Source organism: Rodentibacter mrazii, from assembly GCF_001998825.1.
Taxonomy (GTDB): Bacteria; Pseudomonadota; Gammaproteobacteria; order Enterobacterales; family Pasteurellaceae; genus Rodentibacter; species Rodentibacter mrazii.
This window is the reverse complement of the sequence record NZ_MLHG01000051.1, coordinates 1-57,671: the sequence shown is the minus strand read 5'-3', so window position 1 is coordinate 57,671 and position 57,671 is coordinate 1. Positions and strand designations below refer to the sequence as shown.

General features: G+C 40.3%; 57 protein-coding genes (1 of these 57 running past the window's edge). 19 read left to right on the top strand and 38 right to left on the bottom strand.

Annotation, left to right across the window (positions count from 1 at the left end; genetic code table 11):
* Positions 1 to 465, top strand: the 3' portion of a protein-coding gene (gene trmB, locus BKK47_RS08290) for a tRNA (guanosine(46)-N7)-methyltransferase TrmB (protein WP_077494401.1). 276 nt of this gene lie to the left of the window's left edge; only the last 465 of its 741 coding nucleotides appear in the window; the start codon falls outside the window, past its left edge; the stop codon is at positions 463 to 465.
* An 81-nt stretch (positions 466 to 546) separates the two neighbouring features.
* Entirely contained in the window at positions 547 to 891 is a 345-nt protein-coding gene (locus BKK47_RS08285; RefSeq protein ID WP_077494385.1) for a YggL family protein, read from the top strand.
* Between the two features lie 303 nt (positions 892 to 1,194).
* Here BKK47_RS08285 and BKK47_RS08280 read toward each other — a convergent pair whose 3' ends face one another.
* The 3 genes from BKK47_RS08280 to BKK47_RS08270 all read right to left on the bottom strand — a co-directional run bounded on the left by BKK47_RS08280 (position 1,195) and on the right by BKK47_RS08270 (position 5,076).
* Positions 1,195 to 2,223 (bottom strand): ABC transporter ATP-binding protein, encoded by a 1,029-nt coding sequence (locus BKK47_RS08280; protein ID WP_077494384.1) that lies wholly within the window; start codon positions 2,221 to 2,223, stop codon positions 1,195 to 1,197.
* Positions 2,224 to 3,873: an ABC transporter permease gene (locus tag BKK47_RS08275; protein WP_077494383.1), complete on the bottom strand. Its 1,650-nt coding sequence runs from the start codon at positions 3,871 to 3,873 to the stop codon at positions 2,224 to 2,226. It lies immediately after the preceding gene.
* 186 nt (positions 3,874 to 4,059) lie between these two features.
* Positions 4,060 to 5,076: a Fe(3+) ABC transporter substrate-binding protein gene (locus BKK47_RS08270; RefSeq protein ID WP_077494382.1), complete on the bottom strand. Its 1,017-nt coding sequence runs from the start codon at positions 5,074 to 5,076 to the stop codon at positions 4,060 to 4,062.
* A gap of 333 nt (positions 5,077 to 5,409) precedes the next feature.
* On the opposite strand from BKK47_RS08270, the gene napF reads away from it, so the two are divergent.
* The 7 genes from napF (at position 5,410) to BKK47_RS08235 (ending at position 11,642) form a co-directional block, all read left to right on the top strand.
* Entirely contained in the window at positions 5,410 to 5,940 is a 531-nt protein-coding gene (gene napF / locus BKK47_RS08265; protein WP_077494381.1) for a ferredoxin-type protein NapF, read from the top strand.
* Positions 5,933 to 6,214, top strand: a complete 282-nt coding sequence (locus BKK47_RS08260; protein ID WP_077494380.1) for a chaperone NapD — start codon at positions 5,933 to 5,935, stop codon at positions 6,212 to 6,214. Before napF ends, BKK47_RS08260 begins: the two co-directional genes overlap by 8 nt.
* Positions 6,215 to 6,311: 97 nt before the next feature.
* Entirely contained in the window at positions 6,312 to 8,795 is a 2,484-nt protein-coding gene (napA, locus tag BKK47_RS08255) for a nitrate reductase catalytic subunit NapA (protein WP_077494379.1), read from the top strand.
* 92 nt (positions 8,796 to 8,887) lie between these two features.
* A complete protein-coding gene (gene napG / locus BKK47_RS08250; protein ID WP_077494378.1) occupies positions 8,888 to 9,694 on the top strand; it encodes a ferredoxin-type protein NapG in 807 nt (268 codons plus the stop codon).
* The gene (gene napH / locus BKK47_RS08245) at positions 9,694 to 10,560 is read left to right on the top strand and encodes a quinol dehydrogenase ferredoxin subunit NapH (RefSeq protein WP_077494377.1); all 867 of its coding nucleotides are present in this window, start codon (positions 9,694 to 9,696) and stop codon (positions 10,558 to 10,560) included. Before napG ends, napH begins: the two co-directional genes overlap by 1 nt.
* Before the next feature lie 5 nt (positions 10,561 to 10,565).
* A complete protein-coding gene (locus BKK47_RS08240) occupies positions 10,566 to 11,009 on the top strand; it encodes a nitrate reductase cytochrome c-type subunit (protein WP_077494376.1) in 444 nt (147 codons plus the stop codon).
* A 12-nt stretch (positions 11,010 to 11,021) separates the two neighbouring features.
* The gene (locus tag BKK47_RS08235; RefSeq protein WP_077494375.1) at positions 11,022 to 11,642 is read left to right on the top strand and encodes a cytochrome c3 family protein; all 621 of its coding nucleotides are present in this window, start codon (positions 11,022 to 11,024) and stop codon (positions 11,640 to 11,642) included.
* A gap of 172 nt (positions 11,643 to 11,814) precedes the next feature.
* On the opposite strand, the gene BKK47_RS08230 is transcribed toward BKK47_RS08235, so the two are convergent.
* The 22 genes from BKK47_RS08230 to BKK47_RS08125 form a co-directional block, all read right to left on the bottom strand.
* Positions 11,815 to 13,359 (bottom strand): methyltransferase regulatory domain-containing protein, encoded by a 1,545-nt coding sequence (locus BKK47_RS08230; protein WP_077494374.1) that lies wholly within the window; start codon positions 13,357 to 13,359, stop codon positions 11,815 to 11,817.
* A 198-nt stretch (positions 13,360 to 13,557) separates the two neighbouring features.
* Complete coding sequence (locus BKK47_RS08225) at positions 13,558 to 14,727, bottom strand: hypothetical protein (protein WP_077494373.1); 1,170 nt, start codon at positions 14,725 to 14,727, stop codon at positions 13,558 to 13,560.
* 3 nt (positions 14,728 to 14,730) lie between these two features.
* On the bottom strand, positions 14,731 to 15,162 hold the full coding sequence (locus BKK47_RS08220) for a hypothetical protein (protein WP_244149126.1): 432 nt from the start codon (positions 15,160 to 15,162) through the stop codon (positions 14,731 to 14,733).
* Positions 15,162 to 16,313: a hypothetical protein gene (locus BKK47_RS08215; RefSeq protein ID WP_077494372.1), complete on the bottom strand. Its 1,152-nt coding sequence runs from the start codon at positions 16,311 to 16,313 to the stop codon at positions 15,162 to 15,164. Before BKK47_RS08215 ends, BKK47_RS08220 begins: the two co-directional genes overlap by 1 nt.
* A 3-nt stretch (positions 16,314 to 16,316) precedes the next feature.
* Positions 16,317 to 16,724, bottom strand: a complete 408-nt coding sequence (locus BKK47_RS08210; protein WP_244149125.1) for a hypothetical protein — start codon at positions 16,722 to 16,724, stop codon at positions 16,317 to 16,319.
* Positions 16,725 to 16,761: 37 nt separating this feature from the next.
* Complete coding sequence (locus tag BKK47_RS08205; RefSeq protein ID WP_077494371.1) at positions 16,762 to 17,946, bottom strand: hypothetical protein; 1,185 nt, start codon at positions 17,944 to 17,946, stop codon at positions 16,762 to 16,764.
* A gap of 3 nt (positions 17,947 to 17,949) precedes the next feature.
* Positions 17,950 to 18,357 carry a hypothetical protein gene (locus tag BKK47_RS08200; RefSeq protein WP_244149124.1) on the bottom strand — a complete coding sequence of 136 codons (408 nt, stop codon included), beginning with the start codon at positions 18,355 to 18,357 and terminating at the stop codon, positions 17,950 to 17,952.
* A gap of 31 nt (positions 18,358 to 18,388) precedes the next feature.
* The gene (locus tag BKK47_RS08195; RefSeq protein ID WP_077494370.1) at positions 18,389 to 19,549 is read right to left on the bottom strand and encodes a hypothetical protein; all 1,161 of its coding nucleotides are present in this window, start codon (positions 19,547 to 19,549) and stop codon (positions 18,389 to 18,391) included.
* 3 nt (positions 19,550 to 19,552) lie between these two features.
* Entirely contained in the window at positions 19,553 to 22,522 is a 2,970-nt protein-coding gene (locus tag BKK47_RS08190) for a toxin VasX (protein WP_077494369.1), read from the bottom strand.
* Entirely contained in the window at positions 22,512 to 23,924 is a 1,413-nt protein-coding gene (locus BKK47_RS08185; protein ID WP_077494368.1) for a DUF4123 domain-containing protein, read from the bottom strand. The genes BKK47_RS08190 and BKK47_RS08185 overlap by 11 nt, the downstream gene beginning before the upstream one ends.
* A 258-nt stretch (positions 23,925 to 24,182) precedes the next feature.
* Positions 24,183 to 26,210 carry a BCCT family transporter gene (locus BKK47_RS08180; protein WP_077494367.1) on the bottom strand — a complete coding sequence of 676 codons (2,028 nt, stop codon included), beginning with the start codon at positions 26,208 to 26,210 and terminating at the stop codon, positions 24,183 to 24,185.
* Between the two features lie 267 nt (positions 26,211 to 26,477).
* The gene (mnmA, locus tag BKK47_RS08175) at positions 26,478 to 27,626 is read right to left on the bottom strand and encodes a tRNA 2-thiouridine(34) synthase MnmA (protein ID WP_077494366.1); all 1,149 of its coding nucleotides are present in this window, start codon (positions 27,624 to 27,626) and stop codon (positions 26,478 to 26,480) included.
* Positions 27,627 to 27,735: 109 nt separating this feature from the next.
* A complete protein-coding gene (locus BKK47_RS08170; RefSeq protein ID WP_077494365.1) occupies positions 27,736 to 27,942 on the bottom strand; it encodes a tautomerase family protein in 207 nt (68 codons plus the stop codon).
* 16 nt (positions 27,943 to 27,958) lie between these two features.
* Entirely contained in the window at positions 27,959 to 28,219 is a 261-nt protein-coding gene (gene nqrM / locus BKK47_RS08165; RefSeq protein ID WP_077494364.1) for a (Na+)-NQR maturation NqrM, read from the bottom strand.
* A 2-nt stretch (positions 28,220 to 28,221) separates the two neighbouring features.
* Complete coding sequence (locus tag BKK47_RS08160; RefSeq protein ID WP_077494363.1) at positions 28,222 to 29,262, bottom strand: FAD:protein FMN transferase; 1,041 nt, start codon at positions 29,260 to 29,262, stop codon at positions 28,222 to 28,224.
* 169 nt (positions 29,263 to 29,431) lie between these two features.
* Positions 29,432 to 30,667 (bottom strand): NADH:ubiquinone reductase (Na(+)-transporting) subunit F, encoded by a 1,236-nt coding sequence (gene nqrF / locus BKK47_RS08155; RefSeq protein WP_077433959.1) that lies wholly within the window; start codon positions 30,665 to 30,667, stop codon positions 29,432 to 29,434.
* A 12-nt stretch (positions 30,668 to 30,679) separates the two neighbouring features.
* Positions 30,680 to 31,276 carry an NADH:ubiquinone reductase (Na(+)-transporting) subunit E gene (gene nqrE / locus BKK47_RS08150; protein WP_077473922.1) on the bottom strand — a complete coding sequence of 199 codons (597 nt, stop codon included), beginning with the start codon at positions 31,274 to 31,276 and terminating at the stop codon, positions 30,680 to 30,682.
* A 3-nt stretch (positions 31,277 to 31,279) separates the two neighbouring features.
* Entirely contained in the window at positions 31,280 to 31,906 is a 627-nt protein-coding gene (locus BKK47_RS08145; RefSeq protein ID WP_077494362.1) for an NADH:ubiquinone reductase (Na(+)-transporting) subunit D, read from the bottom strand.
* Complete coding sequence (locus tag BKK47_RS08140) at positions 31,906 to 32,640, bottom strand: Na(+)-translocating NADH-quinone reductase subunit C (protein WP_077494361.1); 735 nt, start codon at positions 32,638 to 32,640, stop codon at positions 31,906 to 31,908. The genes BKK47_RS08145 and BKK47_RS08140 overlap by 1 nt, the downstream gene beginning before the upstream one ends.
* A complete protein-coding gene (locus tag BKK47_RS08135; protein WP_077494360.1) occupies positions 32,633 to 33,868 on the bottom strand; it encodes an NADH:ubiquinone reductase (Na(+)-transporting) subunit B in 1,236 nt (411 codons plus the stop codon). Before BKK47_RS08135 ends, BKK47_RS08140 begins: the two co-directional genes overlap by 8 nt.
* 2 nt (positions 33,869 to 33,870) lie before the next feature.
* The gene (locus BKK47_RS08130) at positions 33,871 to 35,214 is read right to left on the bottom strand and encodes a Na(+)-translocating NADH-quinone reductase subunit A (RefSeq protein ID WP_077494359.1); all 1,344 of its coding nucleotides are present in this window, start codon (positions 35,212 to 35,214) and stop codon (positions 33,871 to 33,873) included.
* 325 nt (positions 35,215 to 35,539) lie between these two features.
* Complete coding sequence (locus tag BKK47_RS08125) at positions 35,540 to 35,851, bottom strand: BolA family protein (protein WP_077494358.1); 312 nt, start codon at positions 35,849 to 35,851, stop codon at positions 35,540 to 35,542.
* Positions 35,852 to 35,946: 95 nt separating this feature from the next.
* On the opposite strand from BKK47_RS08125, the gene BKK47_RS08120 reads away from it, so the two are divergent.
* The 7 genes from BKK47_RS08120 (at position 35,947) to holA (ending at position 43,015) form a co-directional block, all read left to right on the top strand.
* Positions 35,947 to 36,546, top strand: a complete 600-nt coding sequence (locus BKK47_RS08120; RefSeq protein WP_077494357.1) for a YajG family lipoprotein — start codon at positions 35,947 to 35,949, stop codon at positions 36,544 to 36,546.
* 308 nt (positions 36,547 to 36,854) lie between these two features.
* Positions 36,855 to 37,802: a magnesium/cobalt transporter CorA gene (corA, locus tag BKK47_RS08115; RefSeq protein ID WP_077494356.1), complete on the top strand. Its 948-nt coding sequence runs from the start codon at positions 36,855 to 36,857 to the stop codon at positions 37,800 to 37,802.
* A complete protein-coding gene (locus BKK47_RS08110) occupies positions 37,802 to 38,347 on the top strand; it encodes a YggT family protein (RefSeq protein ID WP_077494355.1) in 546 nt (181 codons plus the stop codon). Before corA ends, BKK47_RS08110 begins: the two co-directional genes overlap by 1 nt.
* A 67-nt stretch (positions 38,348 to 38,414) precedes the next feature.
* Positions 38,415 to 38,702 (top strand): DUF167 family protein YggU, encoded by a 288-nt coding sequence (gene yggU / locus BKK47_RS08105; protein ID WP_077494397.1) that lies wholly within the window; start codon positions 38,415 to 38,417, stop codon positions 38,700 to 38,702.
* Positions 38,703 to 38,831: 129 nt separating this feature from the next.
* Positions 38,832 to 41,420: a leucine--tRNA ligase gene (leuS, locus tag BKK47_RS08100; protein ID WP_077494354.1), complete on the top strand. Its 2,589-nt coding sequence runs from the start codon at positions 38,832 to 38,834 to the stop codon at positions 41,418 to 41,420.
* Between the two features lie 57 nt (positions 41,421 to 41,477).
* Positions 41,478 to 41,981 (top strand): LPS-assembly lipoprotein LptE, encoded by a 504-nt coding sequence (locus BKK47_RS08095; RefSeq protein ID WP_077494353.1) that lies wholly within the window; start codon positions 41,478 to 41,480, stop codon positions 41,979 to 41,981.
* The gene (gene holA, locus BKK47_RS08090; protein WP_077494352.1) at positions 41,981 to 43,015 is read left to right on the top strand and encodes a DNA polymerase III subunit delta; all 1,035 of its coding nucleotides are present in this window, start codon (positions 41,981 to 41,983) and stop codon (positions 43,013 to 43,015) included. Before BKK47_RS08095 ends, holA begins: the two co-directional genes overlap by 1 nt.
* Here the strand turns inward: holA and mutT are convergent.
* From mutT to secM, 3 genes are all read right to left on the bottom strand, one after another.
* Positions 43,010 to 43,417, bottom strand: a complete 408-nt coding sequence (mutT, locus tag BKK47_RS08085) for an 8-oxo-dGTP diphosphatase MutT (RefSeq protein WP_077494396.1) — start codon at positions 43,415 to 43,417, stop codon at positions 43,010 to 43,012. The genes holA and mutT overlap by 6 nt on opposite strands.
* Positions 43,418 to 43,476: 59 nt before the next feature.
* On the bottom strand, positions 43,477 to 46,173 hold the full coding sequence (gene secA, locus BKK47_RS08080) for a preprotein translocase subunit SecA (protein ID WP_077494351.1): 2,697 nt from the start codon (positions 46,171 to 46,173) through the stop codon (positions 43,477 to 43,479).
* 122 nt (positions 46,174 to 46,295) lie between these two features.
* A complete protein-coding gene (gene secM, locus BKK47_RS08075) occupies positions 46,296 to 46,595 on the bottom strand; it encodes a secA translation cis-regulator SecM (protein WP_077494350.1) in 300 nt (99 codons plus the stop codon).
* 76 nt (positions 46,596 to 46,671) lie between these two features.
* Here secM and BKK47_RS08070 point away from each other — a divergent pair, with 76 nt between their 5' ends.
* A complete protein-coding gene (locus BKK47_RS08070; protein WP_077494349.1) occupies positions 46,672 to 47,001 on the top strand; it encodes a DciA family protein in 330 nt (109 codons plus the stop codon).
* Here the strand turns inward: BKK47_RS08070 and BKK47_RS08065 are convergent.
* The 8 genes from BKK47_RS08065 to BKK47_RS08030 form a co-directional block, all read right to left on the bottom strand.
* Positions 46,991 to 47,842, bottom strand: coding sequence for a Dam family site-specific DNA-(adenine-N6)-methyltransferase (locus tag BKK47_RS08065; protein ID WP_077475689.1), 852 nt, complete (start codon positions 47,840 to 47,842; stop codon positions 46,991 to 46,993). The two genes, BKK47_RS08070 and BKK47_RS08065, sit on opposite strands and share 11 nt — an antisense overlap.
* A 1-nt stretch (position 47,843) precedes the next feature.
* Complete coding sequence (aroB, locus tag BKK47_RS08060) at positions 47,844 to 48,932, bottom strand: 3-dehydroquinate synthase (RefSeq protein ID WP_077494348.1); 1,089 nt, start codon at positions 48,930 to 48,932, stop codon at positions 47,844 to 47,846.
* 41 nt (positions 48,933 to 48,973) lie between these two features.
* Positions 48,974 to 49,516: a shikimate kinase AroK gene (gene aroK / locus BKK47_RS08055; RefSeq protein ID WP_077494347.1), complete on the bottom strand. Its 543-nt coding sequence runs from the start codon at positions 49,514 to 49,516 to the stop codon at positions 48,974 to 48,976.
* Between the two features lie 265 nt (positions 49,517 to 49,781).
* Positions 49,782 to 50,828: a glycosyltransferase family 9 protein gene (locus BKK47_RS08050; protein ID WP_077494346.1), complete on the bottom strand. Its 1,047-nt coding sequence runs from the start codon at positions 50,826 to 50,828 to the stop codon at positions 49,782 to 49,784.
* Positions 50,828 to 52,084 (bottom strand): O-antigen ligase family protein, encoded by a 1,257-nt coding sequence (locus BKK47_RS08045; RefSeq protein WP_077494345.1) that lies wholly within the window; start codon positions 52,082 to 52,084, stop codon positions 50,828 to 50,830. The genes BKK47_RS08050 and BKK47_RS08045 overlap by 1 nt, the downstream gene beginning before the upstream one ends.
* Positions 52,085 to 52,152: 68 nt before the next feature.
* Entirely contained in the window at positions 52,153 to 53,229 is a 1,077-nt protein-coding gene (fbaA, locus tag BKK47_RS08040) for a class II fructose-bisphosphate aldolase (protein WP_077494344.1), read from the bottom strand.
* 85 nt (positions 53,230 to 53,314) lie between these two features.
* Positions 53,315 to 54,478, bottom strand: coding sequence for a phosphoglycerate kinase (pgk, locus tag BKK47_RS08035; RefSeq protein ID WP_077494343.1), 1,164 nt, complete (start codon positions 54,476 to 54,478; stop codon positions 53,315 to 53,317).
* Positions 54,479 to 54,569: 91 nt separating this feature from the next.
* Entirely contained in the window at positions 54,570 to 55,286 is a 717-nt protein-coding gene (locus BKK47_RS08030) for a ribonuclease T2 family protein (protein ID WP_077494395.1), read from the bottom strand.
* 79 nt (positions 55,287 to 55,365) lie between these two features.
* On the opposite strand from BKK47_RS08030, the gene BKK47_RS08025 reads away from it, so the two are divergent.
* Both BKK47_RS08025 and BKK47_RS08020 read left to right on the top strand, forming a co-directional pair.
* Positions 55,366 to 55,632, top strand: coding sequence for a YfhL family 4Fe-4S dicluster ferredoxin (locus BKK47_RS08025; protein WP_077494342.1), 267 nt, complete (start codon positions 55,366 to 55,368; stop codon positions 55,630 to 55,632).
* 15 nt (positions 55,633 to 55,647) lie between these two features.
* Positions 55,648 to 55,800 (top strand): DUF1232 domain-containing protein, encoded by a 153-nt coding sequence (locus BKK47_RS08020; protein ID WP_077494394.1) that lies wholly within the window; start codon positions 55,648 to 55,650, stop codon positions 55,798 to 55,800.
* A 49-nt stretch (positions 55,801 to 55,849) separates the two neighbouring features.
* Here BKK47_RS08020 and BKK47_RS08015 read toward each other — a convergent pair whose 3' ends face one another.
* Both BKK47_RS08015 and BKK47_RS12620 read right to left on the bottom strand, forming a co-directional pair.
* Positions 55,850 to 57,277, bottom strand: a complete 1,428-nt coding sequence (locus BKK47_RS08015; RefSeq protein ID WP_077494341.1) for a surface lipoprotein assembly modifier — start codon at positions 57,275 to 57,277, stop codon at positions 55,850 to 55,852.
* Between the two features lie 200 nt (positions 57,278 to 57,477).
* Positions 57,478 to 57,671, bottom strand: a 194-nt coding sequence (locus tag BKK47_RS12620; protein WP_208603970.1) for a hypothetical protein, incomplete at its 5' end; no start/stop codon positions are given.

Here is a 57,671-nt window from a genome sequence, read left to right as displayed (position 1 = left end):
AATCCCGATAAAAATTATCTCGGTATTGAAGTGCATACCCCGGGTGTCGGTGCCTGTATTGCCTATGCCGTAGAAAAAGGCGTGAAAAATCTTCGTGTGATCTGCCACGATGCCACTGAAATTTTACGCGATAGTATTGCGGATAATACATTGGGCGGGTTACAGCTATTTTTCCCCGATCCTTGGCATAAAGCAAAGCATCACAAACGCCGTATTGTTCAACCGCACTTTGTCGATCAAGTAGTTAAAAAACTGGATGAAAATGGCTTTATTCACATGGCAACGGATTGGGAAAACTATGCCGAGCAAATGCTGGAGGTACTTAGTGCCAATCCCCATTTAGCTAACACCTCAGCACAGGGTGACTATATTCCCCGCCCGAGTTTTCGTCCATTAACAAAATTCGAAGCTCGTGGACAACGACTCGGTCATGGTGTCTGGGATTTATTCTTTACGAAGAAATAATTTTTGATTTTATAAAGGCATCAGTAAAATTCTGCTGCCCCCATTAATTCCTCACAACAATCCAAATAGGAGAACCTCAAAATGTCTAAATCTTACAATCAACGCCAGCGTAAAAAACTTCATCTTGCCGAGTTCCAAGAATTAGGCTTTTTGGTCAATTTCCAATTTGCCGAAGGCACTTCAATTGATACCGTAGATGAAGTTGTTGATCGTTTTATCAGCGAAGTGATCCAACCAAACGGCCTCGCTTATGAAGGCAGCGGTTATTTACACTGGGAAGGTTTAGTATGCTTAGAAAAAATCGGCAAATGTGATGAAAGCCACCGTGAAACCATCAAAAAATGGCTTGAAAGCAATGGCTTACAACAAATCGAAATCAGTGAATTATTTGATATTTGGTGGGATTATCCGACCTCAAAAGCTTAAATCCTTCTCATTAAAAAAACAGCATGAAACGGTTATCTTTCATGCTGTTTTTTTTCAAAATTAACTATATTATGTAGCCGTTGAACAAACCTAATTTGGGGTTCATTTGTAGGGACACACTACGTGTGTCTGCTTATAATATATTGAGATAAATTGATTTTATAACGGACACACGTAGTATGTCCCTACATTTCGTTAAAACACCCTGCTTTTGTGCCCTTGCTACATAATACTGAAAAAACCGACCGCACTTTTCAAGAAAATTACTTTGTTTTATCCGCTTTTATCACAAAGGAAAACCTTTTACTGATCACTATTGGATGGAAAAAAGACAAATTCTCGGCATTGAAAAGTGACACTTACGGTAGATCTTAGGGGTAAATCTGTACTTTCATAAGCAATAAGATTGATGCCATTAATTGCAAGCTGATAACGATAGTACTGCCCTAGAAAAAGTTTATCAACCACGATTCCCTGCCCGGCTTTATCCCGTTTAAACAAAATTTGCTCAGGGCGAAGTAACCATTGATAACGGCCTGTGGCATAGTCCATTTCAGGGAAAAGACGGTAAGTACCAATCGGGCTTTTAAGGCTTCGATCCGCTTGAATTTCACAATCAAGATAATTTGTACTCCCCAGAAAATCTGCGACAAAGTGGTTGATTGGATTGTGATAAAGCTGGGTTGGCGTACCGATTTGTACAATTTTGCCTTGATCCATGACGGCAATTTTATCCGCAAAAGCAAAAGCCTCTTCCTTACTATGTGTCACAAAAATTGCCGGTACTTTTTGATTTCTCAAGATTTGTTTAATTTCTTGAATCATCGCATAGCGAGTTTGGCTATCAATGTTGGAAAAAGGTTCGTCTAACAAAAGCAATTCAGGCTTGCAAGCTAAGGCTCTGGCGATAGCTACCCGTTGCTGTTGCCCACCGGATAGTTCGTGTGGAAAACGTTGTTCAAAACCCTCCAATTTAACCACGTTCAGCATTTGTTGCGTAACAATTTGTTGTTCATCTTTTGTCAATTTAGCCACCCCAAATTGAATATTTTCCGCAACGGTTAAATGTGGAAAAAGTGCATAATCTTGAAAAATTAAACCGATTTTACGCAGTTCCACAGGCATTGAGTTAATCACCTTCCCAGCCAATTTTACTAAGCCTTGCGAACTCGGAATTAAACCTGCAATCGCTTTGAGTAAGGTTGTCTTACCGCAACCGCTTGCACCGAGTAAACAAACAATCTCATTTTCTTCAACGTCAAGATCAAGAGATTTTAAAATCTGATTCTGTTCAAACTTACAGCTCAGTTGCTGTACTTCAAGTAATTTCATTTAACGCTCTTTTTGTGATTGAGAAATCAGTGAACGAGTGAGCCAAATCACCGGGATTAGCCCGACTAATACCAAGACAATTGCCGGCATCGCCGCTCGCTCTAGCTGTTCGTCCGAAGTAAAAGTAAAAACGTAAGTTGCAAGCGTATCAAAATTGAAAGGACGAAGTAACAGTGAGGCATTGAGCTCTTTCATACTTTCAATAAAGACCATTAAAGCCGCGGTAGTAATTCCCTTTGAAATCAATGGAATATGAATATGCTTAAACATTTTTGTCCCACTTTTCCCCATGGTTTGGCTTGCCATATCTAATGTAGGGGAAACCCTTTCTAAACAAGCACCAAGACTTCCTATTGCCATAGCCAAAAAACGAATAGTATAAGCCAACACTAACGCAAATATCGAACCGGAAAAAATTAGCCCGACAGGTTTTAATTCTAAGGATTTGAGTAGGCTATGCAGTTGGTGATCAGCAAAGGTAAGGGGAGAAAGCAGACCAATCGCCAACACAGTGCCCGGAATAGCATAACCAAAACCCGACAAGGCAAGTGAAAGTCGGGTCATTTTGCCGAAAAATGGCGTATTCCGAGATAACCGATGAGCAAAGTGCAACAAAAGTGCTACACATACCGTAGTAACGGCAGCAATTGAGGATACTTTTAAGCTGTTTAAGGCAAATTTAACAAAATCTAAATTCCATGACTGTTCAAAATAATCTATCGACCAGAAAATCAATCTTCCAAACGGAATAAAAAATGCCATTGCCAACAAACTCCAGCACCATAACAACGCTAAGGCGCAACGCCATCCTGTCAGCATTCTAAAATGCGTTTTCTTTTCATAACCACGTTGATAGCTTTTCTGCTTGCGACGACTATATTGTTCAAGGCTGATAAACAGAAAAATCATCATCAGCATAAAAATCGAGATACGGCTTGCTGTGCCAAGATCATGGAAACTCAGCCACGAATCGTAGATTGCGGTGGTCAATGTGGGAAGTGCAAAATAGGCAACAGTGCCAAAATCTCCCAAGGTTTCCATTGCAACTAATGCCATACCTACCGCAATAGCAGGACGAATAAGAGGAAAAGTTACACGACGAAAAATTTGGAGAGGGGGTGCACCAAGCATTTTGGCACTATGTTGCAAATTTTCTGACTGTTCTAAAAATGCAACCCGCACAAGGAGAAAAATATAAGGATAGAGTACCAAGGCGAGAACAAAACAAGCACCATAAAGCGTTCTAATTTGAGGAAACCAGTAGTCCCGTGGCGTTTGCCAGCCGAAAATACTGCGCAATAATGACTGAAATGCCCCCGAATAATCAAGTAAATCCGTATAAAGATAAGCGATTAAATAAGCCGGCATAGCAAGAGGCAAGCAAAGCAACCACTGTAATGAACGTTGTCCCCAAAACTGAAAATTTGCCACCAACCATGCAGAGGGTAATGCAAAAAATAATGCCAGTGCGACAGTACCAATCACTAACAATAAGGAGTTAATCACATAGCGACCAAGCATCGTGTTCCAGAGATGAATAAGATTATCCATCTCACCACTCAGAGCATGGTAAGTAATCGCCAATAAGGGGAACAGAATGAAAAGTGCGGTTAAAATCGCAAACAATTTCCAAGGTAGGTTACGGGTCATTTTTATTTAAATTATTTTCCCATACGGAGCGTATGATTTAGTAAGCCTAGCTAACATAATTAGTACTAAAGGTATGTTATTAAGAATAAAGTATTTTAGACACTAAAACGAGCTTTAACAAATTTTCAGATAATACCTTATCCTTTGTAAAAAGCTCGTTTTATTTTAATAAAGAAAGTCTAATAATTAAAATTCATCAAATTTCACTTCATCAACTAATTTCAAGGCTTTCTCATAATTTTTTGCGATAGTTTCCAATTTTAAGGTATCCGGTGTGAATGTTCCCCAACCTTTCACTAATTCAGAAGGTTCAACACCCGGTTTTACCGGATACTCATGGTTGAGCTGCGCATAAAGTTTCTGGGCTTTCTCACCACTTAAATATTCCACGAGTTTTACTGCATTTTCTTTATTCGGTGAATATTTTGCTAGTGCAACACCACTGATATTAACATGCGTACCATGTTTGCCCGCAGGGAAATTAATCACCGCAGATTCTGCCCAAGCTTTTTGTTTTTCATCATCTAACATTTTACCGTAGTAATAACTGTTGCCCAGTGAATAATCGCAAATCCCCTCTTTGATTGCTTTTACTTGATCGCGGTCACCACCTTGCGGTTTTTGTGCAAGATTTGCTTTTAACCCCTCTAAAAAGGCTTTGGTTTTTGCTTCACCATAGTGTTCGATCATTGAAGCAAAGAGCGAAACATTATAGGAATTTTTCCCTGAACGCACGCATACTTTACCTTTGAGTTCCGGTTTGGCTAAATCTAAATAATCAAAATCAGCAGGTAATTTCCCTACTCGATCTTTAGATGAATAAATGACACGTGCACGAGTTGTTAAACCATACCATTTACCATCAGAATCACGATATTGTGCGGGAATATTTTCATCTAAAATCTTAGAAGTAAACGACTGTGCTAAACCTTCATTGACGATTTGCATCACACGTGAAATATCCACTGTCAATAACACATCCGCAGGACTTAATTCGCCTTCTTGTTTCACTCGTTCAACTAAACCTTTATCGGCAAAAATGACATTCACTTTAATGCCGGTCTCTTTTTCAAAGTCCTTAAGCATAGGTTCGATGAGGTAGGGTTGACGATAAGAGTAAACATTCACTTCATTTGCTGCAAATGCGGAAGTTGAAAGCACTGCAGAAAGAGATAATGCAAGTGTCGTGAGGGATTTTTTCATTGGACTTTCTCCATATGGGTAGGTTTATTATTCAACAAGATTCTAAAAGGTTATCCAATCATCGTCAATAAGAATTATTATTATTTAGAAACTTTGAGAGTATTTTTATAATTTACTAAAACTCATCACTTTCAACTATGTCCCCAAAGGATGTTATCCATCTTTATAAAAATATTGCTAAAAAATCAACGACTAACCTTCTTTTCTTGATCTAACACAACAAAAGTTCAACTCTTTATCAATCTACCTCTTTTTGGTAGTTTATCTATTGTAATCACAATTAGATAATCCTCTACCCAGATAAGGTATAGATTATTCACGAAGGTAAACTAAATGAGCGTTAAAAACTTACCCCGCAGGCAGTTTTTACGAGGTAAATTTTTAGCATCATTACACAATGAAAACGAACAAAAACAAGGAGTTGAAGAAATTCTTCCTCCATGGTCCATCGCCAATAATGAATTTATTGATCAATGTACGCGCTGTGGTGATTGCTTGTCAGTTTGCGAAACAAAAATTTTGGTGAAAGGTTATGGGGGTTTTCCGGAGGTTCAGTTTGACAACGGTGAATGTACTTTTTGTAGAAAATGCGTTGAAATTTGTCAACAACCGATTTTTCGCCCATCAAATGAACAGCCTTGGGCACATAAAATTGAAATTGGTACAAATTGTTTAACACAACGAAATATTGAATGTCGTTCATGTCAAGACAGTTGTCCTGTAAGTTCTATTTATTTTCGTCTCCAAATGGGCGGTGTAGCCCAACCTTTTGTAAATATAGATACTTGTAATGGTTGCGGTGCTTGTTTACAAAAGTGTCCTGTTAATGCAATAAAAATCAATCATTTAAATTACAATGAATAAGAAAAACTTAACCGCTGAAGATACTCAGAATTGGCATGTGGTCGGACTAATCGTACAGGGAAATCCTAAAAAAATAGCGCAAATTCAGACCGCACTTTTGGAAATTGAGCATACCGAAATACCGACATTTGATGAAAAAATGGGTAAATTGGTCGTAGTGATGCAGTCTCATGATCAGCATATTCTGCTCGATAATATGGAAAGCGTGAACAACATTGATGGTGTAATTAACGTATCACTGATCTATCACGAACAAGACGAGCAGAAAAAATAATCTATTTTGTATATTGATTAATCTTGGGTGGCATAAATTCACCCTTAAAATATAAACCGAATTTTTAAAATCAACGTGTAACGTGGGGGTAAACGCAATGGGTCTAAGTCGTCGAGATTTTATGAAAGCCAATGCGGCTATGGCAGCGGCAACGGCGGCGGGATTAACCATCCCGGTCAAAAATGTGGTTGCGGCAGAATCCGAAATTAAATGGGATAAAGCCGTATGCCGTTTTTGTGGTACCGGCTGTGCCGTATTAGTGGGTACGAAAGATGGACGTGTTGTGGCGTCACAAGGTGATCCGGATGCAGAAGTAAACCGTGGTTTAAATTGCATTAAAGGTTACTTCTTACCGAAAATTATGTACGGTAAAGATCGCGTTACGCAACCTATGTTGCGGATGACCAACGGAAAATACGACAAGAATGGGGATTTTACCCCTGTTTCTTGGGATATTGCCTTTAAAACCATGGCTGAAAAATTCAAAGAAGCCTTTAAGAAAAATGGTCAAAATGCTGTGGGAATGTTCAGTTCCGGTCAATCGACCATTTGGGAAGGCTATGCAAAAAACAAACTTTGGAAAGCCGGCTTCCGTTCTAATAACGTCGATCCGAATGCCCGTCACTGTATGGCATCTGCGGCTGTTGCATTTATGCGTACCTTCGGCATGGATGAACCAATGGGTTGCTATGATGATATCGAACGTGCCGATGCGTTTGTACTTTGGGGTTCCAATATGGCAGAGATGCACCCAATCTTGTGGTCTCGTATTACGGATCGCCGCATTTCGAATCCTGATGTGAAAGTTGCCGTACTTTCCACTTTTGAACATCGTAGTTTTGAGCTTGCCGATCACGGTTTGGTGTTTACACCGCAAACCGATTTAGCCATTATGAACTACATCATTAACTATCTCATTCAAAATAATGCAATTAATTGGGATTTTGTTAATAAACACACTAAATTTAAACGTGGTGAAACCAATATCGGTTACGGTTTACGTCCTGAAAATCCGTTAGAGAAAGACACTAACCGTAAAACCGCAGGTAAAATGCACGATTCTTCATTTGAAGAATTAAAACAATTGGTATCGGAATATACCCTTGAAAAAGTAGCAGAAATGTCTGGTGTGGATAAAGCCCAACTTGAGAATTTGGCAAAACTTTATGCCGATCCAAATAAAAAAGTCGTGTCTTTTTGGACAATGGGCTTTAACCAACATACCCGTGGTGTATGGGCGAACCATCTGATCTATAACATTCATTTGCTGACCGGTAAAATTTCAATCCCGGGCTGTGGTCCTTTCTCTTTAACCGGTCAACCTTCTGCTTGCGGTACGGCTCGTGAAGTGGGCTCTTTCCCACACCGTTTACCGGCAGATTTAGTGGTAACCAATCCAAAACACCGTGAAACGGCAGAACGTATTTGGAAACTACCAAAAGGGACAATTTCCGAAAAAGTCGGTCTGGACACTATCGCCCAAGATCGTGCTATGCACGATGGCAAAATGAATGTTTTGTGGCAAATGTGTAACAACAATATGCAGGCAGGGCCAAATATCAATGGGGATCGTTTACCGGGTTGGCGTAAAGAAGGTAACTTCGTCGTAGTTTCCGATCCTTATCCAACGGTTTCCGCTTTATCTGCCGATTTAATCCTTCCTACGGCAATGTGGGTGGAAAAAGAGGGGGCATACGGTAATGCAGAACGCCGCACTCAATTCTGGCGCCAACAAGTAAAAGCACCGGGAGAAGCAAAATCCGACTTGTGGCAATTAATGGAATTTGCCAAATACTTCACAACAGATGAAATGTGGACAGAAGAATTACTTGCACAAATGCCGGAATATCGCGGAAAAACATTATATGACGTGCTATTCAAAAACGGACAAGTGGATAAATTCCCATTAAGTGAACTTGCCGAGGGGCAATTAAACGACGAATCAGCGCATTTTGGTTACTACGTACACAAAGGATTATTTGAAGAATACGCCGAATTTGGTCGAGGTCACGGTCATGATTTAGCACCGTTTGAGATGTACCATAAAGCCCGTGGATTACGTTGGCCGGTAGTAGATGGAAAAGAAACCTTATGGCGTTATCGTGAAGGTTACGATCCTTATGTCAAAGAAGGGGAAGGCGTAGCGTTTTACGGCTATCCGGATAAAAAAGCGATTATCCTTGCCGTGCCTTATGAGCCGCCGGCAGAATCACCGGATCAAGAATACGATTTATGGTTATCAACCGGTCGTGTGCTTGAACACTGGCACACCGGTACCATGACCCGTCGTGTCCCTGAATTACACCGTTCATTCCCAAATAACTTAGTGTGGATGAACCCGTTAGATGCGGAGGCCCGAGGGTTACGTCATGGGGATAAAATCAAAATCTCATCACGCCGTGGCGAGATGATTTCTTATTTAGACACACGCGGACGTAACAAACCGCCTCGCGGTTTAGTTTATACCACGTTCTTTGATGCAGGTCAGCTTGCCAATGCATTGACACTCGATGCAACAGACCCGATTTCAAAAGAAACCGACTTCAAAAAATGTGCGGTAAAAGTGGAAAAGGCTGCATAAAAACGACATAAAAAAACAACCGCACTTGTCACTAGAATAGGAAATGAAATATTCATTTCCTATTAAAAGTGCGATCAATATTTAAAGAGAAAATGAAAAAAACCACGCTAAATCCTGAACGCCGACGCTTTCTAAAAGAAACTACCCGAACAGCGGGTGGTCTTGTTGGCATAGGAATTTTGCTGGGGTTACAACAAAATCAAAGCTTAGCCCGTGAAGGTGTCGCGCTACGTCCACCGTTTGCCTTGCAAGACGCAAAAGCATTTTCTGCGGCTTGTATCCGCTGTGGTCAATGCGTGCAGGCTTGCCCTTACGATATGTTACATCTGGCATCGCTACTGTCACCAGTAGAAGCAGGGACGCCATACTTCATTGCACGCGATAAGCCCTGTGAAATGTGTCCCGATATTCCGTGCGCACACGTTTGTCCAAGCGGAGCGTTAGACCGCAATGCAACGGATATCAACGAATCACGTATGGGGTTATCCGTGTTGTTGGATCACGAAACCTGCTTGAACTGGCAAGGTTTACGCTGTGATGTATGCTATCGGGTTTGTCCGTTAATTGACAAAGCGATTACGTTGGAAAAACAACATAATCCTCGTTCGGATAAACATGCATTATTCATTCCGACAGTGCATTCCGATGCCTGCACCGGTTGTGGCAAATGCGAACAAGCCTGTGTGTTGGAAGAAGCGGCGATTAAGGTTTTACCGATGGAGCTTGCAAAAGGAATGTTGGGTAAACACTATCGCTTAAGTTGGGAAGAAAAGGAAAAAGCCGGTCATTCTCTTGCACCGAAAGATATTATTTCTTTACCTGCCCGCACACCGGAGGCTACAGCGATCCCTGATCCGGCAGAACCTGTTTTGGCACCAATTTTAGAGGTCACCAAATAATGGCAGCAAATGCACCTAAACATGCCGGCAGAGAAGCCCGCCAAAAATGGGGATGGTGGTATGCCAACCGCTTTTTATTTTGGCGACGTTTAAGCCAATTCAGCATTCTGGCGATGTTTTTAAGCGGTCCTTATTTAGGGGTATGGATCTTAAAAGGTAATTACAGTGGTAGTCTGTTGTTCGATACGATTCCTTTAAGTGATCCTTTAATTACAGCAGAAAGCCTCGCGACAGGCCATTTGCCCGATGTACTGACACTAATCGGCGCTGCAATTATTGTACTTTGCTACGCAGTACTAGGAAGTAAAGTTTTTTGTGGTTGGGTCTGCCCGCTAAATGTCGTGACTGATACCGCAGCATGGTTACGCCGTAAACTCGGTATTCGCCAAACGGCAAAACTCTCACGAGGGCTACGCTACGGTATTTTAGCGATGATTTTAGTCGGCAGTGCGGCAAGCGGAATGCTACTGTGGGAGTGGATTAACCCCGTTGCGGCACTAGGGCGTGCTTTTGTCTTTGGACTTGGCGCGACAACTTGGTTAATTGTAGTAATTTTTCTTTTTGATTTGTTGATTGTCGAACACGGTTGGTGCGGACATTTATGCCCAATCGGGGCGGCTTACGGTATTATTGGTGCCAAAAGTATTCTCCGAATTAAAGTCGTTGATCGCAGCAAATGTGACAACTGTATGGATTGCTATAATGTCTGTCCGGAAGCACAAGTGTTACGTTCACCTTTACACGGAAAAAAAGACGAAAGCCTACTTGTGCTTTCTAAAGATTGCATCAGCTGCGGACGTTGTATTGATGTTTGCGCTGAAAAAGTTTTCAAATTTTCAACTCGATTCAATCATTCAGGGGAGTGATTAAAATGACCAATCAGGTATCTAAAATTTTAGTGGGATTAATGACCGCACTTTTTGCCGGTTATTTAATGGCAAATGACGTTAAATCGATAGGTAAAGATTTAACCCAATCACCGGAAAATATTGCACCGGCATTTCACACTGCGCCACGTAACAGTGACTTACCGGCATTAAATTATGTGAACCAACCCCCAATGGTGCCGCATAGTGTGGCTAACTATCAAGTGACAAAAAATGTGAATCAATGCTTAAACTGTCATAGCCCTGAAAATTCACGTTTAAGCGGGGCAACCCGAATCAGTCCGACACACTTTATGGATCGTGACGGAAACATTGGCTCCAGCTCATCACCGCGCCGTTATTTTTGCTTACAATGCCATGTTTCTCAATCAAATGTCGATCCTATTGTGCCAAACGATTTCAAACCGATGAAAGGCTACGGTAACTAATAAGGAAAGATTATGTCAGAGAAAAAACCAAATTTCATCGTGCGCTTTTGGCATTGGTTTCGTAAACCGAGCCGTCTTGCGGTGGGAACAATCATTAGCTTGGCTTTTATTGGCGGCATTTTATCTTGGGTAGGATTCAATTACGGTTTAGAGAAAACAAATACCGAACAATTCTGCGCAAGTTGCCATATGAATGATGCCTATCCCGAATATCTCCACAGCGTGCATTACCAAACCCGTACCGGTGTGGGAGCAAGTTGTCCGGATTGTCACGTACCACACGAGTTCGGGCCGAAGATGAAACGTAAAATCATTGCGGCAAAAGAAGTCTATGCCCATTACACCGGCAAAGTGGATACGCTGGAAAAATTTAATCAACATCGTTTAGCCATGGCTCAAAACGAATGGGCACGAATGAAAGCCAATGATTCCCAAGAATGCCGTAATTGTCATAATGTGGATCGAATGAATTTCAATGAACAACGCCCTGTTGCGGCAAAAATGCACGAGAAAATCAAAACAGAGGGAAAAACCTGTATTGACTGTCATAAAGGTATTGCCCACCAGTTACCTGATATGAGCAATGTAGAATCCGGGTTTAAAAAAGAAACATCGGATAAAGCGGAAAAGTAATCAAATTTTGACCGCACTTTATATGAATAAAGGCACTTTTGGTGCCCATTTAATTTCCATAAAATGTTTCTATAATCAGAAATATATTTAAAGCCCGATACTTTCAACAAGATCGGGCTTTATTTCATCCTTAATAAAAAATATTAAGCTATTAATGTCATTTTTAGTTAATTTAGATAATCCCTAAACATTTTAACTGTGGCAGTTGATTTTCTACAAATCCATTGTAGATTCTTTCCATTCTGGCTTTTCCTTCCTCATCCTTTTCCAAGGTTTTCCCCTCTTCTGCCATAAACAAACCGTTTTCCTTTAATAAACTCCAAGCGAAATCCAATTGTTCTTTCTTCGTAAGCCCCTCAATATGGGCAAGTAAAAACCAACGTTGTACCATATCAAGATTGTATGCACCGCCGGTAACCGGGCTGGCAAGATAGTTAATATTAAATTGCGAAGAACGGGATTGTTCCAAGACATAGCGATTAAATGCTGTACAATGCGGGCGCGATTGCTCAATTGCGTCGTCCGATTGTACTACCGCCAAATTATTTTTACCGGCAAGGATAGCTAAAACCGTAAAAATATCCATTTCATTAAAACGACCTTTTAGTGCTTCAACAATATCTTTAACCAAGTGGACTTTATGATCATGCAGAATATCCAGTATGGGATTAAATAAATCCACATTCAAATCAACTGTCAAATGGCTTGAGGCTTTCATTTCAATTTGCTTACGAGGAGTATGTAGCAAGACACGCAATTTTTTCCATGCCTCTTTTTGCTCATAACCATTTAATCGACGTGCGCCTTTTACCCAAAAATCTTTGCGGAATTGTTTATTTAAGATAAAGTCTTTAACCGTTTGAGCAAATGATGGGGCACTAAAACCAGCCATAAACTCTCGTTGTTCTTGGTTATAGAGGGTTTCGTTAAAATCGTCTAAATAGTTACTGGAACAAGCGAAAGTCAATTTGGCGGATTCTAACCATTTTTGCATATCGGCAAAATACATCGGTTGCCAGTCTTTATTCAGATATTCGTGAGCTACATAATGTGGATCACTATTTTTAAGTCGTTCTACTCGAGAAAGTAATTCCGGTGATTTTTGTGTTAGATTGGGGCTTTGAGCAAATACTTTACCAACAAACTCTATACTATCCTTAATATTTTGTTGGCGACTATTAGAATGTGCAGTCATTGTATTATGATGTTGAAGCAATAAATGACGTACCGGCGATGGCGCAGACCAGCCCGGTAAGGTGTTATAACTGATATATAAAATGCCCCCGACTTTGAGTTTACGGCGAATAAAATCCACAACAATGGTACGATTTTCATCAGAAATCCAAGACCAGATACCATGCAAACCGATAAAATCAAATTCCGGTAAATCATCACGTTTGCAAAATTCATTAAACCCTTGATCAGCAATTAATGCGCCATTATTTGCCACCTCAGAAAGATAACAGGCAAAATTGGCTTGAGATGGATTAAAATCCGTTGCATACCATTTAGCATGACCGGCTGTCGCATGTACATTAACCGATATACCTTGCCCAAACCCTAGCTCACAAGCGTTATATTGAGAAGTTGAAATTGATTCCGGTAACGCAATCCCCGCCATTAAAAAAGGAACAATGGCATTATTGGGATTAAGTTCCGAATAATAGCCAAAAGTGTAGTTTATATCGCTAACATAGCCTTCCGACCAACTAGACATAAGAGATTCTCCTCATGAGTTTAAATAATTTTTATAAATATCGAACATGTTTACTTTGGTAATACATTAATAAAGCCCATGCACTATAACTTATTTTTAACTCATAGTCGTTAAAATTAGATGAATTTTTATATTTCTTTCCAGCCGGAACATTAAAAAGTGCGGTCATTTTTAACCGCACTTTTAGGTAAAATATCACTATTTCTTATTCTTTAGTTTTCGACTTTTCCATTTGCCCACTGATTTAGGAAACTGCTCAACATCCCCTGCCTCATTCCCCCAAGCAATACCAAATCGATTACGGTGTAATGAACGAATCGGGTAGGCATATAAATTCGGACAAGGCATCACCCCATAACCCGCTTTAATATTCTCCTCCACCGAAATAATTTTCATATTCTTGAATTTCCATTGTAATTCCAAACTTTCTTCATAACTTCCCATTTCAAATGAAGGAAGTGCCTTGATATGCGGGGCTTGTTCGGCAAAATAGCGTTCAATCTCTTTTTCTAATATTTCATCTTTCGGCAACCCACGGCAATATAATCCACTGTCAATCCAACCGAATAAAATCTTTTCTAGATATTCACAAATACTTGGACGGGTTTCCAGTGCTTTCATCATGCCGGCAATCCGTTCCGGCGGTGTATCAGGGTTCATAAAATCCACCAAAAAGCGTTTCAAGGTGGCTGCCGAACTTTTTTTATACAGATTTCGATTTAAGGTAAATATCATGCCTAGCATCGGTAACCACATGGTGTAATCCGACACCATCATTTGTGAACCCCGACGAAAGATGTTTATCTTATGGGGATACTCATACGGGTGGACCCAAAATATCACCATTGCACCGGTATTGATAATGTATTCCGGAAACGGGCGCATCAACTTATTGACTTCGGTTAAATAAAATTTTTTATTCACATAGGTATAAATAATGCTGCGTTTGCGATCAAAACGGACTCGCCGTTTGGCTGGCCAGAGGCAGTAGATCAAAAATAGAGCATATTTGCCTGCAATAAAGTAACCAACCCAAATATCGCCTTTATGGCGATCCCACATTCTAGCCATATATTCATCTTTAGTTTCCCCAAACCTTGTATAATTAGGATTATTATCATCTTCTATGCGCGAAAACTCTTTTTGAAAGCGGGTTTCAGGTTGAAATGCAAATTTTAGTTCTTGTATAGTAAGTGCTTGGTAACGAGGATCAATAAAATCATAATAAATCCCCCCCATCAGGATTATCCCAAGTATAATCTTTATCCATCCCCAGCGTTTTTCTTTCAATTCAATGGTATTTTCATCAGTTTTTCTAAACCAGCGGCGCATTAGGCGCTGCTCTTTTTTTGTTAACTCGTTTTGCATCATTTACTCCGAATAACCTTCTTCTATTGCTTTTTCCATCACAGCCTGTGCTTGTTGTTGGATTTCCTTCGTTTTATTTTGAAACTCCTCGCTGAAATAGACATCCTCAAAGGTGCCGCCTTCCTTATCGGTAAACTCTGCAACAATACGCACTTCTTTGATATGAATATTATTTTCGGCAAGGTGGAATCTGACTTCACCGGCAGCGCCTGCATAAAACCGTTTAATCGGCAGTGCCTGAGCGGATCCCCATTGATACAGGTTAATCACCAAATTATGTGTAGTTGGCTCAGTGCGTCTAAATTCGGCACAGCTAATGCGATAATAATCTTGACTGATTTTGCTGTTCCTTGTGAAAACAAAAGTGCGGTCATTTTTCTTGGCATTTCTTACTCTTATAAAAACACTCAAAATTTTAACCGCACTTTTGTTCATTAACTTAATAAATCATCTTTCTCTGAATACTTACCGTCTTCCAATTCGTTCCCCCAACCACCTATAAAGCCGCCGGAATGCATAGAACGTTTCGGGTATTCATATAAGTTCTTGTAAGGCACACGCTTAAACCCCAACGCTCGGTTCAGCTCCACAGTTTCAATAGTCAGGAAACCGCTTTTCAATGTAGTTTTCTCGCTAGGGTCTGCCCGCATACTGCAAGAGGGCAATGCTTTGATTTTCGGAGCCTGTTCCGTAAAGTATTTTTCAATCTCCGTTTCTAATACCTCATCTTTTGGTAACCCACGGCAATATAATCCACTGTCAATCCAACCGAATAAAATCTTTTCTAGATATTCACAAATACTTGGACGGGTTTCCAGTGCTTTCATCATACTTGCAATCCGTTCCGGTGGCGTATCGGGATTCATAAAATCCACCAAAAAGCGTTTCAAGGTGGCTGCCGAACTTCTTTTATACAGATTTTGATTTAAGGTAAATATCATACCTAGCATAGGTAACCACATGGTGTAATCCGACACCATCATTTGTGAACCCCGACGAAAGATGTTTATCTTATGGGGATACTCATACGGGTGGACCCAAAATATCACCATTGCACCGGTATTGATAATGTATTCAGGAAACGGGCGCATCAACTTATTTACTTCGGTTAAATAAAATTTTTTATTCACATAGGTATAAATAATGCTGCGTTTGCGATCAAAACGTACTCTCCGTTTGGCTGGCCAGAGGCAGTAAAGAAAAAATGAAAAATATAAACTTGTGAGAATGTAAATATAGCCAATAATCAGACTGGCTTTCTCTCTTCGATGTTCTTTCATTGATATAAGAAATTCTTCTTTGGTTTCTCCCCACCTTGTTAAATTAGGATCTTCATCAGATACTTCATACTCATATTGTTTTTCTGCCCATTTATCTGGTTGAAAGGTTAGTTCTACGTTACGCCAAGTCCATTCTTTATGGTTAAGATCAATAAAATTATAATAAATCCCCCCCATCAGGATTATCCCAAGTATAATCTTTATCCATCCCCAACGTTTTTCTTTCAACTCAATGGTATTTTCACCAGTCTTTCTAAACCAACGACGCATTAGGCGTTGCTCTTTTTTTGTTAATTCATTTTGCATTACTTACTCCGAGTAGCCTTCATCTATTGCTGTTTCCATTGCAGCTAGCGCTCGTTGTTGGATTTCCTTCGTTTTATTTTCAAACTCTTCACTGAAATAAACATCCTCAAAGGTGCCGCCTTCCTTATCCGTAAACTCCGCAATAATACGAATATCTTCTATGTGGATATTATTCTCGGCAAGATAAAATGTGACTTCACTGGGAGCTCCTGCATAAAACCGTTTAATCGGTTGTGCTTGAGCTGAACCCCATTGATACAGGTTAATGACCAGATTATGTGTGGTTGGCTCTGTACGTCTAAATTCGGCACAGCTAATACGGTAATAACCTTGGCTGATTTTGCTGTTCCTTGTGAAAACAAAAGTGCGGTCATTTTTCTCGGTATTTCTTACTCTTACAAAAACACTCAAAATTTTAACCGCACTTTTATTTTTATATAAGATATAACTATTTCTTATTCCTGTACTTGAGTTTCTGAGTTTTCCATTTATTTGGTTTGGGTGGTTTAGCGCAAGGCTCGACATCCCCTGCCTCATTTCCCCAAGCAATACCGAATCGGTTGTAGTGTAATGAAAGAATCGGATATTCATATAACTGAGGGCAGGGTACGATACCATAGCCCGCTTTGATATTTTCCTCCTGCGAGATAATCTTCATATTTTTAAATTTCCACTTTAATCTCATCCCTTCTTCATAGGTTCCCATCTCAAATGCAGGAAGTGCCGTGATATGAGGGGCTTGTTCGGTAAAATAACGTTCAATTTCTTTTTCCAACACTTCGTCTTTCGGTAATTTACGGCAGTATAAGCCACCGTCTATCCAACCAAATAAAATCTTTTCTAGGCATTCAAAAATACTTGGACGGGTTTCCAGTGCTTTCATCATACTTGCAATGCGTTCCGGTGGCGTATGCGGGTTCATAAACTCCACTAAAAAGCGTTTAAGTACAGCGCCTTTACTATGTTGGTACATTTTTGGGGAGAGCATAAAAATCATCGGTAGCCACATGGTGCGGTCTGACACAATCATTTGTGAGCCACCTCTAAAATTAGCAAAATGTTTTGCCTGTTGATATGGATGTACCCAAAAAAATAATGCACCACCTACAAATGCAAAATATTCGGGTAACGGACGCATTAATTTATTAACCTCGGTTAAATAAAAATTGTTATTCACATAGGTGTAAATAATGCCTCGCTTACGATCAAAACGTACTCGACGTTTAGCAGGCCAAAGAAAATAAACAAGAGAGAAAATATATAGGCTTGTAAGAAAATAAATATAGCCAATAATCAAACCGGCTTTCTCTCTTCGATGTTCTTTCATCGATATAAGAAATTCTTCTTTGCTTTCTCCCCATCTTGTTACATTCGGATCTTCATCAGATACTTCATATTCATATTGTTTTTCTGCCCATTTATCCGGTTGAAAAGTTAATTCTAAATCACGCCAAGTCATTTCTTTGTAGCGAGGATCTATGAAATTATAATAAATACTCGCAATAAGAATTATTCCTAACACTATCTTAACTGCCGCCCAACGTTTTTCTTTCAATTCGATAGTATTTGAATCGGTTTTTCTAAACCAACGGCGCATTAAGCGTTGTTCTTTCTTTGTTAATTCATTTTGCATTACTTACTCCGAATAGCCTTCATCCATTGCTTTTTTCATTGCAGCTTGCGCTCGTTGTTGGATTTCCTTCGTTTTATTTTCAAACTCCTCGCTGAAATAGACATCCTCAAAGGTGCCGCCTTCCTTATCCGTAAACTCCGCAATAATACGAATATCTTCTATGTGGATATTATTCTCGGCAAGATAAAATGTGACTTCACTGGGAGCTCCTGCATAAAACCGTTTAATCGGTTGTGCTTGAGCTGAACCCCATTGATACAGGTTAATGACCAGATTATGTGTGGTTGGCTCTGTACGTCTAAATTCGGCACAGCTAATACGGTAATAACCTTGGCTGATTTTGCTGTTCCTTGTGAAAACAAAAGTGCGGTCATTTTTTTTGGTGTTTCTTACTCTTAAAAAAACACTCAAAATGTTAACCGCATTTTTAGGTAAAATATCACTATTTCTTATTCTTTAGTTTTCGACTTTTCCATTTGCCCACCGGTTTAGGAAATTGCTCGACATCCCCTGCCTCATTCCCCCAAGCAATACCAAATCGATTACGGTGTAATGAACGAATCGGGTAAGCATATAAATTCGGACAAGGCATCACCCCATAACCCGCTTTAATATTCTCCTCCACCGAAATAATTTTCATATTCTTGAATTTCCATTGTAATTCCAAACTTTCTTCATAACTCCCCATTTCAAATGAAGGAAGTGCCTCGATATGCGGGGCTTGTTCGGCAAAATAGCGTTCAATCTCTTTTTCTAATATTTCATCTTTCGGCAACCTACGGCAATATAACCCACCGTCAATCCAACCGAATAAAATCTTTTCGAGATATTCACAAATACTCGGGCGGGTCTCCAACGCTTTCATCATACTTGCAATACGCTCCGGTGGCGTATCGGGATTCATAAATTCCACTAAAAACCGTTTAAGCACTGCGCCTTTACTGCGTTGATACATACCCGGCAACATCATAAAAATCATGGGTAGCCACATGGTATAGTCTGAAACAACTATCTGAGAGCCCCTAATTGCATTAGCAAAGTATTTTGCTTGTTGATATGGGTGTACCCAAAAACTAACCATTCCGCCCATAAAAGCAAAATATTCCGGAAATGGTCGCATAAGTTTATTCACTTCCGTTAAATAAAACTTGTTATTAATGTAAGTATAAATAATACCTCGCTTACGGTCGAAACGTACTCGGCGTTTGGTCGGACGAAGGAAACAGAGCAAAACAAGAACATATTTACCAACAGCAAAATAACCAATCCAAATATCTCCTTTATGACGCTCCCACATCCGAGCCATATATTCATTTTTAGTTTCTCCAAACCTTGTATAATTAGGATTATTGTCATCTTCTATCCTAGAAAACTCTTTTTGAAACCGACTTTCAGGTTGGAATGCAAATTTTAGTTCTTGTATGGTAAGTGCTTGATAACGAGGATCAATAAAATCATAATAAATCCAACCAACAATTAGAGCTATAAAAAAGACCTTAACAAATCCCCATTTTTTTTCCTTTATTTCAATGGTATTTTCATCGGTTTTTCTAAACCAGTGGCGCATTAAACGTTGCTCTTTCTTTGTTAATTCATTTTGCATTACTTACTCCGAATAGCCTTCATCTAGTGCATTTTCTATCACAGCCTGTGCTTGTTGTTGGATTTCCTTCGTTTTATTTTGGAACTCCTCGCTGAAATAGACATCCTCAAAGGTGCCACCTTCCTTATCCGTAAACTCCGCAGTAATACGCACCTCTTTGATATGAATATTATTTTCGGCAAGGTGGAATGTAACCTCCCCGGAAGATCCCGCATAAAACTGTTTAATCGGCAGTGCCTGAGCGGAACCCCATTCATACAGGTTAATCACCAGATTATGAGTAGTCGGCTCGGTGCGTCTAAATTCGGCACAGGTAATACGGTAATAACCTTGACTGATTTTACTGATTTTTAATCCCGCTTGAATCTCATATTCATAGAGTTCTTTTTCAAAACCCTTGCTAATTAACATATAATCTTCAATCTGTTTATTCATTGGTAGTCCGCCACCAGATATGGCATCTACCTGACCGATAGTAATCAACTCCAGTCTTGCAATGTGCTGCTCGGCTATTTCTGCGATTTCCTCATTAGCTAAAATTTCTGCACGCTGGATTTGATTATTAACATCATCACGCTTTTCACTCCAATAAAAATAATCTTTTTTACCCCAAAAACCTTTTTTTACCCAAGTTTCTAACGGTGTTGAACCCCACAAAAATATTGAAGCAGTAGCTACCAGCAAAATCACCCAACCGATAGGACCTAAAGTTGGCAATATTGAAAGCTTAATAACACTAAGTCCGAGCATCACTCCCGAAAGCATGATCGCACTGTTCGCTACGATTGATACCTTATCCTCATTAGCGATCGCCTCTCTTAATCCGCCAAAGGCAATAAGTGAAGTTAATAATCCCCCAACCACAGCAGCCCCCGTATAAGCCAATGCCCGAACACCAATCAATACCGAAAGTGCCGATGCGCCGCTGAGATTTCTTAACACATTCATCCCCGCCCCCGGCTTGCCGATTAATTTCAAGGCATACGCCGTATCCGCTGTTCCCACCGAAATATCCAGTATCGCCGTAGTTTTGACTACCACCGGGTCTAACGCCAGTCTGCCCGCTGCCGTGCGTGCCAACTTTCTCGGTACGGTTAAATCATTATTTAATGATAGTATCCCCGCATAAATCGCCAATACACCGCTAAAACCATAATAGCGTTCGCTAAGCTGTATGCGGGTTTCCAAATCCCGAATTTCATCAAGGGTAATTCGCCGATAATTGATTAAGTCTTGTTTGATTTGGCGGAGTTCTCTTTTAATGGCTTTCTTACCGCCATTGCCTCGGCGGTGATTATACTGTCGTGAACGTTCTTCCTTTATCAGCCTATCTATCTGCTTGTCCGCCACTTCGGCAAAGAAATAATCGACATTTTTGATTAATTTTTTCTCATCCCAACCATAAATCGCCATTACCTTATCAAACTGTATTTTTCTTAATGCCGCTAAATTTGCCACCGTACGTCCGCTGTTCAGATACACATGCTCCACACCTCGAAAATAGCCTTTTAATATATGATGGCGTTGCTGAGGAGGAAGTATTTTCATTGCCATCCCATACACGGCATCAGTCACTTTTTTACTGTGTTCTTTTAGCCAGCCTATTGTAGTTGGGGAATTATTGGCGGGTACCGCATCATCACTAAACAAATTTTCTAATAGCTCAACACCGTTAGAGGTGCATTCCAAGCCATAGGTTAAATCCGACAGTAAACGATAAAACACATAAAAACCACGGTCAATACCGTTTTCTAGCGGAGCATAACCAATAATATCGTCAGAAATATTGAAAAATTCTTTAAACGAAGCTCGTTGTGCCAGTTGTATCACTTGCTTCACCAATTCGCCTGCCGGTTTTTCATAACGTTCAAAGGGTTCTTTTAACAATGCTGTCATTTTGCTGTTAAATTCACTCACCAACCCATCCCGCACGCCTTTTTGTTCAATTACCCGCTCTTGTTCCTTAAATGGATAGTCTTTTCCTTTGATATCATAGCCAATTTTCGGGTCAATAATATTGCCGATAGTTATCGGATAGGCATAACGGGCGTAGTAGGCTTTTTGTTTTTCCGTAAAATCAATGATGAGTTTTTGTAATTCATGCATTTCACCGACAACATCCTGCAACGCAACCATCAATCCCGTTTCTTTGTAATCAGGAAAACCGGATAAAGCACTAGGGATAGCTGTATTTTTGAGTTTTGTGTACCAACTTTGCGTTTGCTCGGATAAATCGTTTGATTTATTAAGAGATTGATATTCCAATACATGTATATTGAGGTCTTTTAACGGAGCCGAATGTTTTTCCGGCGCGCTGACATTGACCGTTGTCATGACTATCTGTCGTAATTTATCGTCTTTTTCAAAGCGTTCAATGATCTCTGACGACCACATATACTCACTATAAGCAATATCGACAATATCAACATCTTTATCGACAAATGCGGTATTGAAACTTATTGTGTTAGTCATACAAGGATATTTTGAGGTGTCTATTTTACCTAATGTCCAATTTCCATTGGCACCTTTTTCACCCCATTTACAAAGTAAGAAAGAGGCGTTTAATCCGGCATTTTGATAGTCGCTTAGTTGTTCAAATTCACTCGCACTATTTATATCGTCACTATGGGTGACATAGCGAAAAACCAGCCATTTGCCTTTATCATCAGTAGAAAATAAACGGTGTTTGGTATGTGCATAGATATAGACAAAACCTTGGCGAAGTTGCATCAGTGAGTGTACCTCTGATTGCCCGATACCGGCAGGTGCGATCTCAGATAAGTTTTTTATATTTCCCGCTCTTGCCTGCGCTAAATAATCGATACTTAATCCGTAACGCACCGGATAAAGGGGGATAATCGGTAATTCACATTTGCTGTGTCCGTCTGACAATTCTTGAGCGGCTTGATTAATTTTAGCAACATCAAGCTTCATTTTAGGTTTAGTTTGTTTGGTCTGCGTGCTATCTTTCATCTTCATTTTCTTTCTCAATGAGATTATTCATTAGTGTTTCAAGTAAATTTGTTGTTGAAAACTGTGTTTTTTGCCATAGCTGTTCAAGCAGGCTGAAATAGTTCAATCCATTATTTTCGGCAATTACACGACCGACTAAATAAAACCAGTATTCACGTTGAGATTGTGCTATGTTACGCGATTTTGCATTTTCTAACCATTTGTCAATGATATCTAAATCAATTTCGTCAAAATAGTCTAACACCATATTTTTTAACGTCGATTTTGTATTGAGCCACTTACTGCGTTCAAAAGCGTTCCGCTCCACCTCTCCCAACTCAATTTTTGCAGGCTGGGTATGTTCCGGTAACGGGTTTAAGCTAAAGCAAATAAATTCCTGCTCTACACGCACACCAAACGCTTCAATAATAGGGGCTTGCTTTTCTTGTGGTTGAACAGCTTGTTGCGTCTGTAAGGTATTTGACTTCACCCCAAACAATGCCGCAAGTTGAGCCGGGTAGTGGGTCAGTTGCGGCAGATAGCGATTGAGCACGAGCGGGTCGTAGAAGCGGAAAAAATACCACTTTTCAGCGTTTGGGTCATAAAGGTGGGTCCATTTTCGCAGGTGGTGATAAACCTCATCAAAGGATTGACGGCTTTTAATAAAAATTACCGGGTTAATCGCCCAGTGGCTGAATACTTTGCTGTCGGCTTTTCTAAACAGACGTTGTAAAAACGCCACGGTTTCTTCTTGGTACGGGTCAAATTCTAACAAGTAAGGGGCTTGCTCTTCTAAGGCTTGCCCGATATTTCCGGTATAAAGATTTGCCAGACGACCGGCGCTTTCTAGGCGGTAAGGAAAACTGACGGCTTTGGCACAATCAACCACGGCATAAAAGTGCGGTGGATTTTGGCTGTGTTTTTCCGGTTCGGCTTCTTTTGCTTTTTCTCTTTTATGTGCAGCTTGATTTAAGATTTGATGGTATTCCCCCAGCCCTTCAAAATCCGCAAAGAAAAGCGACCGCACTTCGTCGGGTAGCACAGAGGGGGCGATAAATTCGGTAAAGGGTGAAAATCGGACGGACTGTCGGTTAAGAAAGGTGTCAAGATGTTGTTTGGTTTGTCCCGTTTCATCGGTATATAAACAAAACAACGGCGAGTTATTGGACACTTGTTGCGCCGCCCTCCAAAGTGCTGCCTCAAAGCCGTGTCGGGAGAGCCACGTTTGAATGGGAAGCGGTGCCAATTGTGCTTGCCCGATAAGTTGATGTTGGTTGAGATAATGCTCAACCTGCTGAAAGTAGTTTTCCGTATCTTCAGCCAAACAAAGTAAATAAGCGGTCTGTGTGATATGGGGTGTGGCTTGATGGCTTAAATGATAATGGGTGAGCCAAATTTGTCCGGTCGGTTGTTGTGTGGACATAGTGTTATCTCCTATCGCCCTGTAATAGACCAAAAGTGCGGTTGTTTTTCAAATATTTTTAATCATTCTAATCTTTCTTCGATTATCCGACAACAAAAACGGGCTGAAAAACAACCGCACTTTGGTTCTTTTGCGATATGATGCCGCAGTGTCTCTGATAGTAATCATTTCAATCGCATATTAAATAGGGCGTACACAAGTACGCCATACATTTGGTATCAATTTTTTATTTTATGCGTTTGCTACATAATTCTTACGCTACTCTGCCAGCTCTACTTGCTCATGAGCCATTAATTCCTGACCGACATCATCAAGTAAAGTTAAATAGCGCTCGTATTGTCTCAATATATCGGCAATCAATTCATCTTGATCCATATATTGCACATCGTAACCGACACGCCCATCAAAAAAATACGTATAGGGCTGATAACTTGTTTCATGTTGAATATGCGGAAGATTTTCATCGTTAATGAGCTGTTCGGAAACCTCATGCCCAACGGATTTAATTCCATACATAAAATCACGCATCAATTCTTTTTGAATGACTAATTCTACGGCGGGTTCTTCCTGATCAAATAAGGTATTGATTTGTACGTTTAAATTATATTTGCCGATAAGTTCTTGGCGTAATTCACGCATTGCCGGCAACGCCGTGTATTTTAAGAAACGCAAAATATCTTTTTCCTGCGTTTGGTTCATCATTTGTTCCAAACGTTCTTTCCATTTTTCACCCGTCCATAAAATACTGGTCGGATTAACCTTTGTGGCGAAGTATTTTTGATCTGCATTTAAGCCTTTCCATAGGCTAAAACACATGACTAACATCAATACGGCAAAGGGCAAGGCGACCATTAATGTCATGGTCTGCAAGTTTGCCAAACCGCCCGATTGCATTAATACGACCGCTACTACGGACATCAATACGCCCCACATCACAGTTTGCCAGTTCGGTGAGGTAAGACTTTTATCACGAGAGGCAATATTATTCAAAACATAAATTCCCGAATCCGCCGAGGTGATAAAAAATAGCGAAATCACGATCAAACTCACCAAACCGCTAATAGTAGGCAATGGTAAATAATCAAGAAACTTAAACAATAAGGTTTCCGGTGATGAAATCATTTGCCCCAGTGCACCGGCTGCCTCGCCATCATTTAGCCAAATCGCGGTATTCCCAAATACCGTGAACCAAAGTATGCCGAATAAACTTGGAATAACCAATACACCAAAAATAAATTCTCGAATTGTTCGACCTTTGGAAATTCGGGCGATAAATAACCCCACGAAAGGCGCCCATGAACACCACCACGCCCAATAAAGTACCGTCCATCCGCTAAACCAGGCGGTATGCTCTTGCTCATACACATAGGTTTTGAAACTCAGTTGTACTAAATTGCCGAGATAGGTTCCGATGTTATCGCTAAATGCCGAGAGTAAATAAAGCGTTGGTCCGGTAACCAATACAAAAATAAGTAATAAAAATGCGAGTGTTAAATTTAATTCACTTAGTATTTTTACCCCTTTACCGACCCCCGAAATGGCTGAAAAAATCGCTAAGCTCATTACGACAATGATCACCATCACCTGCAATGTAAAGTTATTTTCACTTACCCAGCCCATTTGATGTAGCCCCGCACCTAATTGAGATGCGCCAAAACCTAGTGTGGTGATAATACCGAATAAAGTGGCAAGTAATGCCATAATATCAATGATATCCCCTACTTTGCCATTGATACGATCTTTCAATAACGGATAAAAACAGGAGCGTAATGCTAACGGCAATTTATAACGGAAACCGAAATAAGCTAAGGCTAATGCAATCGTGCCGTATACCGCCCAAGCATGAATGCCCCAGTGGAATAAGGTATGTAATAATGCCTCTTGCTGCCGATGTTCCGCAGCGCCGCTGGTAATTTCCGAAAGATAATGGGTTAATGGTTCGGCAACCCCAAAGAACATCAATCCCACCCCCATACCGGCAGCAAATAACATTGCAAGCCAAGAGAGGAAACTAAATTCCGGCTCTTCCTCATCACTGCCGAGTTTAATATTTCCCAAACTACTTACAGACAAAATCAGTAAAAAGCCTAAAAAAATTGAAAATGCCAAGACATAAAACCAACTAAAATTTGCAAAAATGCCTGCTTTTGCTTGGTTTAATAATGCTTGAGTTTGATTCGGTGCGATTAAAATCATCGCCACCAGCAATAAAACAAAAAATAACGTTAATCCAATTACAAAAGGATTAAATGACGTTCGCTTTTCTATAAATTGAGATAAAGACAAACCTTTCCCCTTAAAATGAAGTGTATAAATTAAAAATTCGATTTATTCAAAACATTGCCATTAGGCAAAAAAGTGTGTAGTGGAACCACTACAATGACAGCACATAGAAGTGCGATTTTGGTAGAAACACTCAGTAGGCATTGAGAGATTATTTCTAAAAGCGGGGGAAGTCTAGCAAAAAATGATGATTATTTCAAATTAGTGGATATTGACGATTAAAAGTGCGGTGAAAAACACCGATATTTTCCACCGCACTTAAAAGAAAAACTATATTCTCTCCTCAATAATACCACCGCCTAAACAAACCTCGTCTAGATAAAATACGGCAGATTGTCCGGGGGTCACAGCAGCTTGAGGTTCATCAAAAACAACACGGATGGTGTCATTATCAATAGGTTCTATTACACAAGGAATATCCGTTTGACGATAGCGGGTTTTCACCGTGCAACGTAAAGATTCACAAATCGTTTGACGATCCACCCAATGGAGCTGTTTGGCAATTAACCCTTTGGAAAATAAACGTGGATGATTATGGCCTTGAGCCACAATGAGTTCGTTATTTTCCACATCCTTATCTACCACATACCAAGCTTCGTCACCGGCATTTTTCAACCCACCAATACCCAAGCCTTTACGCTGTCCTAAGGTATGGTACATTAACCCCTCATGGCGACCAATCACCTCGCCGTCCACCGTACGAATATCCCCCGGTTGTGCCGGTAAATAACGGGCTAAAAAATCCTTAAATTTACGCTCACCTATAAAACAAATTCCCGTTGAATCTTTCTTTTTTGCCGTGATCAAACCTAGCTCTTCGGCAATCGCACGCACAATCGGTTTTTCAATTTCCCCCACAGGGAAAAGACTTTGCCCCACTTGTTGATGGCTTAGGGTATATAAAAAATAGCTTTGATCTTTATTGGCATCCAAACCACGTAATAACTTTGCCTGATTATCATCAGCGGTGCGACGAACATAATGCCCGGTTGCGATATAATTTGCACCAAGATCTTCTGCCGCATAGTCTAAAAATGCTTTAAATTTAATTTCTTTATTACATAAAATATCAGGATTCGGTGTTCGACCGGCTTTGTATTCCGTTAAAAAATGCTCGAATACGTTATCCCAATACTCAGCAGCAAAATTAATTTTATGCAGTTTAATGCCGAGCTTATCACACACAGCTTGCGCATCCGCAAGATCTGCTGCCGCAGTACAATAATCCGTATCATCATCCTCTTCCCAGTTTTTCATAAACAGGCCTTCCACTTGGTAGCCTTGTTGCTGAAGAATAAAGGCGGAAACGGAAGAATCCACACCACCGGACATCCCACAAATGACTTTTTTAGCTGCGTTCTCAGTTAATTGCTCCGCCGTAAGTTGCGGAAAATGATTTTCATAAGTTTGTGATTTCATAATGTGATAGTAAAAATTTCGCTAAATTAAGTATTCAGGCATTCTACCGCAAATCAATTAAGAGTAAAAATGCCCAAGAATTTTGGGCATTTTACGGTTATATTCATGATCATTTCATTGTCCGTCTGGCAGTGACCGTTTTTCCACCGATTCCCCAATTATCCATATCAACTTCATCAATAATCACAACTGTTGTTTCAGAGTTTTTATGCAATACTTTTTGTAATAGCTCTGTTACCCCTTCAATTATTTCCGCCTTTTGTTGTTCTGTCGGCGCTTCCTTTCCTCCGGTTACTTTAATATTGACATAAGGCATGTTAATTTCTCCAAAATTATTTCACTTCATAAAATGACGAATCATCATTTTTCTTCGCAAATTTTTGTTCATACTCTGCTTTGGCTTGTTCATCACCTGCATCAAGTTTTGATTGAAGTGTATCGCAAGGTTTATCACAATCACAGGCTTTGGCGATTCCCAATGTGGACAAGCCACCACAGCTGCCTTTTAAGCTCTGTTTTTTGATAATAAAACCAATCGACATCAGTAAAATAATCGCCACAAAGGCGATGAGGGTAAAAAATAACGTTTGCATGATTATTCCTTTGTTTCCATTAATTTTTTAAATGCAGATGACATTTTTGTTTCAAAGCCATTTTCGGTTTTGATGATTAAATAGACCGCAAGATCATCTTTCTCCGCCACTTCAAGGGCTTTTTCTTCTCCAAGAACAAATAACCCTGTGGATAAACCGTCTGCCGTCATTGTTGTTGGTGAAAAAACCGTAATGGAGGCAAGATGATGTTGAATCGGGTAACCGGTTTTCGGATCAATTTCATGGGCGAAGCGTTTGCCGTTTTCTTCAAAATAAATACGATAACCGCCGGAGGTTGCCATTGCCATATTATTTAAACCAATCACATTTTCGACCGCTCTTTCCCCCGTCATATTAGGCTTTTCAATGGCGATTTGCCAAGGTTTCCCTTCTGCGTTTTTTCCTTTGGCGCGAATCTCACCACCAATTTCCACCATATAGTTTTGTGCGTTGAGCTGTTCTAATTTCTCTGCAACCTGATCTACGCCAAAACCTTTCGCGATGGAAGAAAGATCAATATAAACTTGTGGAACGGATTTACTTAATGTTGGGGTTTGCCCCCACATATCAAGTGTGATTTTATCAAGCCCTACCCAAGCTTGGCGCTCTGCAAGTTGTTCTGGTGTCGGTTGGCGTTCCGGGCGTTTTTCAGGACCAAATCCCCATAAATTCACAACCGGTCCAACAGTCACATCAAGCGCTCCTTCTGTGATTTGATGTATTCGAATGGCTTCTGCCAACACTTTCGCAAAATCTGCTGAAATTTCAATAGGCGTGTTAACTCGGGTATTTTGGTTAAAACGACTCAATTCCGAATCCTTGATATAGGTGGACATTTTGGCATTGACGTCTCTTAAAATGCTATCAATCTGTTCATGGGTCTTTTGTGAACTTTCACTCACAGCGCCATCATCAATATATTTTACATGATAGGTTGTGCCCATGGTTTTACCACTTAATGTGATCACTTCAGCCTCTTTCTTACAAGCCGTCAGTGAGCAAGCAAAAACAACGGCAAGTAGTCCACTCAATATTTTCTTCATTTATTTTTCCTAATGAGACGAATATAGGCAAACTGACTTTTCAACCAGCTTGCCTGTAATCTGAATAGCAACAAGGGCGCATGCCATACGCCCCTAAAAACGCTTTAAATTTTGACCGCACTTCATCACAAAGTGCGGTCAATTTTCATGGAGTTTTAACTAATTAAAATCAGCCACCGAAGTCATCTAATAAGATGTTTTCGTCTTCAACGCCGAGGTCTTTCAACATTTTGATTACCGCTGCGTTCATTACCGGAGGTCCACACATATAGTATTCACAATCTTCCGGTGCTTCATGATTTTTCAGATAGTTTTCATAAAGTACGTTGTGAATGAAACCGGTATAGCCATCCCAATTATCTTCCGGCAATGGATCAGAAAGTGCCACGTGCCATTTGAAGTTTGGATTTTCCGCTTGAAGCGTATCAAAATCTTCCACATAGAACATTTCACGTTTAGAACGTGCACCATACCAGAATGAGATTTTGCGTTTAGAATGTAAACGTTTTAACTGGTCGAAAATATGCGAACGCATTGGCGCCATACCCGCACCACCACCGATGAAGACCATTTCCGCATCAGTATCTTTCGCGAAGAATTCACCGAATGGACCGGAAATTGTCACTTTATCACCTTCTTTTAATGACCAAATGTAAGAAGACATTTGACCTGGAGGGGCATCAGGTTGACGTGGTGGAGGCGTTGCAATACGTACGTTAAGCATAATAATGCCTTTTTCTTCCGGATAGGAAGCCATGGAATAGGCACGAATAATATGCTCATCCACTTTAGACACATAACGCCATAAATCGTATTTATCCCAATCCTCGTGATATTCTTCCGGAATATCAAAGTCTTTATAGTAAACCGTGTGAGGCTCTGCTTCAATTTGGATATAACCACCGGCACGGAATGGCACTTCTTCACCTTCAGGAATCGCCAATTTAAGCTCTTTGATGAATGTCGCTTTGTTATCGTTAGAGATAACGGTACATTCCCATTTTTTCACACCGAAGATTTCTTCAGGAAGTTCAACTTCCATATTGCCTTTTACATTCACTTGGCAGGCCAAACGATAACCTTCTTTTGCTTCACGCTTATTAATGTGAGAAAGCTCGGTAGGAAGAATTTCGCCACCACCGCTTTTCACTTTCACAATACATTGACCACAAGAGCCACCGCCACCACAAGCAGAAGAAACGAAGATACCCTTACTTGCTAAAGCACCTAATAATTTGCCACCGGCCGGTAATGTAATTGCCTTTTCAGGATCATCATTAATGCCGATTGTAATATCCCCGGAATCTACGAGTTTTGATTTCGCAAATAAGATGATTGCTACTAATACCAATACGATAACCGTAAAGGCAGCAATACCGAGTGCAAGAATTACTGAATCACTCATTGATTACACTCCTTATAATTGAATACCGGAGAAGGACATAAAGCCCAACGCCATCAAACCAACAGTGATGAAAGTAATGCCTAAGCCTTTCAAACCACCCGGAATATCCGCATATTTCATTTTTTCCGTTAAACCGGCAAGGGCAACGATGGCAAGCATCCAACCTAAACCGGAACCGAAACCATATACGATAGACTCAGGGAAATTGTAATCACGTTGAACCATAAAGGATACGCCACCGAAAATCGCACAGTTTACTGCGATAAGCGGTAAGAAGATCCCTAATGCGTTATAAAGAGACGGCATAAATTTGTCTAATACCATCTCAAGGATCTGTACTAAACCTGCAATCACACCGATAAAAGTGATGAAGTTTAAAAATGACAAATCCACACCTTCAATTAACGCATTTTCTTTTAATACGTTAGCATAAATTAATTGGTTGACCGGTACCGCAATTCCTAATACGAAGGTAACCGCGATCCCCAAACCAAAAGCTGTCGAAACCTTTTTTGATACCGCCAAGAATGTACACATCCCCAAGAAGAAGGAAAGTGCCATATTTTCAATGAAGACGGCCTTCACAAATAGGCTAATGTAATGTTCCATTGATTATTTCTCCTGTTGCTCCGGTTTCCAAGTTCTTAATCCCCAGATGACAAATCCAATGATAAAGAATGCACTTGGTGCAAGTAGGAATAAACCGTTTGCTTGGTACCAACCACCATTTTGAATAGTTTCAAGAATAGTTATACCGAATAATTTACCTGAACCGATAAGTTCACGGAAGAACGCAACAATGATGAGCATTGCGCCATAACCCAAACCGTTACCAATACCGTCCACGAAACTTTCAAGTGGAGGTGATTTCATTGCGAAAGCCTCTGCACGACCCATTACGATACAGTTTGTAATAATCAAGCCAACGAATACTGAAAGCTGCTTGGACAAACCGTAAGCATAAGCTTTTAATATTTGGTCAACGACAATTACCAATGAAGCAATAATCGCAAGTTGTACGATAATACGAATACTGTTAGGAATGTAGTTACGGATTAAAGAAACAAAGAGGTTTGATAACCCTGTTACTAACGTTACCGCAATCGCCATCACAAAGGCGGTTTCTAATTTCGTTGTTACCGCTAATGCAGAACAGATCCCAAGTATTTGCAGTGCAATTGGATTGTTTTTAGCAATAGGAGCCAATAACAGATCTTTTAAATTTGTTTTTCCAGACATTAGTTCGCTCCTGCTTGAAGTTTTTCAAGATATTTACTAAAGCCATTTTCACTGAACCAATAATCAAAAGTACCTTGAACACCATTACCGGTTAGTGTTGCCCCTGATAAACCATCGATACTATGATCATCTTTTGGTGCTTGACCTTTCACAATGTGGATAGCCGGTTGATGTTGTTCATTGAAAAGTTTTTTACCTTTAAATAAACCAGCCCAATTTGGGTTTTCAATCTCACCACCTAATCCCGGAGTTTCACCATGTTGATAATAAGTAATACCGTTAATCGTAACGCCGTCCGGTTGAACAGAAACTAAACCATACATAACAGACCATAATCCGGTACCGTAAATAGGTAAAATCACTTGCTGAGTTTGACCTTGTTCATTTTTAACAAGATAAATTTCAGCAGTTTTTCCACGAGTACGGATTCTAGCCTTATCTTGTTCTGCAGGAATCGCTTCTTGAGAATCATCAGGCTGTTGAACATAGTCACCAGTTGCTAAATCAACAAAACGTGGTTCAATAAATTTTGCATAGGTTTCTTTTACATTCGTTTTTTCTTGTAAAAGCCCTGCAACATTGAGGATATTTTTTTGCTTGTCGAGTAATTTTTGCTCTTCTTGTGCAGGTTTTAGCATCACAGCGGAACCAGCAACAATAATGGAACAAACTAAACTCAGTAACAACACAACAAGAATTGTGCCGCCTACACTGTCTTTATTAAACTTAGCCATTTGTTCTTGCTCTCCGACGTTTGATATTTGCTTGAACAACGATGTAGTCAAAAATTGGTGCAAATAAGTTTGCAAACAGAATTGCTAACATCATTCCTTCCGGATAAGCCGGATTCACAGTACGAATTAATACCGCCATGACACCGATCAACGCACCATACCACCATTTACCTGTATTGGTGAACGAGGCTGAAACCGGATCTGTTGCCATGAATACCATACCTAGCGCAAAGCCACCTAAAACAAGATGCCAATGCCAAGGCATTGAGAACATCTGATTCGTTTCAGAACCAATTAAGTTAAACAATGTTGAGGTTGCAATCATACCAATCATCACCCCTGCGATAATACGCCATGAGGCAATTCGGGTGAAGACGATAATTGCACCGCCCACTAAGATCGCTAAGGTTGAAACTTCACCCATTGAGCCAGGGAGGTTACCAATAAATGCATCCATCCAAGAGATTGGTTGTCCGCTTACGCTGTGTTGCAGCGCACCTTGACCTGCTTGTGACCACTGTGAAAGTGCGGTTGCCCCAGAGAAACCATCCGCGGCAGTCCACACAGTATCACCAGAAATTTGTGCCGGATAAGCAAAAAATAGGAAAGCACGACCAGCAAGCGCAGGGTTCATAAAGTTACGACCTACGCCACCGAAGATTTCTTTTGCCACCACGATACCAAAACTGATACCCAGTGCGGCTTGCCATAATGGTAAAGTTGGAGGAACGATTAAGGCAAAAAGAATCGTAGAAACAAACATCCCTTCATTGACTTCGTGGCCACGTACCACAGAGAATAATAATTCCCACATTGTACAAACGGTAAATACCACTAAGTAAATCGGTAGGAAGAAAATTGCACCCAAGGCCATTTTACTGCCCCAACCTGCGTTTAAGGTTAAATCTAACCCTAAACCGTTAGCCAGTGCATAATGCCAGTCGTTTGCAATTAATTGTTCTAAATTGCCTAATTGATTTAATGCAGGAATCGCTTGGTTACCCACATTGTACATACCATAGAAAATCGCTGGAAATAATGCGAGGAACACGGTGATCATCATACGTTTTGAATCTAACGCATCACGCACGTGTGTATTTTTGTGCGTTACCGTACCCGGTGTATAAAGCAAGGTATAAATCGATTCAAAGATCGGGTAAAGCTTGCTGTATTTACCTCCCGGTAAAAACGCGGGTTCCATTTTTTCTAAAAGATTTTTTAAACCCATTTCTAACCTTCCTTCTCAATCTTTTCTAAAGCTTGACGCAAGATGGAACCATATTCATATTTGCCCGGGCAAACAAATGAACAAAGCGCCAAATCTTCTTCATCTAACTCTAAACAACCCAATGCTTGAGCACTATCAGTATCACCGGCAATTAAATCACGTAGCAATAGCGTTGGTAAAATATCCAACGGCATGACTCGCTCATAGTTACCAATTGGTACCATTGCACGTTCACCACCATTTTCTGCCGTAGTAAAATTAAATAATTTTTTACCAAAGTGTCCTAATACGGTACGGGTAATGGAATATTTGTTAGATTGCGGTGTAATCCAACCAAAGAACTCTTTTTCATTACCTTCTGCAATAACAGATACTTGTAATGCGTAACGACCTAAATAATCATGTGCACCTTTCGCGGTATTACCGCATAGCACAGAACCGGAAATTACACGATTTTCGCCCGCACTTAGCTCATCTTGCACTAATTGTGAAAGATTTGCGCCAATCACGGTACGGATCAGACGTGGATTTTTCACTTGCGGACCGGCAAGAGAAATAACACGATCAACATAAAGTTCACCGGTTGTGAATAATTTACCAACGGCAATCACATCTTGATAATTGATGTGCCACACGGTTTTATGTATACCAACAGGATCGATAAAGTGAATGTGAGTGCCCACTAAACCCGCCGGATGAACGCCACCAAAATCATGAATCTGAAGATTTGATAAATCCACAGTCGGAATATTCATACCGTCTGTTTTACACAGATGTAACGGCTTGCTAGGGAATAAACGACTTAACACGGTTAAACCGTTGCTGAAATCTTGCCAATGCTCTTTTAACACGACCTCAGGATCAGCCGAGAGAGGATTAGTATCCATCGCATTTACAAAGATAGAAGAAGGTTCACTTTCAATCGCTGGGATTTTGCTGAAAGGACGCGTACGTAATGCGGTCCATAAACCCGATTCCACAAGATTTTGTTTTACTTGTTCAGGGGAAAGCGTATTGAGATCATCTGCATTATATTTCGCGAAAGTGATTTGTTCATCGCCTTCCACATTAATGACCACAGATTGTAATACACGTTTTTTGCCACGATTTATTGCTGTGATAGTACCACTTGCTGGGGCTGTGAAAACCACGCCGGGATTTTTCTTATCTTCAAAAAGCACTTGACCTTTCTTGACAACATCACCTTCGCGTACCTTCATAGAAGGACGCATCCCCACATACTCCTCACCAAGAATCGCAACCTGATTCACAACGTTGCCGTTGTGGATTACTTGTGCCGGTTTTCCTGCGATAGGAAGATCCAAGCCTTTCTTAATTGTAATCATACTGTTTGCACTACTTTTCAAGGTTAAAAAATACGATTGCAAATAACTAAAATTAAATGCAATCTCGTGTTTGAGCGTGACAGAGAATACGTTAAACCATCAAAGTATTAACTACTGACACATAAATAAAAAACTCAAATTGGTTTAATTTTTTGACAAAGTAAGCGAGCTTTTACAACATCAAAAAATTGAAAATATAAAAATTAAAGCGACCTATTCTAGCTAAAATCTGCGATTCATTCCACTTTAACCCACACTTTTTGTGAAAAAATTGTGAACTTTTTGAAAGATACACACAAAGAGTTATGAACGGAAAATGATCAAATCACAGTCCGACTCCAACACAGTTTGGTGAATTTGGAAATATCTCACCACGTTCTTCCCATTCTTTTTTTGTATAAAGATGAAGTGCTAAGGCATGAATGCCGTTTTTTAAATCATCGGCAAATAGTTGATACAATTTTTGATGGCGTTTAACCTTACTTATTCCATCAAAAGTATCACTCACAATCACCAATTTAAAATGAGAATTAGCACCACGACCGGAGCTATGCATGTGACTTTCATTTTCGACCGCCACAAAGTGCAGTTGAAATTCAGTGTGAATTTTATCTAATAATTCTTGCTGTTTTGACATCATTTATCTCCAATAAAATTTTGCTGAAGGGCTATACATACGTCATTAAGTCTGCAAGAATAGCACAAATCAACTAATTTTTAATTGAGGAAATTATGAAACTTGCAAATAAAATCAAAACATTATCTGCTGTTACTCTGGCTGCTGCAACAATCTTTCTTACCGGCTGCCAAGCTCAATCCAATACACTAACGTTCACACCGCCTGCCCCCAATGCGTCCATGAACGTTAATCAATCCGCCGTTGTTTATGTCACCACAAGCGATGCCCGTTCAAAACAAGATATCGCCAGCTATGTAAAAAACGGGGAATTAGTAAAACTCAATGCTTCACCAAGTGTGACACAATTATTCCAACAAGTGATGCAACAAAATCTGGTAAGCAAAGGGTTCCGTATCGGTCAAGTCAATAATTCAAATGCCGGTGTAACCGTTGAAGTAAAAGATTTTTTCACACAGGTGGATCAAGGCAATTTACGCTACAATCTAAATAGCAAAATTCAAGTGACCGTACACGTACAGGGTGCGAGCGGAAAATATAACAAAGACTTTAACGCCAGCCGTTCACAATCCGGTGTATTTAACGCCAATAATGACGAAATTCAAAAAGTGCTTGGCGAAACCTTCAAAGACATTGTTAATAACATCTATCAAGATCAAGAAGTCGCTACGGCAATCAATCAATATACCCGCTAATCCCGCTTGGGGCGTTTCGCGCCCCATTATTTTCCATAAAAACTTGACGAATCCCTCTTTCAAGCGTAACATTCGCCCGATTTTTTAACGAGAAGGACACACACTTTGGACAGTCATAGTCGATACCGAATATCGCTTTAGACTCCCGCCCAATGTCAAAATGACTATCGGCGAGAGTTCGTCGGTAGATTTACCGCTTTCGGCATCCTTATACAAAACGAAAATACCGCAATTTTTAACCGCACTTTTATTCGTTTGACATTCTTTTGTTCACGGTTAACTGTTCATAATCCCAAAAGGAGTATGAAATGATCAATGCTTTTACTATCAACGATTCCCGTTTATTTCGGATCGATGAAAATGAAACGGATCTCAATAGCGCAATCTGGCTTGATTTGCTCGAGCCTACCGGTGAAGAGCGTGAAATGCTACAAGAAAGCTTGGGCCAAAGCCTTGCCTCTTTTCTTGAGTTAGAAGATATCGAAGCCTCCGCCCGTTTCTTTGAAGACGAAGACGGCTTACACTTACACTCATTCTTTTACTGTGAAGATGAAAATAACTATGCGGATCTTGCCAGTGTGGCGTTTACCATTCGAGATGGTCGCCTATTTACCTTACGGGATCGGGAGCTGCCCGCATTTCGTTTATATCGTATGCGATCTCGTAGTCAGCGCTTACTGGAATTTAATGCTTATGAAGTGTTACTCGATTTATTTGAAACCAAAATCGAACAACTTGCCGATGTCATCGAAAATGTTTATGCTGACCTCGAAGAATTAAGTCGAGTGATTTTAAACGGCACCCAAGGTGAGGCGTTTGATGAAGCCTTAAATACGCTCACCGAACAGGAAGATACCAGCTCTAAAGTGCGTCTATGCTTGATGGATACCCAACGCGCACTCGGTTTTTTGGTACGCAAAACCCGTTTGCCGGCAAACCAGCTGGAACAGGCTCGAGAAATCCTACGAGATATTGAATCCCTACAACCGCACAACGAATCCTTGTTCCAAAAAGTGAACTTTCTTATGCAAGCGGCAATGGGCTACATTAATATTGAGCAGAATAAAATTATGAAATTTTTCTCGGTAGTATCTGTTATGTTCTTACCGGCAACGTTAGTTGCCTCTACTTATGGAATGAACTTTGAGTTTATGCCGGAACTACATTTTAAATATGGTTACCCAATGGCTATCGGTTTAATGATCGCAGCCGCACTCACCCCGTATATTTATTTTAGACGAAAAGGATGGCTATAATGGAATTATCTCAAACTGCATTATTTGTCGGTTCAATCATCAATCTTTATGCGCTCGTGTTGGTCTTACGCATTTGGCTTCAATTGGCTAGAGTGGATTACTACAATCCCCTTTCACAGTTTGTCGTAAAAATTACAGAACCGGTACTTAAACCCATTCGTAAGATCATGCCGATCGTCAAAAACATTGACACCTCGGCTGTCCTTGTGATCTTTATCCTCGGTGCGCTAAAATCCGTACTTTACTTCGGATTAGCCATTGATGTAATGATACTTTTAGGTCTATTAAGCATTCTAAAAGCAACTGGAATGACGATTTTCTATGTGTTATTTATCGGGGCAATTTCAAGCTGGTTTAATCGTGGCAACAATCCTACTTTCTACGCTTTCTATCAGCTGTCAGAGCCACTATTACGCCCTGTTAGAAAAATTTTGCCAACGATCGGTGTGATTGATTTCTCACCCATGGTGATTGTGTTTATCCTGTTATTTATCAATAACCTGATGATTGATATGTTACAGGGGCTTTGGGTGATCGCCGGATAAAGTGCGGTCATAAAATTACATGTTTTCAGCCACGTTCTACGTGGCTTTTCTTTATGAGATTTATAATATGTCAGCGATCGAAAAAATGTCTGATGGCATTCGCCTGAAGATTTTTTTACAACCCAAAGCCAGCAAAGATCAAATTGTTGGAATACATAATGAAGAACTCAAAATCACCATTACCGCCCCTCCCATAGAGGGGCAAGCAAACGCTCACTTATTAAAATTCTTAAGCAAAATTTTTAAAGTACCGAAAAGCAGTATCCTGCTGGAAAAAGGCGAATTAAATCGGCATAAACAAATTTGGATTCCTAATCCTAAATTAATCCCTCAAGAAATCGAGAATTTGTTATAGAACAAACAAAAAAATCACCGCACTTTACGCCTCTTAGCCTACCAATTTATAGCGTTTTACGATATTCTATGAGCCAATTTTCCCATGTAAAGATCCCGCTAAAGTGCGGTCAAAATTTAAGGTGATTTTATGCAAGAACAATATCGTCCCGATATGATTGAACCGAAAGTTCAGCAATATTGGGCAGAAAATAAAGTCTTTAAAGCGGTTAAAGATGTAAATAAAGAGAAATATTATTGTCTTTCTATGTTCCCATATCCGTCCGGCCGTCTGCATATGGGGCATGTGCGTAACTATACAATTGGTGATGTGGTTTCACGTTATCAACGTATGAACGGTAAAAATGTGTTGCAACCGATTGGTTGGGATGCCTTTGGTTTGCCAGCGGAAGGGGCTGCGATTAAAAATAAAACCGCACCGGCAAAATGGACATACGAAAACATTGAATATATGAAAAACCAGCTCAAAATGTTGGGCTTTGGTTATGATTGGGATCGTGAAATTGCGACCTGTAAACCTGAATATTACAAATGGGAACAATGGTTCTTTACCGAGCTTTACAAAAAAGGCTTGGTGTACAAAAAAACCTCAACGGTAAACTGGTGTCCGAATGATGAAACGGTACTTGCCAACGAGCAAGTGCATGACGGTTGCTGTTGGCGTTGCGATACACCTGTGGAACAAAAAGAAATTCCTCAATGGTTTATTAAAATCACCGATTATGCCGAGCAATTATTAGGTGGGCTGGATAATCTTCCGCAGTGGCCGGATATGGTGAAAACCATGCAACGAAACTGGATCGGTCGTTCAGAAGGGGTAGAAATTACCTTTGATGTCGCAGAAACCGATAAAAAATTAGCAGTTTACACCACCCGCCCCGATACATTCTATGGTGTGAGCTATTTAGGTATTGCCGCCGCTCACCCATTAGCAAGCCTTGCTGCACAAGATAATCCTGAACTGGCCGCATTCATTCAAGAAGCGAAAAATGCGAAAGTTGCCGAAGCCGATCTTGCTACGATGGAGAAAAAAGGGATGGCGACAGGTTTGTTTGCCATTCACCCATTGACCGGTGAAAAATTGCCGATTTGGGTGGCGAATTTCGTATTAATGCACTATGGTACAGGCGCTGTAATGGCAGTACCGGCACACGACCAACGTGACTATGAGTTCGCTCAAAAATACGCTTTACCGTTAAAACAAGTCATCTCGCCACTTGCCGGTCAGGAAATTAATTTAAGCAAAGAAGCCTTCACTGAACATGGAATTTTGGTCAATTCGGCAGAATTTGACGGATTAGATTTCGATGGCGCATTCAACGGCATTGCAGACAAACTTGAAAAATTAGGCATGGGTAAACGCCAAGTCAATTATCGCTTACGTGACTGGGGGGTATCCCGCCAACGTTATTGGGGCGCACCAATTCCAATGCTTACCCTTGAAAACGGCGACGTTGTACCTGCACCATTAGAAGATTTACCGATTATTCTCCCGGAAGATGTGGTGATGGACGGGGTGAAAAGTCCGATTAAAGCTGATCCAAACTGGGCGAAAACCACCTTTAACGGTGCACCAGCATTAAAAGAAACAGACACTTTCGATACATTTATGGAGTCTTCTTGGTATTACGCGCGTTACACCTCACCAACGTTTGCAGAAGCCATGTTGGATAAAGAGGAGGCGAATTATTGGTTACCGGTGGATCAATATATCGGCGGTATCGAGCACGCCACCATGCACTTGTTATACTTCCGTTTCTTCCACAAACTCTTGCGTGATGCCGGATTTATAACCAGCGATGAACCGGCAACCAAATTATTATGTCAAGGTATGGTGCTTGCTGATGCCTTCTATTACACAAGCCCGACCAACGAACGTATTTGGGTCAGCCCAACTCAAGTTACCCTTGAGCGTGATGAGAAAGGTCGTATTATTAAAGCGACCGATCCTGAGGGACGCGAACTTGTGCATTCCGGTATGACCAAAATGTCGAAATCGAAAAATAACGGTATCGACCCGCAAGAGATGGTGGAAAAATACGGTGCGGATACGGTTCGCTTGTTTATGATGTTTGCCTCCCCTGCGGATATGACCCTTGAATGGCAAGAATCAGGTGTGGAAGGGGCGAAACGCTTCTTAGGCAGAGTGTGGAACTTGGTGTATCAATATCAACAAAACCCGGCAAAAACAGATTTAGAAGCGACCGCGCTTTCTGCGGATCAAAAAGCCCTTCGCCGTGAAGTGCATAAAACCATTGCCAAAGTGAGTGACGATATTGGTCGCCGTCAAACCTTTAATACTGCCATTGCAGCAATTATGGAGTTGATGAACAAACTCACCAAAGCCCCATTGGATAGTGATCAGGATCGGGCAGTGATGGCGGAAGCCTTAAGTGCCGTCGTGCGTATGCTTTATCCGATTACCCCACATATTTGCTTTGAGCTATGGCATGCCCTAGGCAACGAAAACAGCATAGACACCGCAGAATGGGTGAAAGCCGATGAAGCGGCGATGGTAGAAGATGAAAAACTCATTGTTGTTCAAGTGAACGGTAAAGTGCGTGGTAAAGTTACCGTTGCCTCAGACGCTGACGAGGAAATGGTAAAAACCATTGCCTTTGCCGATGAAAATGTGAAGAAATTTATTGATGGGCAGCAAATTGTGAAAGTGATTTACGTGTCAGGTAAATTATTAAATGTCGTGGTGAAACCACAATAATCCATAGAAATAACCGCACTTCTTAACAAAGTGCGGTTGATTTTAAAGGTAATTTTTATGATTAAATCAATCAAGAGCTTATTTCTTACGACAATAGTAGCGACACTTTCAGCCTGCGGATGGCACCTTCAAAATGGTGCGTTAATTCCACAGGAATTGCAAACTCTAACCTTCGAAAGTGGAGATCCTTATAGTGAAATGTCAATGGCAATCCGTCGCCAATTACAAATCAATACTGTCAATCTTGTAAAACCAACACAAGGCATACCCGTGTTACGTATCAATAAGCAAACCAGCGATAATCAGGTTGCCTCCATTTTTAAACGTGGACGTGAAGCAGAAAAAGTCTTAACGTTGGAGGTGGAAGCCAGCGTGCGTTTAGCCAATGGTGAAACTTATCCAATCAGTGCAAAAGTAAACCGCACTTTCTTTGATAACTCACGGGCAGCATTGGCAAAAGCAGCCGAACGTGATGTGATTTGGCACGATATGCGTGATCAAGCCGCACGCCAACTTATTACTAAAATGGTGTCATTACAGCAGCAAGTAAAAGGTAAGTAATGAATCGTCTTTTTCCTGAGCAACTAGCCCATCATCTTAGCCAACGTCTCGCCAAGGTATATCTATTGGCTGGGCAAGATCCGCTATTACTCAGTGAAAGCGAAGATACTATTTATCAAACTGCTATTCGACAAGGGTTTGATGAAAAAAATACGGTGCAAATTGATAGCCACACCGATTGGGGGAAACTTATTGAAGTGAACCAGTCTATGGGCTTATTTTTTAACAAACAAATGCTGGTTCTCAATTTACCGGAAAATTTGACCGCACCTTTACAGAAAAATCTACAAGAATTCATTGTTTCATTGACCGAAGATGTTTTGCTCGTTCTCAGCATAACAAAACTCTCCAAAACAATGGAGAAACAAGCTTGGTTTTTGGCACTTAGTCAATATGAACCCGATTTGATATTGATTAATTGCCAAACACCAACGGTTGAAAATCTTCCCCGTTGGGTAAAAAATCGTATCCAATCAATGGGATTAACGGCTGATGATGAAGCCATTCAGCAGCTTTGTTATAGCTATGAAAATAACCTACTTGCATTAAAACAAACTTTGCAACTCTTGGATTTACTTCATCCCGATCACAAACTCAATTATAACCGAGTCATAGAAGTGGTTGAACAATCCTCCATATTTATGCCTTTTCAATGGATTGACGCACTTCTTGCGGGCAAAGTAAATCGTGCCAAACGAATTTTAAGTGGTTTACAAGCGGAGGATATTCAACCAATAATTTTACTTCGCACCTTACAACGTGAATTATTGACAATACTTGAGCTTACAAAACCCCAACAACACATTCGCATAACCGATGCTTTACCTATTCAGCAAATTAAGTCAGAATTTGATCGTCTTAAAATTTGGCAAAATCGCCGACCGCTCTTTTTAACTGCGGTACAGCGATTAAGCTATCAAAAACTCTATGAAATTATCCAAGAATTAGCCAATATTGAACGTCTTGCAAAACAAGAATTTAGCAATAATGTATGGGAACAATTAGCGGATTTATCTGTCAAAATTTGCTCATAACAAATCAGTTTCCGCAATTAAACGCTGAATGAGCTTTGCATTAGCAGGTGGAAATAATCCTGCATCCAATGAACGTTGTTCGATCCAAAAACCCTCTTGCCCTTCACGCCCAAAAGGCTCGCCAATCCATTCGTCCACAACATAAAAAAAGAAGGAAATAATCTTAGTAGGATATTCAAACTGAAAGCGTTCATACAGCTCGGCATTTAATATCACAATACCGATTTCTTCTTCCAATTCACGTTTTAGTGCCTGTTCCGGCGTTTCACCGACATCCACTTTGCCACCGGGGAATTCAAGAGATTGTGCAAAATCCTGTCCTTCCAAGCGCTGCGTTAAATAAATCTGCCCGAATTCATTACGAATAATGCCTGCGGCAACTTGTATTACTGTTTTTTCCATTTTGTTAAATCCAATATGAAAAAGTACGGTCAAAATAACTGCACTTTTAGTGAGTGCCATTAACTATACTTAGCGCGGCTACCATGGCAATGTTTATATTTCTTACCGGAACCGCAAGGGCAGGGTTCATTTCGTCCTACATGGCGATCAGAATAATCTTCCGACTGTTGTGCCGAACTATTTTCATCTACGGGCTTATGGCTCTGAGTTTCACGTGCTGCCATTTCTTGACGAAGACGTTCCGCTTCCTCAACTTCCTCTTGAGTACGAACATGGACACGAGTGAGAGTCGTAATAACCTGATGTTTTAAAGAATCAAGCATTTCCGTAAACATACGGAAAGACTCTTTTTTGTATTCCTGTTTCGGATCTTTTTGTGCATAACCACGTAAATGAATCCCTTGACGAAGATAATCCATCGCTGCCAAGTGTTCTTTCCAAAGCTCATCGAGAGTTTGTAGCATTACACCTTTTTCAAAATGACGCATGGTTTCTTCACCGGCAAGCGCTTCTTTTTCTTTGTATTCTTCTTCTGCAATTTCTACAATGCGTTCACGCAAGTTTTCTTCGTGAAAGTTAGAATCTTCTTCCAACCAATGCCCAATCGGTAATTCCATACCGAATTCTTGTGCAAGGCGTTCTTCAAGCCCTTTGATATCCCACTGCTCTTCCAAAGATTGTGGTGGAATATATTGATCAATCACATTGTTAAATACATCATAGCGAATTGCTTTGATCGTTTCTGAAATATCATCGTTATCCAATAAATGATTACGTTGTTCATAAATGGCGTGACGTTGATCATTAGCAACATCATCATATTCAAGCAAATTTTTACGTCCATCAAAGTGGAAAGCTTCTACTTTTGCTTGTGCAGAGGCGATCACTTTTGCCAACATTTTGGACTCCATCGCCTCACCCGGTACGGTGAAGGCTTTACGCATTAAGTTGAGCTTGCCTTCATTGAGGTAAATTCGCATCAAGCCGTCTTCCAAAGAAAGGTAGAAACGGGACGATCCCGGGTCGCCTTGACGACCGGAACGACCACGCAACTGGTTGTCGATACGGCGTGATTCGTGACGCTCAGTGCCGATAATATGTAAACCGCCGGCTTTCATCACAATGTTGTGATTTTTCTCCCATTCGGCTTTTAACGCATCAAGTTGTTCTTGGGTCGGGTTATCTAATTTAGCAGCCTGCGCTCTCCAGTTACCACCTAGGATAATATCTGTACCACGCCCAGCCATATTGGTTGCAATAGTTACCGCCCCAGGATAACCGGCTTCAGCGACAATTTCCGCTTCCTGCTGGTGGAATTTCGCATTTAATACATTGTGTTTGATACCCGCTTTATCCAAGGCTTTCGATAATTCTTCCGATTTCTCAACAGAGATTGTCCCCACTAATACCGGTTGTTGGCGAGCGATACAATCTTTAATGTCCTCAATAATCGCATTAAATTTGTATTCTTCGTTTTCAAACATCAAGTCTGTGCGATCATCGCGAATCATTGGGCGATTTGTTGGAATCACCACAGTTTCTAAACCATAAATTTGTTGGAATTCAAAGGCTTCGGTATCTGCCGTTCCCGTCATCCCAGCCAATTTCTCATACAAACGGAAGTAGTTTTGGTAAGAAATAGAGGCAACGGTTTGGTTTTCACTTTTAATATCCACCCCTTCTTTGGCTTCAATGGCTTGATGTAAACCGTCAGACCAACGACGCCCAGCCATGGTACGACCGGTATGTTCATCTACGATCACGATTTCGCCATCTTTTACAATATAGTCCACATCACGTTCAAATAAAGTATGGGCGCGTAATGCCGCCATCACGTGGTGTAATAATACAATGCGACCCGGTGAATAGAGCGAATCGCCCTCCGGCATTAACCCTTGTTCAATTAGCCAATTTTCGACTTTTTCCTGTCCACGTTCGGTGAGGTGTGCCTGTTTGGATTTAAGATCTAGCGTGAAATCGCCTTCCCCCTGATATTCCTCAGTGTCTTCTTTTTCTTGTTTAATCAAATTCGGAATCAGTGTATTAACGGCGATATAAAGATCCGAGCTATCCTCCGCCTGACCGGAAATAATTAACGGCGTACGGGCTTCATCAATTAAAATAGAATCCACTTCATCCACCAACGCATAACCTAAGGTGCGTTGGAAACGTTCTTCTTTCGAATGGGCTAAATTATCACGTAAATAGTCAAAACCGAGTTCGCTATTAGTGGCGTAAGTAATATCCGCTGCGTAAGCGGCACGTTTTGCTTCCGGCGGCAAGCCCGGAATATTCACCCCTACACTCATCCCTAAAAATTCAAATAATGGGCGGTTGGTTTCCGCATCACGACGGGCTAAATAGTCGTTCACAGTAACAACGTGTACGCCTTTTCCTTCAAGGGCGATAAGGTAACAAGGTAAGGTTGCGGTTAAGGTTTTCCCTTCACCGGTACGCATTTCCGCAATACAGCGGTTGGTAAGAACCATCCCCCCCACAAGCTGAACATCAAAGTGACGCATTCCCAACACACGCTTACTCGCTTCACGCACCGTAGCAAAGGCTTCCGGTAAAATATCTTGTAAGGTTTCGCCTGCGTTCAAACGCTCACGGAATTCATCAGTTTTAGCACAAAGTTGTTCATCGGTCAGAGCTTCAAATTCCGGCTCCAATTTATTAATTTTGATAACTTGTTTTTTAAGTTTACGTAAAATACGGTCGTTACGACTACCAAAGATTTTTGTTAAAATACTCATAATTTCTCTTTAAAAAATAATAGGTTAGAATAATCAATATGTGAAATTTCTTAAATTTTTCATATCACAATGATCTTATAATACGAACTTTCCAAATTCGTACGATTATAGAAAATCAGAAATTAAATGAGTAAAGGACCTGCACGGATAGGCGCTAGAGGATTCAATACCTCCACAATAAAGTACGGTTGAATTTCAACTTGTTTTTTTGTTGAATGGGAAATAGAAGGTTGCTGGAATTGTTGATGTTGCTCACTGTGCAACACTTTTACTGTTTCCAACACTTGTTGAACCGACACGTTGGATGAATAGTTTTCCGCCGGCTGATTTTCTAAACTTTGAGCATTAGGTAAGGCAAAGATAGCGATCATACTTAAAAGTAATCGCGACCAAAAATTCGGTTTGGTTTTGCCTGAAATCATCATCTCGTTGTTTATTAAAAAAATTGCGTGTATTGTAGCGGAAATCTAAACTGATGTCATTTATTGGGGTTATTTCATGAAAAACAAGGTAGAACGTTATCAAAAGGCCGTGAATATTGTCGAGATAATGGAACAATCATCCTTTGCTCAAATAATGCAAAAAGGTTTAGCAATACATGAATTAAACCAAAAAGTTAACCGCACTTTCCCTCAAGAATTTCAGGGTTTATTTCGTATAGGTCAGATAAACGGGGATACCATATTTATTGAAGTAGCAAATGCGATTGTTAGACAGGGAATGCTATTTCGCCAACTAGATTTATTAACATTGATTCAAAAAGATTACCCACAGGTAAAAAGACTTGATTTGAAGGTCAGTCCTGAATTTAACAGCGCTATGCCTTAAAAATTGCAATCAACTCTTTCACCTTTACTCGTTTTTCTGAATTTTGGCTAATTGAACGCTGCACTTTGACCCGTTTAAATTTTGCGCCTTTGTAAATCTCTCGGGTAAATTTTATATCATGGTTAGAAATCAAAACAGGTATCTGTTTTTCCTTTTGTACTTTTTTTGCGAGTTCCGCTAAGGCTCGTTGATGTTCTAAATCAAATTCATTGCCTGCATAGCCGGTAAAATTAGTCATTTGTTGCAAGGGCGCATAGGGTGGGTCACAGTAAATCACCGATGTTTTATCCGCCAATTCAAAGGTTTGTTTAAAATCACTACATAAAAAAACCGCACTTTGAGCTTTGTGCGCAAAATAACGCAGTTCATCCTCTGGGAAATAATGGGTTTTATAATCACCAAAAGGCACATTAAATTCATTTTTACTGTTATAACGACACAGCCCATTAAAACCAAATCGATTTAGATAAAGAAAAATGACGGAACGTTCAAAGGGATCACGGGACTCATTGAATTGTTGGCGTTTCGCATAATAGTAATCGGGCGTATTGGCTTGAGGTGAAAAGAAAATCGGTTTACAAGCGTCAATATATTGATCTACGTTATCTTTAACAATATTAAATAAATTAATCAAATCAGGGTTAATATCCGCCAGAATATAGCGCTCAAAGTTAGAATTTAAAAATACGGCGCCTGCGCCCACAAAAGGTTCAATCAAACATTGCTTTTTCTTTGGAAAGGCTTTGTTAATATCGTCCGTTAATCGAAATTTACCGCCCGCCCATTTCAAAAACGGGCGGTGCTTTATCTTAGATTTAATTTGTTTTTTCGGACGTAACATTTTAGTCCGCTTGAGAACAACGGCGGATAGCATTTAGCACAAGCTTATGCTCCGTGTCTGCTGCCACATAAGCTTGTCCTAGCGATTTAAGCAATACAAGGCGTAACTTACCGGCGAGTACTTTTTTATCGCGCATCATATGAGGCAGGTAGTCTTCCGGTTGCATACCATCCGGTGATACGGTGGGTAAATTGGCACGGGCAAGTAATTTTTCTAAACGGGCGACATCTTCTACGGAAATATGGTCTAATTCCTCTGAAAGTGCGGCAGCCATCATCATTCCCACAGAAACCGCTTCACCATGTAACCAGTTACCATAGCCAAGATGTGTCTCAATCGCGTGACCAAAAGTATGCCCAAGATTGAGTAAGGCACGATCACCTTTCTCCGTTTCATCGCGAGCCACAACATCCGCTTTTATTTGGCAGCAGCGCGCAATACAATGCTGAAGAGCCTCTTGTTTCAGCGCAACAAGATCATCAATATTCTTTTCTAACCATTCAAAAAACTCATAGTCTAGAATTGCACCATATTTAATGACTTCTGCAAGACCTGCATTGACTTCACGTTTTGGCAAGGTATTCAGCGTAAGCGTATCAATCATCACCGCAGTAGGTTGATAAAACGCACCAATCATATTCTTACCAAGCTCATGATTGACTGCGGTCTTCCCTCCTACGGAAGAATCTACTTGAGAAAGTAAGGTAGTCGGAATTTGAATTAAACGGACTCCGCGCTGATAGCTTGCCGCAGCAAAACCTGCAACATCTCCGATAACCCCTCCACCAAGTGCAATAATTGTTGTATCACGACCATGGTTACCTTGTAAAAGTTTGGTAAAAATCAGATTGAGAGAATCAAGCGTCTTATATTTTTCACCGTCAGGTAGCAAAATATGATCAACAACACAACCTCGTTTTTCAAGAGTATCGGTCACTGTTTTCAGATAAAATCGTGCGACTGTCGGATTGCTTACAATCATCACTCGTCCTCCGTCTTCAACCGGATAGCGTTGTTCGTCTTGTAACAAATCACTACCGATTAAAATCGGATAACGACGTTCTTGTAATTCCACATTTATGCACCGCATAATTTATCCTTACAATAATAATTAAATACAGCTAATTAAAGCTAAAGCGAACCATTAAGTCCATTCATATTATCAATTAAATCAATAATTTGATTTACCATCACTTTGGCATTTTGGTCATCGGTCGGAAGAGTAATATCGGCAATTTCTTCATATAACGGGTTACGGATTTTCGCGAGGTCTTCCAATACTTTGCGAGGATCTTCCACATCTTGCAAGAGAGGGCGTTTTTTATCCCGTTGTGTACGTTGGAATTGTTTATCTACGGTCGTTTCCAAATAAATCACAATGCCACGTGCCGATAAATAGTTACGGCTGTCCTTTGAAAGAACCGTTCCGCCACCGGTCGAGAGAACAATACCTTGCATTTGGGTTAATTCATTAATGATACGTTCTTCACGTTTACGAAAGCCGTCTTCGCCTTCTAAATCAAAAATCCAACCGATATCTGCGCCCGAACGTTCTTCAATCACAGCATCAGAATCTAAAAAATCCATATTTAACTGTTGGGCTAATTGACGACCAATTGTGCTTTTACCTGCGCCCATTGGCCCTATTAAAAAAATATTACGTTTCTCTGCCATTACTCTTTTTTCTAATGATAAATTTACTCAAATTGATCTTTTTAATACCAAGCGAAACCATGAAATGAAGGTCGCCAAAAGATCACCCAAAAAATAATGGGGATTATCGCAATAAACCACCTTAATTTTCAACCTTTAAAGGGAATTTATTTTTCAATAAGCCTAAAGTGCGGTCAAAAATCGTTTAATTTTTGCTTACCTACTAAAGTAGTGATTAAATTTTCCTTTCCGTTTGATCTCGTAGCAACAATTTTTATAGAAAATTCTAAACATTGAATTTATCCCCTATTTGCCATACCCGACGAATAAAAGGAATAATTTCAACTAAAGCACGATCAATTGAAATCAAGCCTAAATTCATTTGTGTTTCTTTACCGGCTGGCGGACAAAATGCAAGGTGCTTATCCGGATCATTAATCGGTCTCCAACGCCTTGGTTGAGAGGAACGGGTATTAGGATAAAAGCCTACCGTTGGAACATTAAAGGCACTACTTAAATGCAAAGGTCCTGTTGACCCCGCTATAAATAAATCCGCACAAGCTAGGGAATGAGCAAAATCAACCAAGCCATTATTTTTATCATAAATAACCACACGTGAATCACTCACTAATTGAGCAAGTTCATGGGCTTTTTCACTTTCACTGGGGCCGGCTGTGAGCACAATTTGACAATCAAACTCGGCGAGTAATCCTTGAATTAATTCGGCATATTGAGCAAGTGAAAGATTGGTTGCCGATCCCCCTGTACCGCTATGCACAAAAATCCATTTTTTATCCGTTGAAAGCCCTAAGTTTTTTTGTAAAAAAACACGCTGATTTTCAACCACACTTTTATCAAATGCAAGATAAGGCGGTTTGGGTTCAACAATCGGTATATTGTATTTTTTTAAAAAAGCCCGAACTAAATCCTGATTATATTCCGCTTCCGATTTTTCTGAACGGGAACGGCGTTGCGTAAGACGATGATTATAAAAAAATTGAACCAGCTTTGTTGCCGGTGCAAGGCGATATTTAATACCGCTTTTCCAGGCTAATTTAGCGTTATGCGTATTGGAAAAAAAACTGATCATCGCATCAAAATTTCTTGACCTAATTTCATGGACAAGGCGCTTGAAATCTTCTTTATCGTCTTTTTTACTATCAACAATCACATCATCCAAATAAGGACAAATTTCTGCAAGCGGTGCAGTATAACTCGGCACAAGTGCGGTCAATTTTAGTAAAGGATTTGAGGCTTTCAGCATGGCAAAAGCCGGCCACGCTTGCATAAAATCACCCAGTTTATCATTACGAATAACCAGAATTTTTTCCATTACACTTGCTCCAAAGATTGTCTTTTTTCACTTTGTTTTAACATGGCATAAAACACTGTTGTTAAGAAAAAATAGAAAATATTACCGGAATTATGCGCAAAAAAACCTTGGCTCAAACAATAAATCATAACCGACAAAATATGCACCACACCTAATGTGGCAATTAATTTTGTTTCTGGAGAATCGCTGTTTAAACGGCGTTTAAATTGATATAGTGGCACCAACAAAATACCTAAAAATGTGATGAATCCAACAATACCCCGCTTAGAGAAATCATCAAGATATTGATTGTGAGCGTGAGTAAATTGCCCAATATTACTTGCTACTGCTTTCATTTTGACATCCTGTTTACGCTTTTCTGTCGCTCCTTTTTCTCCCCAGCCTAAAATTGGTTTTTCTTTTATCATTTGAACCGCACTTTTCCACATTTCAAAGCGCGCCCCAATAGATGTATTGGCATTGTTATTTCCATAGTTGGCAATATCATGCTGAATTAAGGAAAGGCGTTCCATCACTCGACTATTTGGAATTTGGCTAACACCGACTACAGCCACTAAAAATACTCCCACGACACTAAGAAAAAAGCCTTTTAATAATGAATGACGATAAATCCACAACACCGCAATCAGCATAAAAGGCAAGGCAACCCATCCCCCGCGAGCGGTAGAAAGAATACTTCCCAATATGCCAAAGAAGGAGGCGAAAATACAAAGTGCAGTCATTTTTTTCTGTGATTTTTGCCTGTAATAAAGCCCAATCAAAATACTAAATAAGCCTAATGACATCGCAATGTCACCACCTTGAATCTGCATAGTTCGGGGAGAATATGCCATAGGGCTATGTAAAATAAATTTATCATAAAGAGCAACTAATCCGGCAATGAGCGAGCCTAATGGGATCGCATAAATGACCGAACATAATTTTAACGGCATTCTTAATAGGAGAATTAAACCCGGAATTAATAGAATAGCACGACTTGGATTATCTAATTCTCTTCCTTTTCCACCCGCTATTAACAATGAAAGTACAAATACCAAAAAATAAAAAATATAGCTATAAATTAGCCATTTATCCTCTTGAGACAAGTTCCATTTAAACTTTTTAATTAATCCGTAAATACCGTAACCAATCCCTAAAGCGATTAACAAGAACGGTGCAATATTATGTCCGCCTTTAAATGCTAACACTGATAAAAAAAAGAAACTGATACTAAAGTTTGCAAGAAAAGGCAATAGATTTTGTTTTGAAATTTGCATAAACAATCACCAAAAAATAAAAAAACCGCACTAAAAAGTGCGGTCGTATTTTATGCTATTTTTGTGGATTATAAAACATCAACACAGTTTAAGTCTTCGAAAGATTGTTCTAAGCGTTTAGACATAGATTCTTCCATTTTTCGTAACCAAACACGCGGATCGTAGTATTTTTTATTCGGTACGTCCGGACCTTCAGGGTTACCCAATTGACCTTGTAAATAGGCTTCGTTTGCTTTGTAGAACTCGAGAATACCATTCCAAGATGCCCATTGTGTGTCGGTATCAATATTCATTTTGATTGCACCGTAGCCGATTGCTTCACGGATTTCTTCACGAGAAGAACCAGAACCGCCATGGAATACAAAGTTGATTGGTTTAGCCTGAAGATTACGTTCTTTTGCCACAAATTCTTGTGATGCGCCTAAGATAGACGGTTTTAATTTTACGTTACCCGGTTTATACACACCGTGCACATTACCGAATGCCGCCGCAACAGTAAAGTTCGGGCTGACAGGATTTAATTGATCATAAACATATAATACGTCTTCCGGCTGGGTGTAGAGTTTGGATTCTTCAACATTAGAATTATCTACGCCGTCTTCTTCACCACCGGTGATACCGATCTCGATCTCAAGGGTCATACCCATTTTATCCATACGGGCAAGGTATTCACGACAAATAGCCATATTTTCTTCCATTGGCTCTTCAGATAAATCGATCATATGAGAAGAGAATAACGGACGACCGGTTTCAGCAAAGTGTTTTTCACCTGCTTCTAATAAACCGTCAATCCATGGAAGTAATTTTTTCGCTGCGTGGTCAGTGTGAAGAATAACCGGCACACCATATTCTTTTGCAAGAGTATGTACATGTTTCGCTCCGGCAATTGCACCTAACACATCGGCACGTGCGCCTGACGCAGGTTTAATACCTTTACCCGCATAGAAAGACGCACCGCCGTTAGAAAATTGAATAATGACCGGCGCTTTTACACGTGCCGCCGTTTCCAATACCGCATTAACAGAATCAGAACCCACACAGTTTACCGCAGGGATTGCGAAATTATGTTCTTTCGCATAAGCAAATACTTTCTGAACATCTTCACCGGTTAATACACCCGGTTTTACGATATCTAATAAACCCATCTTGTTGTTTCCTTCTTTAGCTATTGAGAATTTTTGCATTGTGTGTAGGTCATTCAACCCACACACCATCACCATATTCGGTTAATTAACCGTTAGCACGTTTTTCAAGAATTTCTACAGCCGGTAATACTTTACCCTCTACAAATTCGAGGAACGCACCGCCACCGGTTGAAATGTAAGAAATTTTATCCGCAATGCCGAATAAATCAATCGCTGCAAGAGTATCGCCTCCACCGGCAATAGAGAACGCTTCGCTATTGGCAATGGCATGGGAAATCACTTCAGTTCCCTTACGGAAATTAGGGAATTCAAATACCCCTACCGGACCATTCCATAAAACGGTTTTTGCATTTTTGATGATTTCAGCCAACTGTTCTGCTGATTTATCACCAATATCAAAAATGGATTCATCATCTTTCACTTCAGTCACAGATTTTTCTGTTGCCGGTGCAGTTTCAGAAAATTCTGTTCCTACTCGAACATCAACCGGAACCGGAATATCCGTGCTTGCCGCTAATTCTTTTGCCACAGGAATTAAATCTTCCTCGTACAAAGATTTTCCTACGTTATGACCGGCTGCTGCAATGAAAGTATTTGCGATACCGCCACCCACGATAATTTGGTCAGCAATTTTTGAAAGAGAATTTAACACTTCCAATTTTGTGGAAACTTTAGAACCGCCTACAATTGCCACCATTGGGCGAGCAGGTTCTTTCAAGGCTTTACCTAAAGCATCTAACTCAGCGGCAAGCAATGGACCTGCACAAGCAATCGGCGCAAATTCGGCAACACCATAAGTTGAAGCTTGCGCACGGTGTGCAGTACCGAATGCATCCATCACAAACACATCACAAAGTGCGGCATATTTTTTCCCTAATTCAGGAGCGTTTTTCTTTTCACCTTTGTTTACACGGACGTTTTCCAGAACAACGATTTCGCCTTCTTTCACATCCACGCCATCAAGGTAATCACGCACTAAACGCACAGGAACATCAAGATGTTCGTTCAAATAATCAACAACCGGTTGTAAAGAATCCTCAGGCTTAAATTCACCTTCAGTCGGACGCCCCAAGTGAGAAGTCACCATCACTTTCGCCCCTTTTTCAAGAGCTAATTTCAAAGTAGGGATGGTTGCACGGATACGCGCGTCGGAAGTCACTTTGCCGTCTTTTACCGGTACATTAAGATCTGCGCGAATAAACACCCGTTTGCCCGCTAAATCTAAGTCGGTCATTTTGATTACTGACATAATCTATCCTCTTGGTTAGTTAAAATTAAAGCTCTGCCTATTATACCTAGATCTCGCTAGGTTGTAACGATTTAGATCAAAGAAACACCTATTACTTCTGACAATCAATCACTTGCCATTGCTTGTTATAACAAATGAACAATTCATTTCGGCTTGCGCCAAGATAGGCGTTTTTAAACTGTGGATTGTGTTGTTTCATCCAACGGAATAATTCACGTCGGCTTAAATTTTCTTTCGGTAAACGTAGCCCATTAAATAATTCCTGTTCTTTCGCAAAATATTGCTCTGCGGAACTAAAAGCACAACTACCGTGTTTTTCCCACTCCCCTTGTAATAATTTAGCACCGGGAGAAAGCGTCAAATAGGGTTCAATAACTGATTTTGGTAATGCAGACAAATCACCTTGACAAAATCGAGGGTGATCAGCAACAGAGCGTGCGTTGGCATTTTGTGGCCATAAACCATGTACAACCCAGCCGAAAGAACGATTCATTCCGCATTGATATTGCGCTGATGGGGGTAACTGATCTCCATATTTTTCATACTGTGAATCACAAAACCCCGGTGACCAAGAAAGCACCAACATATAATAATCCACCGGTGCATTGGCATTTTGTCCGATAGGATCATCACGCATTACTACATCGTAATCGGCAAAAATATTGCTATTTTTAACTGCACTTTTATCCGTTTTAGTTACGACGGAAGAGCCGGATTGATGAGAAAATTTTGGATTTTCGCTAAAATATTGCCAAATACTGAATGCCGCAAGGGCAATAATGGAAAGTGTGGAAATTTGTTTTTTCATAAAATATGTTTGTTTTGTCAATTCTATATTTGTCGGCTATAATTCGCCGCCTTCACATTTAACATCCTAAAGGATCACAATGGCACTACTCATCACCCATAAATGTACTAACTGCGATATGTGTCTGCCGGAATGTCCCAACGAGGCAATTTCCATCGGTGATGAGATTTATGTGATTGATCCTATACTTTGTACCGAATGTGTTGGTCATTATGACACGCCAACCTGTCAAAAAGTTTGCCCAATCACGAACTGTATTAAACCCGACCCTGACCACCAAGAAACGGAAGAACAGCTTTGGGAACGTTTTGTGATGATTCACCATTCCGATAAACTTGAAGGTTAAACCATGTTTTCTCGAATGAATAAAGCAAAGTTACTCAAAATCGTGGTGATTTTGATTTATCTGTTTAGCCCTATCGATATTCTACCGGAAGCGATACTCGGCCCGATGGGATTAGTGGATGATGCGGCAGCAATTGGGTTATTGATAAAGATTTTACTGAGTAAATAAGGATTGCGTAGGGATGCCGGCGTAGCATCCCTTTCTGTTTCCAACCCATTTAAAACGATTTCTCAAAAATCACATTTAGGTTCTGGCGGTTGTAAGAATACAGGGTTGGAATATTACTTTTTTGTTTGCGGTAAGAAAATTGCAATTTGGGTGTGATACCGAGAATATGCCAATCCCGTTTCCATAAGGTTAAATTCACATTGAAAATGCGATCTTTACGCACTTTGCCCAAGGCAATCAATCCACCTAGCACCGCTTCGTCTTTGTAGTGTCGTTGTGAAATGCCGAAAGCCAAACGGCTTGAAATGCCTTTGCTCCACTCTTGCCCCCAGCCTAAACGGAGAGACTTAGTGTCTGAGCTATACTGCTTCACCCTTGTAGTTTCTCGGTTGAAATCACCGCCAAAGTAGAAAAATTGCTGCGGTGTTCTTGCCCAAACCAGTGTGGCGGAAATCAGTTTTCGGTTGCCATCTTGGCTTCGGGTATCGAAATAACGCTGTTTGGCAAATTCTGCGGCGCTTGAAAGTTGCCAATTCGGGTTAAGCCAATGGTTCAATTCCAATCTTGCACCATTTGCCCATTGGTAGCTTTCGCCGCCATACCAACGCTTTTCATAAAAAGGCATCAGGCTCAACGTTGATTGTGCCGTTTTATAACGCAGCCCAAGAGAAGTGCGGTTGTAAATATCATCATAATCGTGATTATCCCAATAACTTTTGCCGAACAACTCGTTTTCAAAGGCGAGATAATAACGATTACCAAGGTTAAAATCTTTGCCTAGGGAAAAACTGTAAGCAATACCGTGTGCGGTTTGCGGCATCATATCGTCATTTTTCACATAGCCCGTTTGCTCAATATCTCTATTGTCTGCGGTGTTATTCACGTTGGTATCACGCACATAATAGGCACTGGCGGAAATTTGCCACGCATCCCGTTCCTGCAAAGCCTCTAAATAAGCATTGATAAGCTGTTGCACTTGGGCAGGCGTGGAGGGATCGCTTAAGGCTTTTTGAAATTGCGCTGTGGCGGCGGTGTTTTGTTTATCCTGAAATAAGGCAATGGCAAGTTCAATGCGCACGGGGTTAAGATCTGCCCGTTCTGCCAACATTTCACGATAAACCCGAATGGCTTTGCTCAATTCCCCGCTTAATGCTGCGTGCTTTGCTTCCGCAAATTGGACGAGTAAGCGGTCGTTTTCAGGAAACGTTTTGTAAATTGCCAACAATTTCTTAATCAACTGTGGTTCACGGGCGTAAATGACTTGGGTTAAGAGTTGTTGGGTTAAAGTCGGGTTGTTTTTTAAATCTTCCTCAGTGACGGTCATCGGCATAGCATTTTGCCCGAGTGGAGCCACTGCCAGCTCCGCTTTTTTCGGCGTTGCTACTTTGATTTTTTGTTCCGGCTCGGCAAGATTTGCCGAGGCGGGGAAGGTTAAAAATAAGGGGAAAAGTGCGGTTAGGAATTTGAGTGTTTTCATAGTGTTTTAGTTTCTTTTTTGCCTATTTTCATTATCAATTACCTGATTATTTATATCATTATTCTTATCCGATTGAGATAGATCTTTTAATATAAAATTAACTATAAAGAAATTGATAAAAGAAGATAGATATAATACAAATGCAGACCATCCCCAATCTGGTATACAATCAAGAAAACTATTTGGAATAATTTTAGACACTATAAAATATATGTAATTCCAGTAAATAATAATGGGAAATAAACAATATTCATTAAAGATAAAATATTATTCTTATCATTCGATTTATTCTTATGAAAACAGCATAAGACTAATAGCCCTACTCCTAATAGAATAAAAGCAATATTTGTATGTTTAATATATTCAATGGGGAAAATAGAGGTAATATAGGCGT

Bases quoted from the DNA above. Each gene is read 5' to 3' on its own strand.
- BKK47_RS08285 (WP_077494385.1), top strand. From the start codon at position 547: ATGTCTAAATCTTACAATCAACGCCAGCGTAAAAAACTTCATCTTGCC.
- BKK47_RS08280 (WP_077494384.1), bottom strand. From the start codon at position 2,223: ATGAAATTACTTGAAGTACAGCAACTGAGCTGTAAGTTTGAACAGAAT.
- BKK47_RS08275 (WP_077494383.1), bottom strand. From the start codon at position 3,873: ATGACCCGTAACCTACCTTGGAAATTGTTTGCGATTTTAACCGCACTT.
- BKK47_RS08270 (WP_077494382.1), bottom strand. From the start codon at position 5,076: ATGAAAAAATCCCTCACGACACTTGCATTATCTCTTTCTGCAGTGCTT.
- napF (WP_077494381.1), top strand. From the start codon at position 5,410: ATGAGCGTTAAAAACTTACCCCGCAGGCAGTTTTTACGAGGTAAATTT.
- BKK47_RS08260 (WP_077494380.1), top strand. From the start codon at position 5,933: ATGAATAAGAAAAACTTAACCGCTGAAGATACTCAGAATTGGCATGTG.
- napA (WP_077494379.1), top strand. From the start codon at position 6,312: ATGGGTCTAAGTCGTCGAGATTTTATGAAAGCCAATGCGGCTATGGCA.
- napG (WP_077494378.1), top strand. From the start codon at position 8,888: ATGAAAAAAACCACGCTAAATCCTGAACGCCGACGCTTTCTAAAAGAA.
- napH (WP_077494377.1), top strand. From the start codon at position 9,694: ATGGCAGCAAATGCACCTAAACATGCCGGCAGAGAAGCCCGCCAAAAA.
- BKK47_RS08240 (WP_077494376.1), top strand. From the start codon at position 10,566: ATGACCAATCAGGTATCTAAAATTTTAGTGGGATTAATGACCGCACTT.
- BKK47_RS08235 (WP_077494375.1), top strand. From the start codon at position 11,022: ATGTCAGAGAAAAAACCAAATTTCATCGTGCGCTTTTGGCATTGGTTT.
- BKK47_RS08230 (WP_077494374.1), bottom strand. From the start codon at position 13,359: ATGTCTAGTTGGTCGGAAGGCTATGTTAGCGATATAAACTACACTTTT.
- BKK47_RS08225 (WP_077494373.1), bottom strand. From the start codon at position 14,727: ATGCAAAACGAGTTAACAAAAAAAGAGCAGCGCCTAATGCGCCGCTGG.
- BKK47_RS08220 (WP_244149126.1), bottom strand. From the start codon at position 15,162: ATGAACAAAAGTGCGGTTAAAATTTTGAGTGTTTTTATAAGAGTAAGA.
- BKK47_RS08215 (WP_077494372.1), bottom strand. From the start codon at position 16,313: ATGCAAAATGAATTAACAAAAAAAGAGCAACGCCTAATGCGTCGTTGG.
- BKK47_RS08205 (WP_077494371.1), bottom strand. From the start codon at position 17,946: ATGCAAAATGAATTAACAAAGAAAGAACAACGCTTAATGCGCCGTTGG.
- BKK47_RS08195 (WP_077494370.1), bottom strand. From the start codon at position 19,549: ATGCAAAATGAATTAACAAAGAAAGAGCAACGTTTAATGCGCCACTGG.
- BKK47_RS08190 (WP_077494369.1), bottom strand. From the start codon at position 22,522: ATGAAAGATAGCACGCAGACCAAACAAACTAAACCTAAAATGAAGCTT.
- BKK47_RS08185 (WP_077494368.1), bottom strand. From the start codon at position 23,924: ATGTCCACACAACAACCGACCGGACAAATTTGGCTCACCCATTATCAT.
- mnmA (WP_077494366.1), bottom strand. From the start codon at position 27,626: ATGAAATCACAAACTTATGAAAATCATTTTCCGCAACTTACGGCGGAG.
- BKK47_RS08170 (WP_077494365.1), bottom strand. From the start codon at position 27,942: ATGCCTTATGTCAATATTAAAGTAACCGGAGGAAAGGAAGCGCCGACA.
- nqrM (WP_077494364.1), bottom strand. From the start codon at position 28,219: ATGCAAACGTTATTTTTTACCCTCATCGCCTTTGTGGCGATTATTTTA.
- BKK47_RS08160 (WP_077494363.1), bottom strand. From the start codon at position 29,262: ATGAAGAAAATATTGAGTGGACTACTTGCCGTTGTTTTTGCTTGCTCA.
- nqrF (WP_077433959.1), bottom strand. From the start codon at position 30,667: ATGAGTGATTCAGTAATTCTTGCACTCGGTATTGCTGCCTTTACGGTT.
- nqrE (WP_077473922.1), bottom strand. From the start codon at position 31,276: ATGGAACATTACATTAGCCTATTTGTGAAGGCCGTCTTCATTGAAAAT.
- BKK47_RS08145 (WP_077494362.1), bottom strand. From the start codon at position 31,906: ATGTCTGGAAAAACAAATTTAAAAGATCTGTTATTGGCTCCTATTGCT.
- BKK47_RS08140 (WP_077494361.1), bottom strand. From the start codon at position 32,640: ATGGCTAAGTTTAATAAAGACAGTGTAGGCGGCACAATTCTTGTTGTG.
- BKK47_RS08135 (WP_077494360.1), bottom strand. From the start codon at position 33,868: ATGGGTTTAAAAAATCTTTTAGAAAAAATGGAACCCGCGTTTTTACCG.
- BKK47_RS08130 (WP_077494359.1), bottom strand. From the start codon at position 35,214: ATGATTACAATTAAGAAAGGCTTGGATCTTCCTATCGCAGGAAAACCG.
- BKK47_RS08125 (WP_077494358.1), bottom strand. From the start codon at position 35,851: ATGTCAAAACAGCAAGAATTATTAGATAAAATTCACACTGAATTTCAA.
- BKK47_RS08120 (WP_077494357.1), top strand. From the start codon at position 35,947: ATGAAACTTGCAAATAAAATCAAAACATTATCTGCTGTTACTCTGGCT.
- corA (WP_077494356.1), top strand. From the start codon at position 36,855: ATGATCAATGCTTTTACTATCAACGATTCCCGTTTATTTCGGATCGAT.
- BKK47_RS08110 (WP_077494355.1), top strand. From the start codon at position 37,802: ATGGAATTATCTCAAACTGCATTATTTGTCGGTTCAATCATCAATCTT.
- yggU (WP_077494397.1), top strand. From the start codon at position 38,415: ATGTCAGCGATCGAAAAAATGTCTGATGGCATTCGCCTGAAGATTTTT.
- leuS (WP_077494354.1), top strand. From the start codon at position 38,832: ATGCAAGAACAATATCGTCCCGATATGATTGAACCGAAAGTTCAGCAA.
- BKK47_RS08095 (WP_077494353.1), top strand. From the start codon at position 41,478: ATGATTAAATCAATCAAGAGCTTATTTCTTACGACAATAGTAGCGACA.
- holA (WP_077494352.1), top strand. From the start codon at position 41,981: ATGAATCGTCTTTTTCCTGAGCAACTAGCCCATCATCTTAGCCAACGT.
- mutT (WP_077494396.1), bottom strand. From the start codon at position 43,417: ATGGAAAAAACAGTAATACAAGTTGCCGCAGGCATTATTCGTAATGAA.
- secA (WP_077494351.1), bottom strand. From the start codon at position 46,173: ATGAGTATTTTAACAAAAATCTTTGGTAGTCGTAACGACCGTATTTTA.
- secM (WP_077494350.1), bottom strand. From the start codon at position 46,595: ATGATTTCAGGCAAAACCAAACCGAATTTTTGGTCGCGATTACTTTTA.
- BKK47_RS08070 (WP_077494349.1), top strand. From the start codon at position 46,672: ATGAAAAACAAGGTAGAACGTTATCAAAAGGCCGTGAATATTGTCGAG.
- BKK47_RS08065 (WP_077475689.1), bottom strand. From the start codon at position 47,842: ATGTTACGTCCGAAAAAACAAATTAAATCTAAGATAAAGCACCGCCCG.
- aroB (WP_077494348.1), bottom strand. From the start codon at position 48,932: ATGCGGTGCATAAATGTGGAATTACAAGAACGTCGTTATCCGATTTTA.
- aroK (WP_077494347.1), bottom strand. From the start codon at position 49,516: ATGGCAGAGAAACGTAATATTTTTTTAATAGGGCCAATGGGCGCAGGT.
- BKK47_RS08050 (WP_077494346.1), bottom strand. From the start codon at position 50,828: ATGGAAAAAATTCTGGTTATTCGTAATGATAAACTGGGTGATTTTATG.
- BKK47_RS08045 (WP_077494345.1), bottom strand. From the start codon at position 52,084: ATGCAAATTTCAAAACAAAATCTATTGCCTTTTCTTGCAAACTTTAGT.
- fbaA (WP_077494344.1), bottom strand. From the start codon at position 53,229: ATGGGTTTATTAGATATCGTAAAACCGGGTGTATTAACCGGTGAAGAT.
- pgk (WP_077494343.1), bottom strand. From the start codon at position 54,478: ATGTCAGTAATCAAAATGACCGACTTAGATTTAGCGGGCAAACGGGTG.
- BKK47_RS08030 (WP_077494395.1), bottom strand. From the start codon at position 55,286: ATGAAAAAACAAATTTCCACACTTTCCATTATTGCCCTTGCGGCATTC.
- BKK47_RS08025 (WP_077494342.1), top strand. From the start codon at position 55,366: ATGGCACTACTCATCACCCATAAATGTACTAACTGCGATATGTGTCTG.
- BKK47_RS08020 (WP_077494394.1), top strand. From the start codon at position 55,648: ATGAATAAAGCAAAGTTACTCAAAATCGTGGTGATTTTGATTTATCTG.
- BKK47_RS08015 (WP_077494341.1), bottom strand. From the start codon at position 57,277: ATGAAAACACTCAAATTCCTAACCGCACTTTTCCCCTTATTTTTAACC.